Genomic DNA, 57671 nt, shown 5'->3' on the forward strand with positions numbered 1-57671 from the left:
CTGTAGTTCGCGCAGAAGATCAATCACCTGGCCCTGAACGGATCGGTCCAGCGCAGAGGTCGGCTCGTCGAGAATGACGACATCAGGCTTGAGGATGATCGCTCGCGCGATGGCAATACGCTGACGCTGGCCTCCGGAGAACTCGTGCGGATAGCGATTGCGGGCGGCAGGATCGAGCCCCACCTCTTTCAGCGCTTCGATGGCGCGCTTGTCACGTTCGGCACGGCTGAGTTCCGGCGCGTGAACGAACAGACCCTCGGTGATGATTTCCCCAACCGTCTGGCGCGGGGAAAGCGAGCCGTAAGGATCCTGGAACACCAATTGAAGCTGACGGCGCATGGGGCGCATGGCTTTTCTGCCAAGGCTTGAAATCTCCGTCTTGCCGAAAAACAGCCGTCCGGTCGATGGTGTAAGCCGCAACAGAGCACGACCCAGCGTCGATTTGCCCGATCCGGACTCACCGACGATACCGATGGTCTGGCCCTGCCGTAGATTGACGCTGACGCCTTCGACCGCTCTGAAAGCGCTGGCCTTGGTAAAGAGGCCACCGGGTATCTCGTAGTCCACCGTAACATTCTGACCGGACAGAACGACAGGAGCATCAGGGCCAACAGGGGACTTGTGACCACTGGGTTCGGCATCCAGAAGCATTTTCGTATAGTCCGCCTGCGGGCGCTCGAAAATATCGTCGGTCGATCCCGTCTCCACGATCTCACCGCGCCGCATGACCGCAACCCGATCCGCAAAATGGCGCACGACGCCCAGATCGTGGGTGATCAGGACGACGGCCATGCCGAACCGCTGCTGGAGCGATTTCAGCAAATCCAGAATTTGCGCCTGAATGGTGACGTCGAGCGCCGTGGTCGGCTCGTCCGCGATCAATAGATCGGGTTCGTTGGCCAGCGCCATGGCGATCATGACACGCTGGCGCTGCCCGCCGGACAGTTCATGCGGATAGCTATCGATGCGTCTGTCGGGGTCGGGAATGCCAACCAGCTTCAGCAGTTCCAGCACCCGCGCACGTGCTTCGGCCTTGCTTGCGCCGCGATGGTGAATGATGGGCTCGGCGATCTGCTTGCCGATCTTGTAGAGCGGATCGAGCGACGTCATCGGCTCCTGGAAAATCATGGTGATTTTCGCGCCTCTGATGTCGTTGAGCTCAGCCACCGGTAAACCCACCAGTTCCCGTCCGCGATATTTGGCGGAACCCTGAACGCGGCCATTGGCGGCCAACAGACCCATGATGCCCATCATGGTCTGGCTTTTGCCGGAGCCGGATTCACCGACCACAGCCAGCGTCTCACCTGCTTTCACATCGAGATCGATACCCTTTACGGCGTTCACATCGCCATCCGGCGTGGTGAAGTCGACTTTAAGACCGCGCACGGTCAGGATGGTTTCAGATGTCGTATTCATATCAGCGATCCTTGGGATCGAGCGCATCACGCAACCCATCGCCCACAAAGTTCAAGGAAAACAGCGTCAGCACGAAGAAGGTCGCCGGGAAGATCAAAAGCCATGGCGCCGACTGGATGTTCTGCGCACCTTCCGAAATCAGCGCACCCCAGCTGGTCAAGGGCGCCTGCACACCCAGACCGAGGAAGGACAGGAAGCTTTCCAGAAGAATGACCTTCGGCACCACGACAGTGACGAACACGACCACAGGCCCGATGGTGTTGGGGATGATATGACGACGGATGATCTGCCAGTCGGTCAAACCCAGTGCCTGCGCAGCACCCACGAATTCACGACGTTTCAGAGCCAGCGTCTGCCCACGTACGATACGCGCCATATCCAACCATTCTACCGCCCCTATGACGAGGAAGATGAGAATGAAACTTCGCCCAAAGAACACCACGAGCACGACGACGAGAAAGACGAAGGGCAGCGAATAGAGGATTTCCACGAAACGCATCATAGCATTGTCGACACGCCCACCGATGTAACCGGCGGTCGCGCCGTAAACGACGCCGATGCCGAGCGACACGAGGCTGGCGAGAACGCCAACCGCAATCGATATCTGCCCGCCGAGCATGACGCGCACGAGAAGATCGCGACCATTGCTGTCGGTGCCGAAGAAGAAATATTCGCGGTTCACATCGCCTTCGAGTTTCAGCGTGCGGCCATCGTCTTCGGTTGCCACGACCTTGGTGTTTTCAAACTCGTTGGCGCGATCAAAATAGCGCGTGGTGCGCGGATCGATCTGGCTGGAAGAGGTAACGGTTGCCGTGAACGACTGGCCTTCGACGGCGAATTCCTTGAGCTGGACGCGAGCGCGCTCGGCAACGCCTTCCATCACACCTTGAAGACTTCCGGCATCGGGCCGTGCGTCAAGGCTCGGCGGTACGGAAACATAGGAAGAAAACACCTGATCATAGGTATGGGTCAGGAAATGCGGGCCCAAGAACGAAAACAGCGTGATCAGCACCAGCATGACCGAACCGGCCATGGCGGCTGTGTTGCGCCGGAAGCGCATGGTGGCAAGCTGGAACAGGCTTCGGCTTTTCACCGAAGGAGAAACGGCTGATGTGCCGGGGATATCAGTCATGTCTGACCCTCGGATCAAGAAGGCCGTACAGAATATCGACCACAAGATTGAAAACGATGACGAACAGCGCGATGAGAACGACGGTTCCCATGACAAGCGTATAGTCACGATTAATAGCGCCCAGCACGAAGTAGCGACCGACACCGGGAATGGTGAAGATCGTTTCGATGACGGCAGAACCGGTCAGCAGGGCAGCCGCGCAAGGCGCAAGATAGGACACGACCGGCAGCATGGCTGCGCGCATGGCATGAACGATGACGACGGTGCGACCAGGAAGACCGTAGGCTTTCGCGGTACGGATATGGTCCATCCGCAAGGCTTCGATCATCGATCCGCGTGTCAGCCGTGCGATGACGGCAAGCTGCGGCAAGGCAAGCGCAATCATCGGCAGCAGAAGATAGCGCAACGAACCATCCCCCCAGCTTCCCGCCGGCAGGAGACCGAGCAAAACCGCGAAGACCAGCGTCAGCACCGGCGCAACAACAAAGTTAGGCACTGTGACGCCAACCGTCGACACCGACATCAGCGAGAAGTCGAACAGGCTGTTCTGCCGAAGCGCTGCAAACGTCCCGGCCAGCACGCCGCCGATCAGAGCCAGCATGAGCGCATAGAAACCAAGCTCCAGCGAATAGGGCAAACCTTTGCCGATCAGCTGGGCAACGGTGTTGTCCTTATAGATGTAGCTGGGACCGAAATCTCCGGTCACGGCATTCTTTAGATAGATGAGATACTGGCGCCACAATGGTTCATCCAGATGATAGGTTCTCATCAGGTTTTCCATTGTCTGCGGCGGCAATGGCCGCTCCAGATTGAATGGACCACCCGGTGCGAACCGCATCAGGAAAAACGAAATCGTGACGACGATAAACAATGTCGGCACGGCGCTCGCCAGACGGCGCAGGATAAAAGAGATCATTATATTTTAGGCTCCGGGCATGGCACGGTGGCTAAAGCACTTCGCAACATTCATTTGCGACGAGACTTTAACGCGTTCTACGGATCATGTCGCGCAAAAGCTCCAGGCTCTTGCGCGACATGCTCTAGAACGACCGTGGCAGCACTGCTTATTCGGAAACGCTCAGGAAGCGGCTGAGGTGTTCATTGGCTGCATTGTCTTCCCAGCCCTTCACACGCTTTGACACCAGCCAGAGATCGGCCTGTGTCAGGAACGGCGCAACCGGCTGCTCCTTCATGAGAATAGTTTCAGCTTCATGAAGGATTTTCGAGCGGGCAGCCTCGTCCTTCTCCTCGTACGACTTCTTCATCAGAGCATCGAATTCAGGATTGTTGAATTTCGAGTAGTTGAAGGTCTTGTTTGTCGAAACAGAAAGATTGAGGAAGTTTTCCGCATCCGCATAGTCGGCAACCCAGCCAGCACGAGCAACATTGAACTTGCCGCCTTCCTGCAGGTAGCCGTAGTGCGAAGCAACGTCGAGATTGACGAGCGATACCTTGGCACCGAACGTGGTTTTCCACATATCGGCAACGGCCGTGGCCACACGTTCATGGTTGGGGTTGGTATTATAGCGGATTTCAACGGAAAGCTGCTTACCGCCTTCACCGTAGCCCGCTTCCTTCATCAGCTTGACGGCTTCGTCTTCGCGGTCCAACTGGGACATGCTCGCAAAGTCCGCTTTGGCAGGCTCGCCATAGTTGGCCATGCCTGGGGGAACCATGGAGTATGACGGAAGCTGCGAACCGCTATAGATTTCCTTGGCAAGGAAATCGCGGTCTACGGCCATGGAAAGCGCGCGACGGACACGCACGTCATCATATGGAGCTTCGCGTGTGTCGAACGTGTAATAATATGTTGCAAGCGTTGGCGAAACACGAACTTCGTCACCGTAAGCCTTGCGCAGGCGCTCCAGCTGATCCGCCGAGAAGTTATAAGCGAGGTCCATTTCCTTCGCTTCGAAGCGGCGGACAGACGCCGCCTGATCGTCGACCGGATAGAAGATAACCTTGTCGATCTTGGTATTGGCCGCATCCCAGAAATTGGTGTTCTTGACCACGGTCAGGCTATCGTTGGGAACGTGAGCCTCAAGCTTGTATGCGCCGTTAGACACCATGACGCCGGGCTTTACGAAGTCTGCACCGTTCTTTTCCACGCTGGCCTTGGAAACAGGCAGCGCGGTCTGGTGAGCCAGCAGCTCGAGGAAGAATGGCGTCGCACGCTCGAGCGTGATTTCCAGTGTCTTTTCATCCACGGCCTTTACGCCAAGTTCTTCGATCCTGGCTTCGCCCTTGTTGATTTTTTCTGCATTCTTGATGGGGTAAAGAATGTTGGCATATTTTGCCGCAGTCTTGGGGTCTTCGACACGCTGGTAAGAGAACACGAAGTCCTCGGCGGTTACTGGCGTACCGTCCGACCACTTCGCATCAGCGCGAAGCTTGAACGTGTAGACGGTACCGTCATCCGAAACGGTCCAGCTCTCGGCTGTACCGGGAACGATCTTGCCCGCTGCATCGTAAATCGTCAGGCCTTCGTAGAGATCCTTGACGATAAATGCTTCGATATTGATCGAGGTCTGGGCCTGGTCGAGGGTCTGCGGCTCGCCCGCATTGCCACGATGAAGAACGGTTTCTGCAAGAGCTGAACTGGCGCCAATCAGAAGCGAGCCCAGCAAAAGTGCTGCCCGCGTTGTTGTTTTTATAGAATTCATTTTTTTATTTCCCCATAAATTGTGAGAGACCGCAAACAAGGACAAATCGTGCAAAGGCGCAACCCCAATATTTATCGGACGGACAATTTAGCTGCTTTACAGGTCGTCCTTGTGGAAAACGAACGTCACAAAAGCACCTTCGCACTTTCGCTTTTTAATGAAATGAAATAAAACGAAAATCGATGCGGCGACTCCGGGTAAGGAATTCATGTTTTTCACGACACGCCAATTGGAAATCATCGAACTCGCGAAGTCCGAAGGCAAGGTCATTGTCGATGATTTGGCGACCCGCTTTTCCGTTACGGCACAGACGATCCGAAAAGACCTGAACGACCTGTGCGAAGCCCGCGCGCTGACGCGCATTCATGGCGGCGCGATCTTTCCCAGCAGCACCGAAAACGTAAGATACGAGGCCAGGCGCTCCATTGCGGCTTCGGAAAAGCAGGCGATAGGCCGGGCGGCGGCAAATCTTATCCCTGACAGGTCCTCGCTTTTCATCAACATCGGCACCACAACAGAAGCGGTCGGAGACGCGCTGATTGACCACGGCGAATTGATGGTTATTACCAATAACATCAATGTTGCCAATCGCTTGCGGATTTTCCCGGGCATCGAAGTCGTCATTGCTGGCGGTGTCGTCCGCGGCACGGATGGCGGAATCGTCGGCGAGGCCGCAGTTGATTTCATTCGACAGTTCAAAGTGGATTACGCCGTCATCGGTGTATCGGCCATCGACCGGGATGGCGCGCTGCTCGATTACGATTTTCGCGAGGTGAAAGTCGCGCAAGCCATCATGGCCAATGCCCGGCACGTGATTCTGGTTTCGGACTCCAGCAAGTTCGACCGCACGGCACCGGTCAGGATCGGTCATCTCTCACAGATTCATACCTTCATCACCGATCACTGCCCGCTGCCATCCGTGAAAACCATATGCCGGGAAAACGGCGTTCGGCTGGTGGAAACGGAAAACGGTAAGCCGAAGGACTAAACCGATTAACATTCGTTTGACATTCGTTTTGTTTTCATTTTAATTCCCTGTAATTTCGAATTCAAAGAATAAGCGGCAGAATGTCGCGTCAGGGAGACGGCAGTGAGTGAGCAGGCGGTCCGCGATATTTTCGTGATCGGTGGCGGCATCAACGGGTGCGGAATCGCGCGTGATGCTGCCGGTCGCGGCTATTCCGTGACCCTGGCCGAGATGAACGATTTCGCCTCCGGCACCTCGTCTGGCGCAACCAAGCTTATCCACGGCGGTCTTCGCTATCTCGAACATTACGAGTTCCGGCTGGTCCGCGAAGCGCTGATGGAGCGCGAAGTGCTGTGGGCCATGGCCCCGCACATCATATGGCCGATGCGCTTCGTTCTGCCGTTCCACAAGGGTGGTATTCGCCCGGCATGGCTGATCAGGCTTGGGCTTTTCCTTTACGACCATTTGGGCGGCCGTAAGCTGTTGCCTGCTACCAAATCTCTCGACATGCGCCGCGATCCCGCTGGAAAACCACTGAAGCCGCTCTTCACCAAGGCTTTCGAGTATTCGGACGGTTGGGTGGACGATGCGCGTCTGGTGGTGCTGAACGCGCGGGACGCCGCCGACCGTGGCGCGGACATCATGAGCCGCGCGAAGGTTGTTTCTGTTCGTCGCGAAGGCGGGCTTTGGAATGTAGACGTCAAGGACAACGCGACAGGCACCGTCAAGACCGTTCAGGCGCGGATGCTGGTCAACGCCTCCGGTCCATGGGTGGACAAGGTTCTGTCCAATGCAGCGGGCAAAAATCAGGTGCACAATGTGCGCCTGGTTCAGGGCAGCCACATCATCGTGAAAAAGAAGTTCACCGATCCCCGCGCCTATTTCTTCCAGAACCCCGACAACCGCATCATTTTCGCTATCCCTTACGAGACTGACTTCACCCTGATCGGCACGACGGATCGGGATTATCAGGGCGACCCCGCCGATGTTAAGATCAGCGGCGAGGAGACGGATTATCTGTGCAATGCCGCCAGCGAATATTTCGCCGAGCCAGTGACGAAGGACGATATCGTCTGGACCTATTCGGCAGTCCGCCCGCTGTTTGACGACGGCGCATCCAGCGCGCAGGAAGCCACGCGCGATTACGTTCTGAAGCTGGAGAACGCGTCCGGCGAAGCGCCCTTGCTCAACGTTTTCGGCGGCAAGCTCACAACCTATCGCCGTCTGGCGGAACATGCGCTTGAGAAGGTGGCGGAAGCCATCGGCGACAAGGGCAAGCCGTGGACCGGCAAAAGCTCGCTTCCGGGCGGTGATTTCGCCGCCACCGGCTACGAGGCGGAAGTCAAGAAGCTCAACACAAAGTATGGCTTTCTATCCGAGCGTCAGGCGCGCAGACTTGTGCGCCTCTACGGAACGAAAGCAAATGCCATTCTTGGGAGTGCGGCGAGCATGGAGGCGCTCGGCCAGCATTTCGGAGGCGATCTTTACGAGCGCGAAGTCGAATGGCTGATGCGACAGGAATGGGCCAGAACCAGCGACGACGTGTTGTGGCGCAGAACCAAGCAGGGGCTGCATTTCTCATCTGAGGAAGCGGCTGCACTGAACGACTACATGATGGCGGCCATCGCCGCCTGACGAGAACCCGCAAGGTCACTCGTACCGTATTGAAGCAGACACCTTGCAGGTTGGGAGGCCTCGGGACAGCATGCTGGAATTACGCAATATCGCTAAGATGGTGGGTGGTGATTACCACATCTACCCAACCAATCTGACCCTCAAGCGGGGCACTTTGAACGTGCTGCTGGGGCCGACGCTGTCTGGAAAGACGTCGCTGATGCGGCTGATGGCCGGTCTGGACAAGCCGACCGAGGGCCAACTGCTGTTCGATGGGGCCGACGTGACCGGCAAGCGCGTGCAGGACCGCAGCGTTGCCATGGTCTACCAGCAGTTCATCAACTACCCGGCACTGACCGTCTACGAAAACATCGCCTCCCCGATGCGGATCGCCAAGAAGGATGCGGCGACCATCGACCGCGAAGTACGGCGCGCCGCCGACATGTTGCGGCTGACGCCCTATCTCGACCGCACACCGCTCAACCTTTCCGGTGGTCAGCAGCAGCGCACGGCGCTCGCCCGCGCCATCGTCAAGAATGCGAGCCTCGTGTTGCTGGACGAGCCTCTCGCCAACCTGGACTACAAGCTGCGCGAGGAACTGCGCGAAGAGCTGCCGAAGATTTTCGCGCTATCCGGTGCGATCTTCGTTTATGCGACGACCGAGCCATCCGAAGCCCTGCTTCTGGGCGGCAACACGGCTACCATGCATCAGGGGCACATCGCCCAATATGGCAGCACCATCGATCTCTACAGAAATCCGGTAGACCTTGTCTCGGCCCGAACATTCGCCGATCCGCCACTCAACAGCATCGAACTGACACGCTCCGGCGCGTCGTTTTTACACAATGGTGAACACGTCTTTCCGGTGCCCGCCCATCTCTCAGGCATTGCCGATGGCCCCGTGACCGTGGCGTTCCATCCGCACCACCTCTACCCGACACCCACCGATAGTGGAGCAGTGAAGCTGGCCGCGAAAACGCTGATCTCCGAAATTGCCGGTTCCGAAAGCTTTGTCCATGTCGATTTTTCCGGCAATCGCTGGGTGATGCTGACGCGCGGCATTCTCGATATCGAGCCGGACAAACAGATCGATATCTATCTGGATACCCGCCATCTGATGGCATTCGATGCGAATGGCCGCTCGCTTGCAACCCCGCAACAAGCAGCCGCGTGAGGAGAAGAGACCATGGCACGCATCAGTCTCGACCACATCCGCCACGCTTACAACGCCAAGGCCAAGGCGGCCAATGATTACGCCCTGAAGGAGGTGAATTACGAGTGGAGCGATGGCGGTGCCTACGCGCTGCTCGGCCCATCCGGCTGCGGCAAGACGACCCTGCTCAACATCATTTCCGGCCTCATCAATCCGTCCCATGGCCGTATTCTGTTCGATGGCAAGGACGTGACGAACCTGCCGACGGAACAGCGCAACATCGCGCAGGTGTTCCAGTTTCCCGTCATCTATGACACCATGACCGTCTACGACAATCTGGCCTTTCCGCTGCGCAATCGGGGCGTCTCAGAAACGGATGTTGATCGTCGCGTCACCGAAATTCTCGAGATGATCGACCTCTCCTCCTGGGCCAAGCGCCGGGCTCATCGCCTGACGGCGGACCAGAAGCAGAAGATTTCGCTGGGGCGTGGGTTGGTGCGCAGCGACGTCAACGCCATTCTCTTCGATGAGCCGCTGACGGTGATCGACCCGCATATGAAGTGGGTGCTGCGTTCGCAATTGAAGCGGCTGCACCGCCAGTCGGGCTTCACCATGGTTTATGTCACCCACGACCAGACCGAAGCCATGACCTTCGCCGACAAGGTCGTCGTCATGTATGACGGCCAGATCGTGCAGATCGGCACACCTGCCGAACTGTTCGAGCGGCCAAGCCACACCTTCGTCGGTTATTTCATCGGCTCTCCAGGCATGAACTTCATGCCCGTGTCACTGGACGGCGCGCAGGCGAAAATAGGCGATCAGCATGTCCTGCTCGACGCAGCGCCAAGTGTCGAAACCGGTGCGAAAACGGAACTCGGCATTCGCCCGGAATTCATCTCGCTTGGGCGCGAAGGCATGCCTGTCACCATCAACAAGGTGGAGGATATCGGTCGCCAGAGAATTGTCCGTACCAGCTTTGCCGGTCATCCACTGACCGTCGTGGTGCCTGAAGATGGCGACATCCCGTCAGAACCCCGAGTTACTTTTGATCCCAAGGCCATCGGCATCTACGCCGATAGCTGGCGCGTTGGCACGGGAGCCTGAGCCATGGAAAAAACGGTCAATAACAAGGCTTGGTTTCTGGTTATCCCGGTTCTGATCCTCGTCGCGTTTTCCGCCGTCATTCCGCTGATGACGGTCGTCAACTACTCGGTTCAGGACACGTTCGGAAACAACCAGTTCTTCTGGGCGGGAACCGACTGGTTCGTGCAGATGCTGCATTCGCCCCGCTTCTGGGATGCGCTGATGCGCAACCTGATTTTCTCTTTCGTCATTCTGGCGATCCAGATTCCGCTCGGCATTCTCATCGCGCTCAACATGCCGAAGACAGGCCTCGGCGTGCCGGTTTGCCTCGTGCTCATGGCGCTGCCGCTTCTCATTCCGTGGAACGTCGTCGGCACCATCTGGCAGGTGTTCGGTCGCGTCGATATCGGCTTCCTCGGCCATTACCTCTCGAAAATCGGCATCGATTATAACTACACGCAGGACCCGGTGGATGCCTGGGCAACCGTCATCATCATGGATGTGTGGCACTGGACGAGCCTTGTCGTGCTCTTGTGCTATGCGGGTCTGGTTTCTATTCCCGACGCCTATTATCAGGCAGCCCGTATCGATGGCGCATCGCGCTGGTCTGTGTTCCGCTACATCCAGTTGCCGAAGATGAAGCGGGTGCTGCTGATCGCCGTTCTGCTTCGCTTCATGGACAGCTTCATGATCTACACCGAACCCTTTGTCGTCACAGGCGGTGGCCCCGGCAATTCCACCACCTTCCTGTCCATTGATCTCGTGAAGATGGCGGTGGGCCAGTTCGATCTGGGTCCGGCAGCGGCGATGTCGATCATCTACTTCCTGATCATCCTTGCGCTTTCGTGGATTTTCTACACCGTCATGACCAATAGCGATGAACAGGTTTGAGAAAGGAGAAGTTCATGAGCAATTCAAAATCCATCACCCGCTTCTCCTTCCTCATTCCGACGATCTACATCGTCTTCCTGCTGCTGCCGATCTATTGGCTTGTGAATATGAGCTTCAAGGAAAATGGCGAGATTCTCGGTGCCTTTTCGCTGTGGCCGCAAAACCCGACGCTGCGCAATTACACCATCATCTTCACCGATCCGGCATGGTACAACGGCTACATCAACTCCATCATCTATGTGGTGATGAACACGGTGATTTCGGTCGCCGCCGCGCTGCCTGCCGCTTACGCTTTCTCGCGCTACCGCTTCCTTGGCGACAAGCACCTGTTCTTCTGGCTGCTGACCAACCGCATGGCACCGCCTGCCGTTTTCGCCCTACCCTTCTTCCAGCTCTACTCGGCCTTCGGTCTGATCGACACGCATATCGCGGTGGCGATTGCACACTGCCTGTTCAACGTTCCCCTTGCGGTCTGGATTCTCGAAGGCTTTATGTCCGGCGTTCCCAAGGAAATCGATGAGACCGCCTATATCGACGGTTATTCCTTCCCTCGGTTCTTCGTGAAGATTTTCATGCCCCTGATCGCCAGCGGCATCGGTGTCGCGGCCTTCTTCTGCTTCATGTTCTCGTGGGTGGAGCTGCTGCTGGCCAGAACCCTGACGACAACAGCCGCCAAGCCGATTGCCGCGACCATGACCCGCACCGTTTCTGCATCGGGCATGGACTGGGGCGTGCTGGCTGCTGCTGGCGTGCTGACCATCATTCCCGGCGCGCTGGTCATCTATTTCGTCCGAAACTACATCGCCAAGGGCTTTGCCCTCGGCCGCGTCTAACGAAGGAGAAGCATCATGAATTTTTCCTGGATGGCATGGACGCTGCCGACGGCGCTGTTTTTTCTGACCATATTGCTGCTGCTGATTGGCATGGCGGTTTGGGAATATATCTCGCCCGGCGGCAATCCGCGCGTCGGCATCTTACGCTTCGAGACGACACGCGGCGACCGGCTGTTCGTGTCGCTGCTCGGCTCCGCATTCATCCACCTGGCATGGCTCGGCTTCGTCGGCCCCGGTCTCTGGTGGGCACTGGCTCTTTCGGTTGTCTATGCGATTGGCGTGTTCCGCTTCGTATAGGCCAACCGACTGAAATACCGGGCAGGAGGACCGCCCGGACTATCGCTACGCAATCGCAAACCTTGGGAGGATGATTATGCGAATGCATCTTTTGACAACGACGGCAGCAGCGCTGCTGGCACTGACCGGCGTGGCAAACGCCGGAATGAATGAAGCCAAGACCTTTCTGGACAAGGAAATCGGCGATCTCTCGAGCCTGAGCCGTGCCGATCAGGAAAAGGAAATGCAGTGGTTCATCGATGCTGCAAAGCCTTTTGCTGGCATGGACATCAAGGTCGTTTCGGAAACCCTGACGACGCATGAATACGAGTCCAAGGTACTGGCCAAGGCCTTTACCGAAATCACCGGCATCAAGATCACCCACGACCTCATCGGCGAAGGTGACGTGGTGGAAAAGCTGCAGACGCAGATGCAGTCCGGCGAAAACATCTATGACGCCTTCGTCAACGACAGCGACCTCATCGGCACACATTGGCGCTACCAGCAGGTTCGCAACCTCACAGACTGGATGGCGAAGGAAGGCAAGGACGTCACCAATCCCGGTCTCGACCTGAAGGACTTCATCGGCACCAAGTTCACCACCGCGCCTGACGGCAAGCTCTACCAGCTGCCCGACCAGCAGTTCGCGAACCTTTACTGGTTCCGGTATGACTGGTTCAACGACGACAAGAACAAGGCCGACTTCAAGGCCAAGTACGGTTACGACCTCGGCGTTCCCGTCAACTGGTCTGCCTATGAGGACATTGCCGAATTCTTCACCGGTCGTGAAATCAACGGCAAGAAGGTCTACGGCCATATGGATTATGGCAAGAAAGACCCATCGCTCGGCTGGCGCTTTACCGATGCCTGGCTATCCATGGCTGGCAACGGCGACAAGGGCCTGCCGAACGGTCTGCCGGTCGATGAATGGGGCATCAAGGTCAACGAAAAGTCCCAGCCGGTCGGCTCCTGCGTTGCACGCGGCGGCGACACCAACGGACCTGCATCCGTCTACGCCATCCAGAAATATCTCGACTGGTTGAAGGCCTATGCGCCTCCGGCAGCGGCTGGCATGAACTTCTCCGAATCCGGCCCCGTTCCGGCGCAGGGTGAAGTGGCCCAGCAGATTTTCTGGTACACGGCCTTTACAGCTGATGCGGTCAAGAAGGGACTGCCTGTGGTCAACGAGGACGGCACGCCAAAATGGCGCATGGCCCCCTCCCCGCATGGCGTTTACTGGAAGGATGGCATGAAGCTCGGCTATCAGGACGTGGGTTCCTGGACGCTGATGAAGTCCACCCCTGACGACCGCGCCAAGGCTGCATGGCTCTACGCACAGTTCGTGACATCGAAGACCGTAGACGTGAAGAAGAGCCATGTCGGCCTGACCCTTATCCGCGACTCCTCGATCAACCACGAAAGCTTCACCAAGCGCGCCAAGGATCTCGGCGGCCTGATCGAGTTCTACCGTTCGCCAGCCCGCGTTCAGTGGTCTCCAACCGGCACCAACGTTCCTGACTATCCAAAGCTGGCACAGCTTTGGTGGCAGGCTGTGGGTGATGCGTCCTCTGGTGCAAAAACCGCGCAGGAAGCGATGGACTCGCTTTGCGCCGAACAGGAAAAGGTCTTGCAGCGTCTGGAACGCGCTGGCGTTCAGGGCGAAATTGGACCGAAGCTGGCCGAAGAGCACGATCTTGAATACTGGAACAAGGACGCCGTTGCGAAGGGCAACCTTGCACCCCAGCTGAAGATCGCGAACGAAAAAGAAAAGCCGATGACCGTCAACTATGACGAACTGGTCAAGAGCTGGCAGAAGTAAGTCTGCTGAAAGGAACGAACGCCGGGACAACGATACTGTCCCGGCGTTCTGCTGTTTGGGTCAACCTTGCGGCTGCTTCGTCTTGCGCAGATACGGCAGCACCGTATCGAACGAACCGAACCGCGTAATCGCATCCTCATTCGAAACCGCCGCCGTTATGATGACGTCTTCGCCCTGTTTCCAGTTGGCGGGCGTAGCGACCTGATGTTTGGCGGTCAGCTGGATGGAGTCGATGGTACGCAGGATTTCATCGAAGTTGCGACCCGTCGTCATCGGGTAGGTGAGGATCAGCTTGATCTTCTTGTCAGGGCCGATGACATAGACGGAGCGAACGGTGGCGTTATCGGCGGGTGTGCGGCCCTCGGAGCTTTCGCCAGCATCGTCCGGCAGCATGTCGTAAAGCTTGGCAACCTTTAGGTCCTTGTCGCCGATCAGCGGATAGCCGACTTCAAAGCCGGTTGCGGTCTGGATGTCCTGCTTCCACTTCGAGTGACTTTCCACCGGATCGACCGAAATGCCGATGACCTTGACATTGCGCTTTTTGAACTCGCCGTCCAGACCTGCCATGGCACCCAGTTCGGTCGTGCAAACAGGCGTGAAATTCTTCGGGTGAGAAAACAGAACTGCCCAGCTATCGCCGATCCAATCGTGAAAGCTGATTTTCCCTTGGGTTGTATCAGCGGTAAAATCAGGGGCGGTCTGGTTGATACGCAACGTCATTATAGGCTCCAAGCATGAAAGAGTGACAATCATTGTCTCTTTTGAGGCTTTCAATGTCGCCAAATAATCATTCGGAATACGAGCGATCAAGAGGACAAAAAATTCTTCTTTTGCCATATGGGGATAATGACTTTGCGATGACGGGTTGCAACACCGAAGTCCGGTAAGATCGCACCCCGTGTCAACCAGCATCCTGTGACATCTGTGCCGCAGCCGCAGGTTTAGTGGCTGTCATGCGAAAAACGGTCTTGGCTTTTGAACCGTCTTGCTTATGATGAAAACGACCAACGCTAACGAGGGAGGTATTTGATGGCATATTTTTCCGACTCCCCGGTGGCGTCCGCCAATTTTGGCTGAGGCCCTTCTTCTCTTTTCATCAAGAGATCGAAACGTAACGGCTGGCTAAGCCTGCCCTTTCCTAATTCCCCAAATTCTTTTCGCGCTTCGATCCGGCGCGGATTCCGTCTTTCATTCTATCTTGGGACCGGCTGTCTGCCGGATGCACTTCATGTCTTTTGGTTTGAAATTACGCCGAAGTCAGGCGTTTCGCAGTGTTTTTGGTTTCTGTTGGCAGCATTGGCGCAAACAGCCCGGTCGCGTCGCCTTCATGCTCGTCGCCGTGTTGTTCTCAACGCTGGCCGATGTGCTGACGCCCATGTTCGCAGGGCGGCTGGTGGATGCCGTCGTTTCCGGCACGGCAAGCGACCCCGCCGTCTGGAACAATGCGCTTACCGCATTCTGTTGGCTCATGGGCCTTGCCGTGCTGGCCGTCATTTTGCGACACGCCACCTTCATGACCATCATCAGCTTCACACTGCGGTCGATGACGGATATTGCGGCGGATTCGTTTCACCGCATCCAGCGCTTCTCCTCGGACTGGCATGCCAACAGCTTTGCCGGATCGACGGTCCGCAAGGTCACACGCGGCATGTGGGCGCTGGATCTGTTGAACGACACGGTGTTCGTCGCGCTGTTTCCATCGGTCATCATGCTGATCGGCTCGACCCTGTTGATGACATGGTATTGGCCAATGATGGGCCTGCTCGTCGGGCTCGGCTCCCTGTTATTTGTCGTGATTACGGTGTGCATGGCGCTCGGCTATGTTGCGCCCATGGCAAGCCTTGCCAATGCCTGGGATACCAAGCTGGGCGGCTCGCTGGCCGATGCGGTGACCTGTAATGCCGTGGTGAAAGCCTTTGGTGCCGAGGAGCGGGAAGACCGTCGCCTGACGCGCGTGATGGGCAAATGGCAGGACCGGACACGGCGCACATGGACGCGTGGCACGATCAACGGCACATTGCAGGCAGGCTTGCTCAGCATCATGCGCGCAGGCGTGGTCGGGCTAGCGCTGTTGCTGTGGGCCAGCGGCAAAGCCAATGCGGGTGATATCACCTTCGTTCTCACGGCCTTCTTCATCCTGCAGGGTTATCTGCGCGAGATCGGAATGCATATCCGCAACTTGCAGCGGTCGGTGAACGACATGGAGGAACTCGTTTCCATCCACTCGCAACCGCTCGGTATCGACGATGTCACCCATGCAAAGACGCTTGTCATCGACGAAGGCAAAATCGAGTTCGACCGGGTGAGCTTCCATTACGGCAAACACCTGGAGCCGCTCTACAAGGACTTCTCGGTCACCATCAAGCCGGGCGAGCGCGTGGGACTTGTCGGTCATTCCGGTTCGGGCAAGACGACTTTCATCAAGCTGATCCAGCGTCTGCATGATGTCAGTCACGGCATGATCCGCATCGACGGGCAGGATATTTCGCAGGTGTCGCAGGCCTCGTTGCGCCAGCAGATTGCCATCGTGCAGCAGGAGCCGATCCTGTTTCACCGGTCGCTGGCCGAAAACATCGCCTATGCGAGGCCGAACGCCACGCAGAGCGAAATCGAGAACGCGGCGAAGCTTGCCAGCGCGCACGGCTTCATCACGGCTTTGCCGAAAGGCTATGGCACGCTTGTAGGCGAACGCGGCGTGAAACTGTCGGGTGGTGAGCGTCAACGTATCGCAATCGCACGGGCGTTTCTGGCGGATGCCCCCGTCCTCATCCTTGATGAGGCGACGTCCAGTCTGGATTCGGAATCGGAGATGCTGATCCAGAACGCGATGGAGCGGCTGATGCTGGGACGCACGACGCTTGTCGTGGCACACCGTCTCTCAACCGTCCGCTCGCTCGACCGTCTCCTGGTGTTCAGTCACGGCACCATCGCCGAAGAGGGAACGCATGTCAGCCTGATCCAGAAGAAAGGTGGCATCTATCGCGGCCTGTTCGAGCGACAGGCGCTGGAACTGACAAAAGGCCTCGTCATGGATGTTGCCGAATAATGGCGTTGGGCCACGGCATCGTGCGATGCCGTGGACCTTTTTCGTTATCGCCAACCGAGTTCGGGTGCGACGTGTTTCAAGATGCAATCGAGAACATGCACGTTGTAGTCGACGCCTAGCTGGTTGGGGATCGTCAACAGCAGCGTATCGGCTTCGGCAATCGCCTCGTCCTGCGCCAGTTCCTTGATCAGCGCATCCGGCTCCGCCGCGTAGGACCGTCCGAAGATGGCCCGCGTGGTCGGGTCGATATAGCCGATGCTGTCGCTTTCCTTGGCACCGCCGAAATAAGCGCGGTCTCGGTCATCAACCAGTGCAAAGATGCTACGGCTGACCGAAACGCGCGGCTCCCGGCTATGACCGGCCTCCTTCCAGGCTTGGCGGAAGGCACGGATTTGCGCGGCCTGTTGCACGTGGAAAGGTTCACCGGTCTCATCGTTCTTCAACGTAGAACTCTGTAGGTTCATGCCCAGTTTACCTGCCCAGATGGCCGTGGCATTGGAACTGGCACCCCACCAGATGCGGTCGCGCAGGCCTTCCGAATGCGGCTCCAGACGAAGGAGGCCGGGCGGGTTGGGAAACATCGGGCGCGGGCTGGGTTCTGCAAAGCCTTCGCCTTTCAGCACCTCCAGAAAAACTTCGGCGTTGCTGCGGCCCATTTCCGCATCATCGGAACCGTCTTTCGGCTGATAACCGAAATACCGCCAGCCATCGACCACCTGTTCGGGCGAGCCTCGGCTGATGCCCAGTTGCAGGCGACCGTTGGAGATGAGGTCGGCAGCACCGGCATCCTCCGCCATATAGAGCGGGTTTTCGTAGCGCATATCGATAACGCCGGTGCCGATCTCGATCTTTTTCGTTCTGGCACCGACAGCGGCCAGCAGCGGAAAGGGTGAGGCCAGCTGGCGGGCAAAGTGGTGGACGCGGAAGTAAGCGCCATCAACGCCGATTTCTTCAGCGGCAACAGACAGCTCGATGGATTGCTGGAGCACGTCCTTGGCGCTGCGCGTCTGCGAATGCGCACCGGGGCTCCAGTGACCGAAGGACAGAAAACCAATCTTCTTCATAATATCTCACCTGAATTGCATATGTTTTGTTGCCAAACATATAGTGCGCAATTCAGGGAATGTACGTCCAAGATTGTGAACAGTCTGTTCAGGCCTTGGCGCGAACGACGCCGCCGTTTGAGTGAAGGCCGCTGCCCCCTTCCTGAACCTGCGCATTGACGATGGCGCTGGCGAGTTGTCGAAAACTGACCATGCCCAGAACCTCCCCCTTGGTATTGGCAACGGCTGCGTCATCCTGACCGCTGATCGACAGCAGGCGCATGGCTTCTTCGACACTGGTTCCCGCCAACACCTGCGGACCGCTGAGCGGCATGCCCGGCCTGACCGGAGACATAACGGCTTCGACATTGATGACGCGACCGCGATTCACTTCCTTGACGAAGTTGGCGATGTAATCATCCGCCGGGCGCAGCACGATATCCTGACTGGTGCCCTGCTGAATGACTTCACCATCGCGCAGAATGGCAATCTGGTCTCCCAAACGCAGTGCCTCATCCAGATCATGGGTGATGAAGACGATGGTTTTCTTAATTTCCTTCTGGATATCCAGAAGCACGGTCTGCATATCCGTGCGGATCAATGGGTCGAGTGCGGAGTAGGCCTCGTCCATCAACAACACCTGCGCGTCGTTGGAGAGTGCGCGCGCCAGCCCGACGCGCTGCTGCATGCCGCCTGAGAGCTGGTTGGGGAAGCGCGTCTCGAAGCCTTTCAGCCCGACACGCTCCAGCCAGCGCATCGCGATGTCCACGCTCTGCGCCCGCGCCATGCCCTGCACCTCAAGGCCGTAAACGGTGTTATCCAGCACATTGCGATGCGGCAGAAGCGCGAATTTCTGGAACACCATGGCGGTCTGATGGCGGCGAAAGGCGCGCAGTTCCGTGGCATTCATCTTCACCACATCCACGCCATCGACCAGCACTTCGCCTGCGGTCGGGTCGATCAGCCGGTTGATGTGGCGGATGAGCGTTGATTTGCCGGAGCCGGAAAGGCCCATGATAACCTGAATGCAGCCGGAGGGGATGTCGATGTTGATATCCCGCAGGCCCAGAACATGGCCATACCGTTCATTCAGCTCCGTCTTCGCCAGCCCGTTCCTCACCGCATCCACGTGGGCTTGCGGATTGCTACCGAAAATCTTGTAGAGATTGCTGATTTTAATACCGCCAAAAGCGTCAGTCATGGGCCATCTCCTGATGTTTCTGGAGCCTTTTGCCATACGCCTGACTGATGCGGTCGAAGATAATGGCAATACCGACGATGGCTAGGCCATTGAAGATGCCGAGCGTGAAATACTGGTTAGCGATAGCTTTCAGAACCGGCTGACCAAGCCCCTGAACGCCGATCATCGAGGCGATGACGACCATGGCCAATGCCATCATGATGGTCTGGTTGATACCGGCCATGATGGTGGGAAGCGCCAGTGGCAATTGCACCTTGAACAGCTTTTGCCAGCCAGATGAACCGAAAGCATCCGCCGCTTCGAGCACATCCCGGTCCACTAGGCGAATGCCAAGATTGGTGAGCCGGATCATAGGCGGAATGGCGTAGATGACGACTGCGATCAGCCCCGGCACCCTGCCGATGCCCAGAAGCATCACGACGGGGATGAGGTAAACGAAGCTCGGCATGGTCTGCATGACATCGAGGATGGGATTGACCACCCGCTGGAAGCGGTTTGAGTGTGACATGATGATGCCGATGGGAAGACCGATGATGATCGAGAGCACCGTGCAGACGAAAATCATCGAGATCGTCCGCATCGTATCCGTCCACATGTCGAAATAGCCGATGGCGAGCAGGGTCAGCAGACAGCTTAAAACGATCTTGAGATTGCGGCTGGCAAACCAGGCAATGGCCATGATGATCAGAATGATGATCGGCCAGGGCGTTTGCGTCATGAAGCGCTCTGCGGCAATCAGAAACTGTTGCAGTGGCGAAAAGAAGCCCTCTATCGTGCCGCCCCAGGCACGCGTGAATTCACGAAAGCCATCATCGATCATCTTTTTCAGATTTCGAAGCGTCTCGTCGTTCATGTGCGGAAACGAGTAAAACCAGTCCATGCATGTCCCCTATGATCGCGGCGACATGCGAATGGTGTTGCCAATCGCATGTCTATTTGCGTGGCTGCCGGACGGCGGGTCTGACAGCAGGGAAGGTCGTCAGAGCGAAGCCTTGATCTTTTCCGCAGCGTCGGCAGACACCCACTTGGTCCAGATGTCGGGATTTTCCTTCAGGAAGTGCTTGGCGCTGTCTTCGCCCGTTGCCTGATTGTCCGTCATCCAGGCCATGAGCTTGTTGACGGTCGCGTTGCTCCAGGACCGCTTGTTGAGATAGTCCATCACTTCTGGGCCAGCCTTTTCCGAGAAAGGCTTGGCAACCAGCGTGACGACCTTGTCGACTGGCCATGCATTCGGCTTCGGATCCGGGCAGTCGGCAACCGTGTTGCAGCGTTTCCACTCGGCAGGATCAGCGGCAACGCCGGGCTCGAGCTTCACCATTTCATACTTGCCCAGCAGCGCGGTAGGTGACCAGTAATAGCCGACCCATGGCTGCTTGCGCTCATAAGCCTTGGCAATGGAGCCATCGAGACCGGCGGAAGAACCGCTATCGACGAGGACGAAGCCAGCCTTTTCAGCGCCGAATGCCTTGTAAAGCTGAGCCGTGACGACCGTGCCGCCCCAGCCCTGCGGGCCATTGACGATGGCGCCCTTGTTAGGATTTTCGGCATCCGGGAAAAGCTTGGGGTTTTTCAAGAGATCGCCGATGGTCTTGATATCAGGATGGGCCTCGGCCACGTATTTTGGTATCCACCAGCCCTGAATACCGCCATCCGGCAGAGCCGTTGCGGCCACGACGAGTTTGCCTTCATCCACGCCACGCTTGACGACATCTGGCAGCGTATCGGCCCATGCTTCCGGCGCAATATCCGGCTGGCCCTTTTCCACCATGGACGTGATGGTCGGGACCGTGTCGCCAATGGTGATATCGGCGCTGCAACCATAGCCCTCGTTGAGAATGATCTTATCAATGGCAGAGAGCACTTCCGCGCTCTGCCAGTTCATGCTGGCGATGGTGGGGCTACCGCATTCTGCGGCATACGACGCGGATGCGCCACCCAGCAGACCGAACACCAGACAGGTCGATGCAAGCAGTTTCTTCATATCTGTTCCCTTTATTGGCGGCGCTTATAAAGAACAGACCTGCCGCTGGGTCCGTCCCTATTCTTGTCTTTTGCAAGGTTGAGAGGATGATGGCGTGAAGCCCCGTCGCAGCCTAAGCAAAATGCGACGGCTTTTCGCCAAACCACGACAGGTCACGGTAATTTAATCTTCTGACGACTTTGGTGCCGAAGCCTCGGCATGCCGCACTTCGCGACAGGAAAACGCGCTTCGGGCTACAGATTCATTGCTGATGAATGTCAAAAAAAGCTGGATAGTTGGTTTTGTCGCGGCAATAGTACACGTCTGTCCATCAATGGACGGAACGGCATCGAAATATGCGGTTTTCAAATCAATTTGTTTAGGGGGAAATACCTTGGCTCGAATAACGCTCCGTCAGTTGCTCGATCACGCGGCAGAACACGGCTATGGCGTACCTGCCTTCAACATCAATAATATGGAACAGGCGCTGGCCATTATGGATGCGGCGGATGCCACCAATTCGCCTGTCATCATGCAGGCATCGCGCGGCGCGCGCGCCTATGCCAACGACATCATGCTCAAGCACATGATGGATGCGGTCGTCGAAATCTATCCGCATATCCCCGTCTGCGTGCATCTGGACCATGGCAACGAGGCCGCCAGCTGCATGACCGCCATTCAGGCCGGTTTCACATCCGTCATGATGGATGGTTCGCTGAAAGCCGACGGCAAGACGCCAGGTGACTGGGATTACAATGTCGGCGTCACCCGCCAGGTAACAGACATGGCCCACTACGGCGGCATCTCCGTGGAAGGTGAACTCGGTGTTCTCGGCTCGCTGGAAAGCGGAATGGGCGAGGCCGAAGACGGCCACGGAGCCGAGGGCGTGCTGTCGCACGACCAGTTGCTGACCGACCCGGACGAAGCGGTGAAATTCGTTCGCGAAACCAAGGTGGACGCGCTGGCCGTTGCTATGGGCACCAGCCATGGCGCCTACAAATTTACCCGCCGCCCTGATGGCACCGTGCTGGCCATGAATGTCATCGAGGAAATCCACAACAAGCTGCCGAATACGCACCTCGTCATGCATGGATCATCCACGGTGCCGCAGGATTTGCAGGACATCATCAATGCCTATGGCGGTGCGATCAAGCCGACCTGGGGCGTGCCTATCGAGGAAATCCAGCGCGGTATCAAGAATGGCGTGCGCAAGATCAACATCGACACCGACTGCCGCATGGCCATCACCGGGCAAATCCGCAAGGTTCTGGCGGAAGACCCTGCCGAGTTCGATCTTCGCAAATACCTGAAGCCTGCGCGTGAAGCCATGACCAAGCTCTGTAAGGAACGCTTCGAACTGTTCTGGACGGCTGGTCAGGCATCGAAGATCACGCCCATTCCGCTGCGGGAAATGGCAAAGCGTTATGCGTCCGGTTCGCTGGACCCGGTCATCTCCTGATCTTGACCCATAAAAAGGGCTGGGCCGCTCGGGAGAGAGGCCCAGCCCTTTTTTTCTCACACTTTTAGCAACTTGAATGTCTGGAAACTATCTGCTCAACCGTTATCGCGTTTGAATATCCAGTCATGATCCGGATGGTTCTGGAAGCGCCATTTGCGCATCGGGCCAGCCATCACATTGAGATAATACATCTCATACCCGTAAGGCGCACCGCAGGGGTGGTGCCCCTTTGGGACCAGCACGACATCACCATCGGAAACCGCCATGGTTTCATCCAGCGAACCATCCTCGGTAAACACCCGCTGAAAGCCAAAACCTTGGGCGGGGTTGAGGCGGTGGTAGTAGGTCTCTTCCAGATAGGTCATATCGGGGAAATTGTCCTCGTCATGCCGGTGCGGTGGGTAGGACGACCAGTGGCCGGAGGGAGTGAAGACTTCCGTAACCAGCAGGCTATCGGCCACATCGCGGTCTTCCATCGCGATGGGGAAGATGTAGCGCGTGTTGGCGCCCTTGCCGCGTTCGCTGAGAGAAATGCCAGTGGGGCCGATGACCTGCGCCTCCCTGCCCGGCTTGGCGGGTGCTGTGCAGACGCCGATGGTGCAATCGCTCGTGACCTTGACCGACCACGAGGAACCGGCGGGAATATAGACGCAATGCGGCGGCTTGCGTTCGAAGACATTCATGCGGTCGCCGAGTTCTCCGAAGTTCTTGTCTTCGGATAAGACCTCGGCTTTGCCTTCGACCAGCACCAAAATGACTTCGGTGTCGCCGGTTTGCTCGGCAGCGGTATCACCCGGTTTCAGCCGGTAGAGACCGAAACCGACATAGCCCCAGTCAGCACTTTCCGGCGTGATGTCGTGGACCTTGCCGGTTGTTCCGGTGGGCTTGCGCAGCAGATTGGCCATCGTCGTCTCCTTTGATCAGGCTTTGTCCAGCCCGGCTTGCCTGGCGAAATCCCGCAGGGATTTCAGGCCGAGGCTTTGATATTCGAACGGATTGCGGACATCCGGGTCCTGCTCGGCCTCGATGACTAGCCAACCGCTATAGCCATGTTCGGCCGCGATTTTCAGGACGAATGGGAAATCGACGCCACCGTCCGTATCGCCGGGAACGGTGAACACGCCGCGACGGACACCTTCCAAAAATGACAGATTTTCGTTGCGCACCTGAGCGGCAATATCGGGTCGAACGTTCTTCGCATGGATATGGCCGACGCGGGCCATATGTTTGCGAGCGAGACGTGCGGGATCACCACCGCCAAACAGCGTGTGGCCCGTGTCCAGCAGCAGCTTGGTGTGCGGCCCAGTGTTTTCCATCAGACGGTCGATCTCGTCTTCGCTTTCGATGATGGTGCCCATGTGGTGGTGGTAGACGAGCGCGATGCCCTGCTCGGCAGCGAATGCCGCCAGTACTTCCACGCCTGCACCAAAGTTTTTCCAGTCGGCATCGGCAAGCTTGGGGCGGTCATTGACCGGCTTTCCATCATCGCCGTGGATCGCGTTGGAGGTTTCGCAGACGATGATGACCTTGGAGCCCATGGCTTTCAGAAGATCGAGCGCAGGCTGCATGGCGGCCTTCTCGTCTTCTATGGCGTTGGTCAGCAGGTTGAGCGAATGCCAGCCGGACACGAAGCGCAGATTGCGGGGCTCCAGCACCGCTTTAAGCGCATCCGGTTCCTGCGGGAACTTGTGACCCTTTTCGATGCCATCGAAACCGATTTTTGAGGTCTCATCCAGGCATTGCTCGAGGCTGATATGGGCGCCCAGCGTGCGGTCGTCGTCATTGCTCCAGGCGATGGGGTTGGTGCCGTAAAGGATCATCTTACTGTCTTTCCTTCAACGCGGCTTCGTAAGCGGCGCGTGCATTGTTGACTTCGTTCCGCTCAGAAACCTCCGGCACGGCCACATCCCACCAGTAACCACCGGCATCCGGAGTTGGGTACGGGTCGGTGTCGATGACGATGACGGTCGTCACCGTTGCCTCACGCGCCGCGTGCAAAGCGGTTTCCAGCTCCGCAATCGAGGACACCTTGTGGGCATCGGCACCCATGCTGGCGGCGTGGGCGGTAAAGTCGATGGCGATTGGGTTGGTGTGATTTGTGTGGGCGTAGAGATTGTTGAACTCCGCGCCGCCGGTGCCCATTTGCAGGCGATTGATGCAGCCGTAACCACGGTTATCAGTGATCACGAGGGTGATCTTGACGCCCATGGCGACGGCGGTCGCCAGCTCCGAATTCATCATCATATAGGAGCCATCGCCGACCATAACGATGACATCGCGATGCGGTTCCGCCATCTTGATGCCGAGACCACCGGCGATCTCGTAACCCATGCAGGAGAACCCGTATTCCATGTGATAGGAGAGCGGCAGCTTGGCCTTCCACAGCTGGTGCAACTCGCCCGGCATGGTGCCCGCCGCGCACATGACGACGGTATTGTCGCCCGAAGCGCGCTGCACAGCGCCGATGACCTGCATATCGGTCGGCAGGCTGTTGGCTTCGGTTGGCGATGCGGTGACGGCATCGGCTTTTGCAAACCATTGCTGTTTCAAGGCCGTGTCGGGCGCTGAAAAGCGGTGGCTGCCCAAAGCGGCGGACAGCTTTTCCAGGCCCACTTTCGCGTCTGCCGTCAGGCTGATTGCATTGTGCTTGGCGCTGTCATAGGGCTGGACGTTCAGCGCCAGCAGCTTGCGATCAGGGTTCTTGAAAAGCGCCCAGGAGCCGGTGGTGAAATCCTGAAAGCGAGTGCCGATGCCGAAAACGAGATCGGCCTTTTCGGCAATGGCATTGGCGCTATCTGCACCGGTGACGCCGACGGGGCCGAAGTTCAGGTCGTGATCCCAAGCAAGAGCCGACTTGCCCGCCTGCGTTTCGATGACGGGAATGGCGTGCGTCTCGGCAAAGCGTTTCAGCGTGTCTGTTGCACCGGAGAAATGAACGCCGCCACCGGCGACGATGACCGGATTTTTCGCGGCCTTCAGAGCCGCAACGGCGTCTTCGAACTCGGCGACATCGGGTTCGGGACGGCGCTGACGCCACACTTTTTTCTGAAAGAAACTGGCCGGATAATCATAGGCTTCCGCCTGCACGTCCTGACAGAAGGCGAGCGTGACCGGGCCGCAATCGGCAGGGTCTGTCATGGTGCGCATGGCGCGCGGCAAGGCGGTGAGAAGCTGTTCGGGCCGTGTGATGCGGTCGAAATAGCGGCTGACGGGTTTGAAGCAATCATTGGCTGACACGGTGCCATCACCGAAATCCTCGATCTGCTGCAACACCGGGTCGGGGCCACGATTGGCGAAGACATCGCCGGGAATGAGCAGGACGGGCAAACGGTTGACATGGGCAAGTGCGGCTGCCGTCACCATATTCGTCGCGCCGGGGCCGATGGAGGACGTGACCGCCATGGCGCGGCGGCGGCCGAGTTGCTTGGCATAGGCGATTGCCGCATGCGCCATAGATTGCTCGTTCTGGCCGCGATAGGTCTTCAGCTCATCGCGAATGCCGTAGAGCGCTTCACCAATACCAGCGACATTGCCGTGGCCGAAAATGGCCCAGACACCGGCGATATAGGTCTCGCCATCCTCGTTCATCTGTGCAGCCAGATAGCGCACCATTGCCTGCGCTGCCGTCAATCGTAGTGTCGTCACGCTGCCTCTCCCTTGTTCTTTTTGGCGCGCGCCTCATCCCAGATGCGGCAGAGCGCGCTGTAGCGATCCGCCATCTGGGTGACGGCGTCTGCGTCGCTCATCTTTTCCGAAAGCCATGCCCGCGCCGCATCGGCAAAGATCGTGCGGCCAACGGCAAAACCTTTGACCAGATCAAAGCCTGCGGCCAGACGGAAGCTCTCCTCCAGCTCCGCCTGCGGGGCATCCAGACCCAACACGACGATTCCGCGCACATAGGCATCGTTGCGCTGCACCGCATCGGTCGCGTTTTTCCACGCTGCCTCACTTTTCATCGGCTCCAGCTTCCACCAGTCGGGGTAGACGCCGATTTCGTAGAAACGATCGATAATCCGTGCCGTCGTCGTGTTATCCACGGCGCCGACCTTGGAGGGGATGACCTCCAGCAGCAGTTCCAGACGGTTGCGGCGCGCAGCCTGGAACAGGCGAAGCACGGTGTCTTCCTGTTCCTTGCGCAATTCCTCGGCATCATCCGGGTGATAGAAGCAGAGAACCTTGACGACATTGTTGGCGGGCCATTCGTTCAGCCCGCCGAAATCGAGGCCGAGTTCGGGCTCCAATGTCAGGGGACGAGAGCCCGGCCATTCTACGGGGCGGCCAATCCACAGGTTCGTGCCGCTCGCCTCGTAAAGCGCATCGCGGCCCAAGCGGCTGTCGCAGAGAATGCCGTATCCGGCGTCGCCGCCGGACACCTGAAGGGCCGCCTTCAGGCAAAGCTTCTTGAACTCGCCAATCCTACCGTGATCGACACCGGCCTCATCCGCCATCGCTTCCAGTTGCATCCGATGATCGAAGGCGAAGACGCGCATGGTGTTCCAGTCACCCTTGCGGTTGGTGGCCCAATGCACCTGCTCCAGCGCCTCATCCTTGCGCAACGCCTTGTTCCTGATACCGGTGCGGAAGAAATATTGCAGCTCTTCCCAGCTGGGATAAGCGGGCGTGCAGCCGTGGCGGGAGACAGCGAATGCGCCGCAGGCGTTGGCGTATTTCAGCGTCGTTGGCCAGTCTTCGCCGCGAAGCCAGCCACGGAACAGCCCGGCCATGAAGCCATCGCCAGCACCCAGCACGTTGAAGACCTCGATGGGGAAACCCTCGCCGGATTCGCCGTCATCGAGGCTGGCTGGAATCTCGCCCGGAAAGACGGACGCGCCCATGGGGCCGCGCTTGCAGACCAGCGTTGCCTTCGAAACTTTTCGTACGGCTTTCAGCGCTTCCAACGTGTCGGTGGAGCCGCCCGCAATGTGGAACTCCTCTTCCGTTCCGACGATGAGGTCGAACAGGTGTAGTGTCGATTGCAGCTTGGCGGTGACCGCCTGGGATTCCACGAAGCGGCTTTCGCCATCGCCATGGCCCGCAACGCCCCAGAGGTTGGGGCGGTAATCGATATCGAGCGCGGTCTTTGCACCACCTTCCCGCGCCAGCCGCAGCGCCTTCAACACGGCGGCTTCCGTGCGCGGATGCGACAGATGCGTGCCGGTGGCGCAGACGCATCCGGCATCTGCTATGAAGGCTGGATCGATATCGTCTTCGCACAAAGCCATATCGGCGCAGTTTTCGCGGTAGAAAATCAGTGGAAATTGCGACTGGTCGCGAATGCCGAGCAACACCAGTGCCGTCAGGCGCTCCGGGTCGGTCTTGACGCCTCTGATATCGACGCCTTCGCGCACCAGCTGTTCGCGGATAAAGCGCCCCATGTGCTCGTCACCCACACGGGTGATGACGGCGGTCTTCAGACCGAGCCGCGCGCCACCGGCAGCGATGTTGGTGGGCGAGCCGCCGATATATTTGTTGAAGGAGGCCATATCCTCCAGCCGACCGCCAACCTGCGCGCCGTAAAGATCGACCGACGAACGGCCAATGGTAATGAGATCGAGCTTCGTCACGACCGTCCTCCCTCGCTGTAACGCGAACCCTGCATCTGGAATGACACTCCACCATCATTCCATGTCAGATTATTTTTGGACTATAAATTCCAAATTTTGTATTTTCAACATAAATATTCAATTTTGACGATGCGTACCCACCCCCACGGCCAGCGCGATGGCAACACAAAGCGTTGCCGAAAGCGAGCGGAAAGCACCGAAATCAACCTCCGAAACCGCAAGAATGGTCGCCCCAAGCTTCCGCATCGGGCTCACTGCCGTATCGGTAACGGCGACCACCGGAATGCGCCTTGAAAGGCTGGACGACACAAGATCCATCGTCTCGCCAGAATAGGGCGAGAAGGTGATGGCCAGCACGACATCACCGGTGCGGATCGCGCTTTCATTGTGTAATTGCCCGACAGAGGCATGCAGCATGGCGGGAACACCCATCTTTTCAAACGCATAGGCCAGATAACTTGCAACCGCGAATGAACGTCTAAGACCGATGATGTGGATGGTAGCAGCCTCGGAGAGAACCTTGATCGCTGTTTCGAACTCCTGCGGATCGACCGTGTTCAACACGCTTTCCAGCGAGGCACGGCCTGCATCCACGAATTCCGCGAGCAGCAGCGCACCGCCGTCTTCGCCTTTATTGCGCAGGTTGCTCAGCCTCGTGGTGTAATCCGGCCAGCCGCCGGTGTAATGTTCCCGAAACAGCCGCTGCATGTCCGAAAAACCGGTGAAGCCCATGATCTGGCTGAAACGCATGATGGCGGATGGCTGGACGCCCGCACTTTCCGCAAGCTCTGCGACGGTGGACACCGCGATGCGATCCGCATGGGCGGCGACGTAATCGGCGCATTGGCGCAGGCGTTTCGGCAGACTGTCCGTTACCTCCAGCAAGCGTTCCTGAAAAGCTTCAACCGTCGCCGGGGCCGCATTTGCATTCATGACATCTCCCTCATTTTCCATCCCACCTCCAATATGGAATATCCATTCCAAAATTTTTCACAAGGTTTCCATGGCGATTCATCGGGTGACAGTAAGAGCCCGACATGGCATAGGGACGCCAATCCTCCAGCTTATCGGTTACCTCCAATGATCCGCATCGAAAACATCAGCAAATCCGCCAGCCACCGCATCCTCTTCATCGAGGCGTCTGCTGCGCTCAACAAGGGCGAAAAGGTCGGGCTCGTCGGCCCCAATGGCGCGGGCAAGACGACGCTGTTTCGGATGATCACCGGTCAGGAGCAGCCGGATGAAGGTCAGGTGGCCTCCGAAAAGCACGTCTCCATCGGTTACTTTAATCAGGATGTCGGCGAAATGGCGGGCCGCAGTGCCGTGGCGGAAGCCATGGAAGGTGCGGGACCTGTCAGTGCCGTTGCGACCGAGCTTCGCGAACTGGAAGCCCGTATGGTCGACCCGGAGCAGCTCGACCAGATGGACGAGATCATCGAGCGTTATGGCGAAGTGCAGGCGCGCTATGAAGAGCTGGATGGTTATTCGCTCGAGGGACGTGCGCGCGAAGTGCTGGCAGGCCTGAGCTTCAGCCAGGAGATGATGGACGGCGATGTCGGCAAGCTCTCGGGCGGCTGGAAGATGCGTGTGGCCTTGGCCCGCATTCTCCTCATGCGTCCCGATGTGATGCTGCTCGACGAACCGAGCAACCATTTGGATATCGAAAGCCTGATCTGGCTTGAAAACTTTTTGAAGACCTATGACGGGGCGCTTTTGATGACCTCGCATGACCGCGAGTTCATGAACCGTATCGTCAACAAGATCATAGAAATCGATGCGGGATCGCTGACGAGTTATACGGGTGACTACGGCTTTTACGAGCAGCAGCGCGCCCAGAGCGAAAAGCAGCAGCAGGCACAGTTCGAGCGCCAGCAGGCGATGCTGGCCAAGGAAATCAAATTCATCGAACGCTTCAAGGCCCGCGCCTCGCATGCATCGCAGGTCCAGAGCCGTGTGAAGAAGCTGGAAAAGATCGATCGCGTCGAGCCGCCCAAACGCAGGCAGACCGTGGCCTTCGACTTCCAGACGCCACCGCGCTCCGGCGAAGATGTCGTGTCGTTGAAGCAGGTGCATAAGGCCTATGGCCAGCGCACCATCTATGAAGGTCTGGATTTCATGATCCGCCGCAAGGAGCGCTGGTGCATCATGGGCGTCAACGGGGCCGGTAAATCCACGCTTCTCAAGCTGATTGCGGGTACCGCCGAGCCGGATGTCGGCAGCGTCAATGTCGGCGCCAGTGTCAAGCTCGGCTATTTTGCCCAGCACTCCATGGACCTGTTGGATGGCGAGGCCACCATTTTGCAATGGCTGGAACAGCGTTTCCCAAAGGCCGGACAGGCTCCGTTGCGCGCGCTTTGCGGCTGCTTCGGCTTTTCGGGTGACGATGTCGACAAGAAATGCCGGGTGCTTTCAGGTGGTGAAAAAGCGCGTCTCGTCATGGCCGCCATGCTGTTCGACCCACCCAACTTCCTCGTTCTGGACGAACCGACCAACCACCTTGACCTCGACACCAAGGAAATGCTGATCAAGGCGCTGGGCGAATATGAAGGCACCATGCTCTTCGTTTCGCATGACCGTCATTTCCTTGCAGCACTTTCCAACCGGGTGCTGGAACTGACGCCTGAGGGTATCCACCAATATGGTGGCGGCTATACGGAATATGTCGAAAGAACGGGCGCGGAGGCTCCCGGGCTGCTATCATAGGTTTGGAATAGGACACACTGAGGTTTTGGGAGGAACCGAGGATGGGTAAAGCACAGATCGTGGGCTGGGCCCACGGACAGTTCGGCAAATCGCCGCTTGAGAACACCGAGCAACTCATGGCCTCCGTGCTCGCTCCGGCCATGGAGCATGCGTGTATCGAAGCCACAGATATTGACGGCATTTTTGTCGGCGTCATGAATAACGGCTTTTCCAAGCAGGACTTTCAAGCAGCCCTCGTTGCCATGGGCGATGAACGGTTGGCCCACACGCCTGCCGTGCGCTTCGAAAATGCCTGCGCCACCGGCACGGCGGCGCTCTACAGCGCCATGGATTTCATCGAAGCCGGTCGCGGACGCATCGCCCTTGTGGTCGGCGCAGAAAAGATGACCGCGCTTCCGACAGCCGAGGTGGGAGATATTCTGCTATCCGCGTGCTACCGCGCCGAGGAAGGCGATATCGACGGCGGCTTTGCCGGCCAGTTTGGGCGGATCGCGCAAGCCTATTTCCAACGTTACGGCGACCGATCGGAAGAACTGGCGATGATTGCCGCCAAAAACCACGCGAATGGTGCTGCCAATCCATATGCTCATATGCGCAAGGACTTCGGTTTTGATTTCTGCAACACCGTTTCCGACAAGAACCCCTATGTCGCGGCACCTCTACGCCGCACGGATTGTTCGCTGATTTCGGACGGGGCGGCTGCAATTGTTATCGCAGATGAAGAAACGGCAGCGACACTTCATCGCGCCATAGGCTTTCGGGCAAGGACGCAGGTTAACGACATCATGGCGCTCAGCCGTCGCGATCCCCTGGCATTCGAGGGTGCAAGACGGGCCTGGGCCAAGTCGTTGGAAACGGCAGGCGTGGAACTCTTCGATCTGTCGCTTGTGGAAACTCACGACTGCTTCACCATTGCAGAACTGCTTGAGTATGAGGCGATGGGTCTGACAGCGCCAGGTGAAGGTTACCGCGTCGTGAGAGATGGAACAACGCAGAAAGACGGGCGTCTGCCCGTCAACCCTTCCGGCGGACTGAAGTCCAAGGGGCACCCGATCGGTGCTACCGGCGTCTCGATGCATATTATGGCAGCTATGCAGCTTGTGGATGAAGCAGGCGACATGCAGCTTCCAGATGCGCGGTTGGCTGGCGTTTTCAACATGGGCGGAACGGCTGTTGCCAACTATGTCTCGATATTGGAACGTATGAAATAAATAAGCCGGGTACGTTCCAAAAATAAAAATGCGGCCCAAAAGCCGCATTTCGAAATTCTATCAACCGGTCTCAGTTCATCGTTTCCCAGTTGCTTCGCACGTCGGAGGCCGATTTGCTCAAGTGCACATGGGCGTCCACATGGTCGACCCAGTCAAGTGGAATGAGGTGGTGCTTGCCATCATCGGAATCGGTCCGTGTCAATTTGATCCGGCTCTTCCCTTCCATATGATCGACAGTGCCTACATGGCTGCCATCAGCGGAACGGACTTCCATATGCTCGCGAATTTTATCTTCAGAAATCATTTCTGCTTCCTCCGTTTGTTTCTTCAAACTGCAAGGAGGAAATGGAGTTGAGCGGGTTTCGTTCCCGCTTTTTCTGTCGGTATCGCGGACAGTGTGCTGCTGACACCCTTAGAAAAGGGCGTCGGCAAACAGATCGTCATCATCCGCAACGGCTGCCTGGCTCGCGGATGCTGCGCTTGATGTCGACGCATTCGCCGGCAGATAACGCAGATGAATGTCACGCTCCTGCGACATCGTATAGAGCTTGTAGACACGTTGGCTGAACGGCTCGATTTTCTCGGCAAAGCCCGAGACATCAGCGTTGAAGCCCTGAGAAAGTTGGGCAGCAATCTGACAGCATTCGTTGAAGGTATTGCCCAGTTCGCTCTCGAAATCCAGTGTCACCACAGCCGAGCTGATGCGGGTGAAGACCGCCTGCCCTTCCTGCGCCAATGCGTCGATACCCGTCTCCATCCGGGTTTTCGCCACCCGAACACAGTCCAGCGCGTCTTTCAGGGGAGCTGCGAGATCGGCAGAAAGACCGCGGCCTTCCTGCGCCAGTTGCTGTGTCATGGTTTCGACGCGCTGCAATTCTTCCACAATAGCGTCGGCAGGCGTTTCGAGCTTGCCTGCGAAGACACGCATTTCGCCGCTGACGACATTGACAGAACGACCCGCATCACCGAGCTTCGAGCAGCGCAGGTTTGAGTTCAGCGCCATGTAATGAATGTCGATCTTGATCGAGCGGAGCACCTCGATGCCGCGCGACAGTTCCTTCGAGCTATCCGTGACGGATTGTACGACATCATCGGCGTCGGCGCTGCTCTCCTGAACGCGCGCCACCAGATCGCAGGCCTCGACGATGCCCTTCTCCATGAGCGCAAGCACGTTGCTGTCGCTATTGACGGTCTTGTCGACCAATTCGTCGCGGAGCGAAAGAATGCGCGCAGCATCGTCGGCAAAGCTGGAAATGCTGGTGAAGATCTTGCCGCAGTCACGGTGGAAATCAGCAGCCGTTTCATCCATCTGCGCGCTGGCCATCTGCAACACGGCTTCTCTCAGGACCACCCGTTCGTTGTTGTCGAGCGCCTTGCCTTCCGGAGACGCAAAGAAATCATCCAGAATCTGGAGCATGCTTTGAATATGCTCGATACGCTGGCGGGTGATATCGCCGATCTGCAGCGAAGAAAGAACCGAGCCGATCTTGCCCTGAATGGTCTGGGCAATCTTCTTGGCCTGAGCCGCGATATCCGCCATTTCCTGATGCTGCTGCGAAATGCGCGCCGAGTTTTCGGTGAGGCCCTTGATGATATGCGGAATGGTGGAATCGAAATCGGCCTTCGTGCCGGACGAGAACGAAAGCGCCTTGATGAGTTGCGTGCGCATGACGGCGAGGTTTTTGGCAAAGCGCCCAACTTCGTCTGCACCGGACTGAATGCGCTCGCGGATCTCGTCTGCAAATCCCGCGAATTCGGCAAGACCCGCGCCGGTGATCTTGACGGTCACTGCAAAGGTCTTGAGGTATCGAATGGTTTCATGGATGTCGTCGATGTGACCGCCTGTGGTTTCGCACATATCCGCCAGTGACTTGAAGCTGGCCTGACGGCGCTCTTCTGTCTTCGGCAATTGTGCGAGGTCATTTATGGTCTTACGCAATCCTTCGACGTTGTCTTTCGCAGTTTTTCCATCCAGCGTTCCGGTCATCTCATCCAGAATGCCTGTCAGACTGCCCAGAATGTCCATGACGGAGACAAGCACCGCACCGCCGTCGAGAAATCTTTTCTCGATCTTGGCATGGGCGGCGGTCAGCTTGGCACTGAATTCGGCCTGCTGATCGAGTTTGTAGGCTTCGTTGGACTTCTGCAAACTAGTCATCGTCGTTTTCCGATCTTGCGTTGTAGAGGAACGCTAGGCGGATTTAGAAAACGACAGGTAAATCTCAGGTACCCATTACTCGCATAAAGCCAATTACAGTTAACAGTTGAGATACGGCGCTGGTTAACGGAAAGCGAGCGTTGCGGGCCGCAGTGTCATCCGGATCAGTTGCGCCATCTGTTGCCATCATTTGACGCATCGTCCTTGCCGAAGAAACGCGACGCGGCTTCGGTGCGGTTGCGCACGTTCATCTTCTTGTAGATGTTGCGGACATGAACCTTGACGGTGTTTTCCGACAGATGAAGCCGGTCCGCGATGATCTTGTTCTGGGTGCCCTTGCACAGCAAATCCAGAATCTGAACCTCTCGTGTCGTGAGCGCCGAAAACTCATTCTTGCGAGCGGCAAGCGCATCGGCCCTGTTGGCGACCACGCCGCGTGTGTCATATACGGTGCTTCGCGAGACCTCGGGACCCGATGTCAGCCTGCCAAGCAGTGCGGACGGGAAATGCTCGCCCCCCTTGATCAGCAGATCGACCGCTGCCATGAAGACATCGAGCCGCAGGTTCAAAGGCAGCACGCCATCGATGATGCGGGTTTCGACCAGTTGCTTGAGATAAGCCTCGATCATGTCGATCGCATCGATGACAAGCCCGATCCGGGCCAGCGGGTGCTTGGCGCGGATTTCCGCCAGCAGATCGCCGAGGCGGGCGCCGGACAGCTTATAAAGAAGAACGAGTTTGACGTCGCTCATGGGGGTCTCGGGTATGGAGGCGGATGGCGTCGTGCTCAACATCGTGCAAGCGGGAAACTTTTTGCCCAATGCCTCCACGAGACATTCGGAAAACAGATCCTCGTTTGCGATAACGAGTATGGTGCCCCCTGAAGATAACGCCCTATTATTGTGTTTTGCGTCTATAACCCGTGATGCGACCATGAACATATACGCCTCCCTACAGCGTTACGCAGATACTCTGTTCTATGTAGAGGCAAGGTGAAACAGTGAAGCGCCTGCTAAAGGCGTATTTCACATCCCCCAGCCAATATTTTAGTTATTTATTAATCATGAGAAATAGTACGAAATCGAGCGGAAGGAAATTGCCCAAACGGATTAGTGCGGCTGAAAACGCATAATAATCAGGGAATTTTTCACTTTCCTAATTTGTTTTGTAAGCAGCTGCTTAGAAAATGTATAAAAACTACATTATACAGTTGTATAATTATTATGACATAATTTCCGATTGCCATATCTCCGACATCGGTCGCAAGAAGATCGACCTTTCGATGCGCTTAGCGACCGGTATTGTCACTATTTTCGCGCAAAAGGTCTTTGATATGCTCGCAAATGGACCTGTAATCCTTTCGATCTCAATCTCGACCGACGCCGCATGGTTACGAGATGCTTAATCCCATTTAGCAACTGGTAAGCGACCGCCATCTCGGACACATTCGGCCCCGTTGCAACAGACCGCAACCGGACCAAGCCACTGCATCATCTGTGTTTGCGTAACGATGCACTGACGAACCGAGAAATGACCTGACAACCAGAAGCATGAAATCTGCAGTCGCTTGCGATTGCGGAGCCGGAGATGCGCATGTTGGTAACAGCGTCTTGTGCATTCCCAAAAGCAACAACCGGACAATCCGGGTCTTGAACCGCAGATGAAACGTCATGCGTCCATCTGCAATGTGTGAACATCGGAGCAAGCGCGTGTAAAATCCCATTTGAGATGAGAGGGATTCCGAAAGCTGCTCCGAACTTTTTCGGAGGGAATTGAAATGGGAAATCATCAGCAGCCAGCCGGCGACGACATCACCAAGATCGGCGCGCTTTCAGAGGGCTTCGCCAACACATCGACCAATGACAGCGACGTCGATGACAGCAATGTGGGCGTAGGCAACGGCGGCAACCGCGACAACACCTATAACGACAACAGCCAGAATCTGGATGTCGATGCCAAAGTTCAGGTCGCGACCGACAATGGTGACAACCGGGGCAACAGCTACGACTGGGAATATGACAGCAAGTCGTCCAGCTATAGCGACAACGACACCAATTCCAACAACAAGACAGTCAACGTCAACGACGCGGACACCAGCGTGAAGAGCGACTATGACTGGAGCTACGACAGCAAGTCGTACAGCGACAATGATACGAAGGTCATCACGCATACGGATACGGACACCAAGACCTTCAACTACTCCAACACCGATACCGACACGGACATCAAAACCACGACCGACAGCTTCAACAGCGCCTTCTCCAAGACCGACACCGATTTCTCGACTATCGAACATGTCAAGGACATCGGCAATCTGGGCGTTGCTGGCGGTGACATCGCGTTCAACCTGGGCGACGACTTCTCCTTCTCGCTCGACGTCGACAACATCCTCAACAACTCGCTGAACGGTGACGGCAACGACAGCGCATTCAGCTTGGTTCAGGCCAGCCATCTGGCGGATCAGGACACTGCCTACAACTTCAGCATGGACAACCAGAACGCCCAGAACCACCTGAGTGCCAATGGCGGCGACGCCGATGGTGCACAGGGTATGGAGATGGACGGCAAGGGTTGGGACCTCAAGGCAGGCGACGATGCAGCGGGCACCAGCTCGACAAATGCCTCTGCGATCTTGGCAAACTCCGGCTTCCATATGGAACTGGTACAGGGTGCAAACCTTCTCACCAACTCCTTCGAAGGCAGCGTCATTGGTGGCGATTCCCACCATGTCGGCGAAGACGCCTCTTCCTGAGACCTCACTTTCTAGATCGAACAGACTGCACCGGCTCGTGCCGGTGCAGTTTCCGGTTTGGACAGCCGGTAGATCCCGTCGGGTGGCAGCACCGCGCATCACATGCGTGGCCAGAGCGGGTCTGAAGAGGAGGGACAGCCATGTATACGGATAGAATCTCTGACATGATCGCCCATTTCATCGGGCTATTCGAAACGGAAATCGATGAGGCGCGGCTGAGGACACGTTACGTGGAAGGCAAGGGACTGCACGACGACGCAGCCTTGCCAGGCCCAGACGATGCGCAAAATACCGACCAGAGCTACGACACATCGCTTCTGGATTACGATCCCGGCGTGCGCTACCGCTCCGGCTACCTCGACTTCGGCCACGCACGCACGCATCAGGCTCTGTCTTTCGAAGACGCACTGCGCAGGCTTCACGATATTGCATCCCGCGACCTGACCGCCCCGCATTACCGGCTGCCAGGCCATGGTGGCGGATATGAGGAGCAGCCTCAACTCGTTCTCTATCAGGGCCCGGGCTCGGTGATCGCCCACGTCTCACAATTCACGCTGTTGCAGGATGACGACTATCTCAACATGACAGATGGTCCAAACACGATGCGCGACACGACATTCGCCACCGAACGGACCATGGAATTCTATGCCGACACCGTTCGCATGACCCCATTTGAAAGCTTTCACCGCACAGACACCTATGAAGGTTTGCAGGCGGTTGCCAAAACCCTCCACGATTACATTGAAGAAGCCAGAGAAAACGACGTTACGTCACTGGGCACGGGCACAACGCAGGACTTCGTCCTCGCCGATCATTCCATCAGCGGCACCTACGTCAATGGCGTATCCGTCAGCGCACTGCCTGACGTGGATGATTATATGCCCGACCGGGGCATCGCCAAACCGCCCGAGGACCCACAAGAAAGCGACGTTCCGCTGGAAAGTCATGGCGGTGCGGGCAACAGTCTGGAAGTCGAAGCGGGTGCCAATGTCGTGGCCAACATCGTGTCGGTCGTCAACACCGGCGTCATGTCGCCGGTCATGGCAGTCATGGGCGATTATCACCAGATCGATGCAATCACCCAGTCTTACATTTATAGCGACAGAGACGAGATCGGATCCAGCTTCGCCCGGGAAGATCACGCTGCCACCGTCGCCAACAACATCGCTTCCTTCCAACGATCCGTCTTCGGCGAAGGCACCAAGGGCGGTGACACCGACAGCTCCACCGAGGCCACGATTTTTCCGACGGCCTGGCGCGTCAGCTACGTTGAAGGCGATGTGTCCTTCGTTCACTGGGTCGAGCAATACCATTTCGTCACTGACAACGACACGATGACGGTGACGACATCCGGTGCCGATGTCAGCGTCCTGACGGGCGGGAACGGAGCTGTCAATCTTGCGAGCTTCCTTGGCATCGGCATGCAGTACGATCTGGTCATCGTTGGTGGCCATGTCCTCGACATGAACATGATTTCACAGACAGCCGTCCTGTACGATAACGACTGGGTCCGCGCACTGAACGGCGCATCGTCGGGTGCCACGGTTCAATCAGGCGGCAACTTGATATGGAATGAGGCGTCGATCCACAATGTCGGCGCCAACGACCGTTTCGACACCATGCCCGATTACATGATGGAAGCCGCAAAGGCCATCAACGAGCGCGATCCGCATATGCCCGACGGGCTTTCGACCGACCCGAATTTCGCGGGCTATGCCGGTCTCAACGTGCTCTATATCACCGGCAATCTCTATGATGTCACCTACATCAAACAGGTCAGCGTACTGGGCGATTCCGATGATGTCACGCAGGCGGTAGCCAAGGTGCTCGCCAACAACGAAAATGCGACTGTTCATATCGACACCGGCAGCAATGCAGTCGTCAACGTGGCGCAAATCACGGACTATGACAGTTTCGGCGGCTCGACCTATGTGGCCGGGCATCTCTATTCGGACGCCGTGCTGATTCAAGGCGGGCTTGTGGAAAACGATACGTCGCAACCGCATCCAGCACCTCTAGCCAATGAAATCATTGCTTTTCTCCACGACGACCACCCGGTTGACGATCACGCCGACGCGGTCTTCAACTCCGGTCACGATCTGTCGTGGTCACAAGCCCATCCCGTCGACGTCATGCAAACGGCGGTCGCTTGACCGGCCTTCCAGGGGACAGTTGAAATGGATCATATTTCAAGAGAAAAGATCGAGCAGGGCCGCGTGCTGGATATGGCTGGCGCAAAAGGCGACGACGGAGAGAACGATCTCACAGAGGCATGCATCTCCGCCATCAACGAGGCGGTCGACAATCTGCGGCAGCTTTCCAGCACAGCCGCCAAAGCGGAGACACACCGGCAGCCGCCGGCGTCAGCCGAAATCACCATCGAAGCGCGGGCAGTCCCTGAGGTCGAAATCCCACCTGTCCAACCTGCATCGCGTGATGCGCCAGAGGTGAAGACCGATCTCAAATCCACCCCTGAAATGCCCTTCGTCAAGACCATCGACAACAATGACGGTCCGATCCGGGAAAACGAGCGGCGTGTGAGCGCAGGAGGCGGCGGCAACGGCAGGCAACCCGACCTGAATGGCGGAGGCGGTGGTGGGGGCGGCGGCAACAACAGCGCCTTTCACAAACGAAGCGAGCCCGTCAACTTTTCCGTCAGTCTGGCCAAGGGCATTGCTGCCGTGCGGCGCAACATGGTCATCGTGATGCTGTTTACCATCGCGATCAACATTCTGCTCCTGGCAATTCCGCTCTACCTCTTCCAGATTTCCGATCGCGTCCTGACCAGCCGCTCGATGGATACGCTTGTCATGCTGACCATCGCCGTCATCGGCGCGGTGTTGCTGCAGGCCTTCATGGATTCCATCCGCCGCTTTATCCTCATGCGCACGGCTGTTGAACTCGAGGTCCAGCTCGGTGCACCGATCCTCAGCGCCGCCGCTCGCGCGTCCCTTCACGGCAGCGGGAAGGATTACCAGATCCTTCAGGATCTCCAGCAGTTGCGCTCGTTTCTGACATCTGGAACTCTGATCGCTTTTCTCGACGCGCCGCTGATGCCGCTGTTCGTGCTGGTGGTCTATCTCGTCCATCCACATCTGGGCATCATCATCATGGCCTGCTGCGCGGTGCTTTTCATCATCGCATGGCTGAACCAGAAATTTACGGCCAAGCAGTTTGCCGACGCCAACGGCTATGTCAGCCGCGCCAATTTCCATCTCGACAGCATGTCGCGCAACTCGCAGATCATCAACGCACTGGCAATGATACCCGAGGCAGTGAAGATGTGGGGCCGCGAAACGGCTGGATCGCTGAAATCTCATGTCGCTGCGCAGGATCGTAACATCATGTTTTCTGGCGTCTCGAAGGCCTGCCGCATGATTACCCAGATTGCGCTGCTAGGCTGGGGAGCTCATCTGTCGCTGTCGGGCGAATTGACCGGCGGCATGGTGATTGCGGCCTCGATCGTTTCCGGTCGCGCACTCGCCCCCATCGAAGGCGCAATCGAAGGCTGGCACCAGTTCAACAAATCCGCATCGTCCTATGGCCGCATCAAGCAGTTGCTGGTCAACTCACCACTCAACTTCCCACGCCTGCGCCTGCCAAACCCCGAAGGTCGCCTGGATGTGGAGCGCATTCTGTTCGTGCCACCGCCCCAGAAAAAAGTAATCCTGAACGGCATCTCATTTTCGCTGAAAAAAGGTGAATCGCTGGCGATCATCGGCAACTCCGGTTCCGGCAAGACCACGCTTGGCAAGATGCTGGTGGGGTCCATCCTTCCCACATCAGGCAATGTGCGGCTTGACCTCATGGATCTGCGCAATTGGGATCAACGCCAGTTCGGTGAAAGCATCGGTTATCTGCCGCAGGACGTGCAGCTTTTTCCCGGCACCATCAAGGCCAACATTTCTCGCATGCGTGATGATGTCGAGGACCAGCAAATCTACCAGGCTGCAGTGCTGGCCGACGTTCACGAGCTGATTGCCGGTTTTCCACAAGGCTACGAAACCGTTGTCGCCGCCGATGGCGCACCCCTTTCTGGTGGGCAGAAGCAGCGCATTGCGCTTGCCCGTGCATTCTTCGGAGATCCCAAATTCGTGGTGCTGGACGAGCCAAACTCCAATCTCGATACCCAGGGCGAACAGGCGCTGGCAAAGGCCCTGATCCACGCGAAAACGCAAGGCATCACGACAGTCACGATTACCCAGCGCCCTTCCCTGCTGCAATGCGTCGACAAGATCATGGTGCTGAAAGATGGCTCAGTCGCCATGTTCGGTGAACGCATCGAGGTCCTTGCGGCACTGTCCGGCAAACGCGGTCCACAGAGCGGGCAATCTCCCCAGATAGAAGGATAAGGTCATGCTTTTCAGCAAAAAACAAAAGGCAGCGGACCACGGTCAGGCGGAGTGGTACAGCGAGGTTCCTCGTTCCATCCGCATGTATAGCATAACCGGTCTCGCCGTCCTCTTCGCCTCGTTCGGCGGCTTTGGTTACTGGGCGGGTACGGCGCCGCTGGCGTCCGCAATCATTGCACAGGGCAGTTTTGTGGCCACCGGCAACAACAAGATCATCCAGCATCTGGAAGGTGGTATCATCAAGGAAATGATGGTGAGTGAAGGCGATGTGGTCAAGGAAGGTGACGTGCTGGTCGTGCTCGACAAGACCGCTGCGCTCTCCAACGAACGCATGATCAACCTGAAGCGATTGCGACTGGAAACGATCGTCGCTCGTCTTAGGGCAGAAGCCCAGGGAGAGAAGACATTCAAAGTTCCTGATATCGTGATGGCCGAAGCAAGCGATGCCGACGTCAACGCCATCATCCAGAGCCAGAACGTCGTTTTTCACAGCAAACAGATCAAGCTGGAAGAGCAGCTCAATCTGGTCGAAAAGAACATCAAGTCGCTCGAATTCCGCTTCATCGGCTACCAGGGACAGAAAGCCTCGTTCGAGCGTCAGCAATCCCTTCTCGAGCAGGAGCGGGACTCCAAGGCCAAGTTGGCAAAGGACGGCGTGATACGCAAGACCGATATGCTGGCTCTGGAACGCGCCATTGCCGATGCCATGGGCGACATATCGCGGCTGGATGGAGAAATGAACCAGAGCGATGCCGAAATCGCAAAATTTCGGCAGGAAGCGGTGATTGCCGTCAACTCCAACAAGCAGGCCGCCCTTGACGCACTGGAAACCGCCGAAGCCGACCTTGATGGGGTTCGCCAGCAATTGCGGGAGGCCGCACAGGTTCTGGATCGCACTGTCATTCGCTCGCCGGTGAATGGCACGGTCATCCGCTCCTACTATCACACGGCAGGCGGCGTCATCACAACGGGCAAGCCGATCATGGAAATCCTCCCCGCCCATGTCCCTCTCATTCTGGAAGCGCAGGTATTGAGAACTTCTATCGATCAGCTTCACGAAGGTCAGACGGCGGCAATCCGCCTCTCGGCCCTCAATCGTCGCACGACGCCGGTGCTTGATGGCAAGGTCTTTTACGTTTCCGCCGATAGCATCGAGGAAAATGCAGGCATGCAGGTGAAGGACGTCTATATCGTGCGCGTCCAGATATCGGACGAAGAAATCGCAAAAGTGCACGGTTTCCACCCGGTTCCAGGCATGCCAGCCGATGTACTCATTCAGACATCCGAGCGAACCTTCATCGAATATCTGACCAAGCCGATCACAGACAGCATGTCGCGCGCGTTCAAGGAACGGTGACGTCAGCATCCACCGCCACGAAACCATGCATCGGCCTGAATTCCTTACCGGTTTTCAGGCCGATGCTGTATGATGACGCCATGGTTTGGCGGGAGGGTCGAAATGGCTGCGATGTCTGACGTCTTGTTGCTGGTTGGTCGCCTCAACTATGTGTGGACCAACACGGAAAGCCTGCTGATCTACGTTATTGCTCACCTTCTCAAGGTCGAGAAAGAAGCCGCCATCGTCGTGTTTCTGACGCTGAACACCACCCGCGCCCGCATTGATCTGGTCGAACGCCTCGCAAAGCTTCGCTCGACCTCAGCCTCCGACAGGAAAGCCGTTCTCGGCACCATGGCGAGGCTGAAGAAAGAAGCAAAAATGCGTAACAAGTATAATCACTGCATCTATGCCTTCGATGAACATGGCGATATTTCCAGTACGCAACTCATGCGGCTGGTGGAGGACGACAAGCATCTTCGCTACGGAAAGGTCGAGCCGGTCGACGCCGCCGAAATTCAGTTGCTGGAAGCGTCAATTGCCGAAATCGTCGAGATCAGCAAGGACATCTGGGTTTTCATAAAGGCGAGCGATTACGTTTCCGACGCTTTATAGAGCTGCATGTCTGAATGTGAGGTTATATCGCGTACGTCCTACGCCGTCGTAAGTGCCATCCTTCAATGGCATGATACCGTGATAAAAGAGCCGCGACGGACCGCCCCAGACAACGACATCGCCATGACTGAGGGGAAACTTCCGCACCGGGTCCCCCCTGTTGCTTCCACCGAACTGGAATGTAGCGGGAAGGCCGAGCGACACGGAAACGATGGGCTTTGTAAAATCCTTTTCATCCTTGTCCTGGTGGAGAGACATTTTAGCACCTGGCTCGTAACGGTTGATGAGGCAGGCATTGGGTGCGAAGTCTGGATAACCCGCCTTCAAGGCTGCGGAAACGGCAAGCCTCAGAAAACTTTCCGGCATGGCTGGCCAGATATCGCCGCTGGCCGGGTCAGTGTTTTGGTACCGATAACCACGGCGGTCGGTTACCCAACCGAATGAACCGCAATTGGTCATACCGACAGACATCGAAAACCCGCCGGGTGTCACCATGTGCCGAAACGGCGCCAGCGATGCTACACGCTCTATCTCTTCTAGGAGTTGAGCGGCATCCTTGTAGGCGTACCGGGGTAACATCCATGCGCCATCGGCCATCTTCACGGGTGCTGCCTGCTCGACATCGAGCGCCAGAAACAGATCGCCGGTCATGCTGCGACGCGCTCCCCGCGCGGACCGATAGACGAGTGAAGACGCGGACGATAGCCAGCCTTCAATGTTCGCAGCGTAGATGGCGGCGTCAGCAAACCATCGACAAACGGCACCGTATCCGTCCGCTTGTAGTGCGCATCGCCCCACAGGTGCGGTCTTCCGCCTGCAATCAGATAGGCTTTTCCAGCAGCTGCTATCATCGCGCCATCTGGAAGCTCGTCCAGCGGCGTGAGCAACATGTTCAAACGTTTGCGACGCGCCTGAAGGCGTTCCTTGTGCAGGACCGCATCCATGTTGCGCGCCGATGGTACCGAGGTCCCGTTACCGTCAGCCCATGCCGCCCGAAACGCCTCTGCATCGTCCTTCCTGCACTGAAAACAAGGACGATGACCCGCCGCCAAGGCGGTGGCTTCGTCGAAAAAGAAAAGCTCGGTCCAGCTTCGCGTCGCCATCACCTCGCGGCGGACATCCTTATAATCGCAACGACATACGAGCCACGCCTTTGACGTCCAGCGTTTTGCCGTGAGCGTTTTCGTATCTGGATCATGGATAATGCCGCGATTGCCGGTAAACAGACCCCGCAGGGGCAGAGCGAGAATGTCACCGAAGGGATCGACTCGATTCTGTAGCGGCATGTTTTTCTCCCGAACGTCCATGAGTAGCCACACCAAGTCATATGTGAAAAACGACCATTTTAGGGAGATGTGCCGCAACAGGACGCCTGTAAATGTCGCGTTAAGCACAATGGTCCATAGCTTGTTGGAGATTTCGTGGCCATACCGTCACCGCTTGAGAAGGTTCGCCTACATGTCCGCACCCGAGATGCGCCGCAAGTTATTTTCCCACGACAGACCCGATATCGTCTACGCCATCGGTGATGTGCACGGATGCTTCGATCTTCTGCTGGCGCTGCAACGGAAAATTCTCGATGATGCGGCTCAGCACCATGGCTCCAAATGGATCGTGATGCTGGGAGACTATGTGGATCGCGGGCCAAAATCCTCGTCCGTCATTCACGAGCTTTTGAAGCCGATGACGGGCGATATCGAACGCTTCTGCCTGGCAGGCAATCATGAAGCGACAATGCTGGATTTCCTCCGCAATCCGCGCCGGGATCACTTGTGGCTGGAATTCGGCGGGGTCGAAACGCTTCGCTCCTACGGTATTTCAGAGATTCCCCACGATACGCGCAAGTTGAATGCGCTTTTGCAGGAAGCCATACCAGGCGATCACATCGCCTTCATCTCCGCATTGCCATCACTGCTGGCAGTACCAGGCCTCTGCTTCGTGCATGCTGGTGTTTTGAACGGCGTACCCTTGCAGAGACAGGACGACAAGCATCTGCTGTGGATTCGTCCCAAGGAACAGACCAACCCCGGTGCGGACAATCTTTTCCTGACCGTCCACGGGCATACGCCAGTTCGCACAGTGTCGCTGACCGACAACCGGCTGAATGTCGACACCGGCGCTTTCATGACCGGAAGGCTCTCCGCCGTGAGGATCACCCGGCAGGGCGATATCACCGTCATGCACGCTGAATAGCGTCCCCAGCCAAAACAAAAAACCACCGGCAGACATTCTGCCGGTGGTTTTCACGTTCATGTGGCCAACTTAGTGGTTGTCGCGCGGCACGCCCTTGGTCTGGGCAATGCGCTGGTACTTGACGGCATTTTCCAGAACCGCGCCGGTTTCCATCTGGCCAACGAGGCCGCGCTGGATTTCCTGCCACGGGGTCTGGTGGTCCGGGTACTTATAGCCGCCAGATCCGGACAGGGCCTCATAACGCTTGGCCAGTTCTTCAGGCGAAATCAGAATGTCCGCCTTGCCGTTGCCAACGTCGATGCGAACCCGGTCGCCCGTCTGAAGGATGGCGAGACCGCCACCGGCAGCCGCTTCCGGCGATGCGTTGAGGATGGACGGGCTGCCCGATGTACCGGACTGGCGACCGTCACCGATGCAGGGAAGCGAGGTGACGCCCTGCTTGAGCAGGTAGTCCGGCGCACGCATGTTGACGACTTCTGCCGCACCCGGATAACCGATAGGGCCTGCGCCGCGCATGAACAGAACCGTGTTGGCGTCGATACCGAGCGACGGATCGTCGATGCGGTGGTGGTAATCTTCCGGTCCGTCGAACACCACGGCCTTGCCTTCGAAGGCTTCCGGGTCGTTCGGGTTGGACAGATAACGCTCGCGGAATTCCGGCGAAATCACGCTGGTCTTCATGATGGCGGACGAGAATAGGTTGCCACGCAGAACGCGGAAGCCTGCACGCTCCTTGAGCGGCTGATCGAACGGACGGATGACCTTTTCGTCTTCGATGATCGCACCACGGCAGTTTTCGCCGATGGTCTTGCCGTTCACCGTCATCGCGTCTTCCTTAATGAGGCCCTGCGTCATCAACTGGTTGACGACAGCTGGAACACCGCCTGCATGGTAATAATCTTCACCAAGATATTCGCCGGCAGGCTGAAGGTTGACCAGCAATGGCACTTCTTCGCCGTAGGTCTGCCAATCATCGACCGTCAGTTCAACGTCAAGGTGGCGCGCCAGTCCGTTCAGATGGATCGGCGCGTTGGTGGAGCCGCCGATGGCCGAGTTGACGCGGATGGCGTTGATGAAGGCATCCTTCGTCATGATGTCGGACGGCTTCAGGTCTTCCTTGACCATTTCGACGATGCGCAGGCCGGTGAGGTAGGAAATTTCCTGACGGTCACGATACGGTGCCGGAATAGCGGCAGAGCCCGGCAACTGCATGCCGAGTGCTTCGGCCAGCGAGTTCATCGTGGTCGCCGTACCCATCGTGTTGCAATAACCCGTGGATGGGGCCGAAGACGCAACCAGCTTGACGAAGCCAGCATAGTCGATTTCGCCCTTGGCCAGAAGTTCGCGGGCCTTCCAGACGATGGTGCCCGAACCGGTGCGTTCCCCACGGAACCAGCCGTTCAGCATGGGGCCGACGGAAAGTGCGATGGACGGAATGTTGACGGTGGCCGCCGCCATAAGACAGGCAGGCGTGGTCTTGTCACAGCCGATGGTCAGAACGACGCCATCGAGCGGATAGCCGTAGAGCACTTCAACGAGGCCGAGATAGGCGAGGTTACGGTCAAGGCCAGCGGTTGGGCGCTTGCCGGTTTCCTGAATAGGGTGAACCGGGAACTCGATGGCGATGCCACCGGCTTCACGAATACCTTCGCGCAGACGATGCGCGAGTTCGAGATGGTGGCGGTTGCAGGGCGACAGGTCGGAACCCGTCTGCGCAATACCGATGATCGGGCGATCCGACTGCAGTTCCGCCTGGCTGAGGCCGAAGTTCATGTAGCGCTCGAGATAGAGCGCCGTCATATCCGCGTTGTCAGGGTTATCGAACCAAGCGCGCGAACGCAGCTTACCGCCCTTGCCTTGAGTTGCGGGTAGGTTGTTCGAGTCTTTCATGATTTTGGTCTCCAGCCGAAAGTGGCGAATGGGTACGACAACAGGATTGCGACGACCTTGTGATGAGCGGCAGAGAAAAGAGCCCGGCGGGCAGGCGCACGCACCACGTCCAGCTGAGGACATCGCCCCAGGCGACCCGTCCTTTGAAAACAGTCGATGACGATTGTCACGAAATTTCCGCCCTGAATTATTCTTTTGCCCCGCCCTCATCTGCGACAATTGCCTGTGACGGTCAATGCCCCGGATCAGCGCTCGGTATTCATATTACTATTTTGTGAGGAAAGGCCTTGTCAAGTAAAGCCTCACGCCGATCCGTTCAGCCATATGAAAATATTTTGACCTCTAATTCTATTGTAAAATAACAATAAATTCCGCTTTTCTGCGTTTTGGCGGCGAAATCAACATCAGAAATTACTGAAAAGCACCTTTTCAAAGGTAATACTATATGCTCATATCGGTCTCGTCATAGCCGAATTCATCTCTGGGAGGATATAAGATGAAAAAAGCAATTGCGGCAGTTACTGTCGCTTTTTCTGTGTGTCTGGCATCAGGCGTTTCCGCAAAATCTCTGACCGTTGGCTTCTCGCAGATCGGCTCCGAATCCGGTTGGCGTGCGGCTGAAACGACCGTTACCAAGCAGCAAGCCGAGAAGCGCGGCGTAACGCTGAAGTTTGCCGATGCGCAGCAGAAGCAGGAAAACCAGATCAAGGCCATCAGAGGCTTTATCGCACAGGGCGTCGATGCGATCTTCATCGCACCTGTCGTTGCCACCGGCTGGGATGCCGTTCTCAAGGAAGCCAAGGAAGAGAAGATCCCCGTGATCCTTCTCGACCGCCAGATCGAAGCTCCAGACAGCCTGTATCTGACAGCAGTCACGTCCGATCAGGTTCATGAAGGCAAGGTTGCCGGTGAATGGCTGGCCAAGGATGTCGGCTCCAAGGATTGCAAGGTCGTCGAGCTTCAGGGCACCACCGGTTCTTCGCCTGCCATCAACCGCAAGAAGGGCTTCGAAGAAGGCATCGCATCGCATGCCAACATCAAGATCGTTCGTTCGCAGACCGGTGACTTTACCCGCACCAAGGGTAAGGAAGTCATGGAAAGCTTCATCAAGGCTGAAGGCGGCGGCAAGGATATCTGCGCAGTCTACGCCCATAACGACGACATGGCTGTCGGCGCAATCCAAGCCATCAAGGAAGCCGGCCTGAAGCCCGGCACGGATATCAAGGTCGTGTCCATCGATGCGGTTCCTGATATCTTCAAGGCCATGGCCGCCGGTGAAGCCAATGCGACTGTGGAACTGACACCGAACATGGCCGGCCCCGCCTTCGATGCGCTCGACGCGTATCTGAAGGACAAGAAAGAGCCGAAGAAGTGGATCCAGACGGAATCCAAACTCTACACCGCGTCTGATGACCCGATGAAGGTTTACGAGGAGAAGAAGGGACTGGGCTACTAAGCCGGTTTCCAACTTCGGGAACGGCGGGCGACCGCCGTTCCTTCCTTACTGTCCGTGCAGGAAAATACCATGTCCGAAGCCAGCCCCCTTCTGGAAGCGCGCGCCATTGGAAAATCGTTCCTCGGCATCGCTGCTCTCGATAATGTCGACATATCGCTCAACCGCGGTGAAGTGCATGCGCTGCTCGGTGAAAACGGCGCTGGGAAATCGACGCTCATCAAAATATTGACCGGTGTCTACAACCGGGACCGTGGCACGATACGCCTGGAGGGAAGCGAAATTTCCCCTGCGAATGTCGCGGAAGCACAGAACCTCGGCATCGGAACGGTCTATCAGGAGGTCAATCTTCTCGAGAACCTGACGGTTGCCGAAAACCTGTTTCTCGGCAGACAGCCCCGCCGTTTCGGCCTGATCGACCGGCGCGAAATGCGCGTGAGATCACAGAAGCTTCTGGCGCGCTACGGGCTTTCGATCAATGTCGATGCCCTGCTTTCCAGCTACTCGGTCGCCATCCGCCAGATCATCGCGATTGCACGCGCCGTCGACCTCTCCGGCAAAGTTCTGGTGCTGGACGAGCCGACGGCCAGTCTGGACAACCACGAAGTCGAGATGCTGTTTACCGTGCTGCGCCAGTTGCGCGCCGAGGGGCTGGGCATCGTTATCATCACCCACTTTCTCAATCAGGTCTACGACATTGCCGACCGCGTGACGGTTTTGCGCAACGGCAAGCTTGTCGGCACCCGCACCATTTCCGAGTTGCCGCGCGGCGAACTCATTTCCATGATGCTGGGCCGGGAGCTGCAAAGCGTGACCCATGATCGCCAGGCCCCGGAAGCAACCGTGGTGGAGGGCGAAGCACCCATTCGCTTTACCGGTTACGGAAAGCGCGGTAGCGTCGAGCCTTTCGATCTCGACGTGCGCCCCGGTGAAGTCGTCGGCATTGCAGGGCTTCTGGGATCGGGCCGCAGCGAGACGGCGTTCCTTCTGTTCGGCATCGATAAGCCGGATGGCGGACAGGCCAGCATCGACGGCAAGGCCGTTGCCATCACCTCACCGGAAGCCGCCATCGACAACGGTTTCGGCTTCTGCCCGGAAGAACGAAAGACGGACGGCATTATCGGTGATTTTTCCGTGGCGGATAATATCGCCCTTGCCCTGCAGGCCCGACAGGGATGGATGCGCCCGCTCTCGCACAAGCAAAAGGCCGCATTGGCGGATGGCTTCATCAAATCGCTCGACATCCGCCCGGCGGATCGCGAACGGCCTATCAAGTTTCTCTCCGGTGGCAACCAGCAGAAAGCGATCCTTGCACGCTGGCTGGCGACCGATCCAAGGCTGCTCATTCTCGACGAACCCACACGCGGCATCGATATCGGTGCGCATGCGGAAATCCTGAAAATGATCGAGCGTCTCTGTTCGCAAGGCATGTCGCTCATCGTCATATCGTCGGAATTGGAAGAGCTGACGGCTGTGGCGCACCGCGTCATCGTGCTGTCCGATCGCCGCCATGTGGCCGAACTCAAGGGAGAAGACGTGACGGCTGACAATATCATGCAAGCCATTGCCAGTGCCGCCAGAACGGAGGCCGCATGATGAATATTGTCACCAAGCGCCTGAAACGGCTGGCACCCCAGCTTGTCGCCCTCGTCATCATCCTTGGCGCCATCGCCGCCATCTCGCCCGGTTTTCTGAACGTCTCGTTCCAGAACGGACGCCTTTATGGCAGCATCATCGACATTCTGGTGCGTGCCGCACCCGTGGCGCTGTTGACCATAGGCATGACGCTGGTCATTGCCACCAAGGGCATCGACCTTTCCATCGGCGCGGTCATTGCCATCTGCGGCGCGGTTGCGGCAATGTTGATCAGCGGCGGTCACTCGATCCCGGTCGTGATTGCCGTATCGCTGGCGGTCGGTATTGCCTGCGGCATCTGGAACGGCATTCTCGTCGCCATCCTCGACATTCAACCGATCATTGCCACCCTAATTCTGATGGTCGCGGGGCGTGGCATTGCCCAGTTGATTACCGAAGGCGTCATTCTGACCTTCAACAATGACAGCTTTTCTGCCCTCGGCTCCGGCTCCTTCGCGGGTATTCCGATGCCGATCATCATCTGGGTGCTGACCGCCTTACTGATCGGCATTCTGGTGCGCAAATCTGCACTCGGCTTTCTGATCGAAGCGACCGGCGTCAACCGTCGCGCCGCAGCCTTGGCCGGTGTTAGAGCCCGCTTCCTGCTGTTCTTCGTCTACGCCGTCTCAGGCCTTTGCGCCGCCGTCGCGGGCTTGATCGTGACCGCCGACATCAGGGGTGCGGATGCCAACAATGCCGGGCTTTGGCTGGAACTCGATGCCATCCTCGCGGTGGTGATCGGAGGCACATCTCTGAATGGCGGGCGCTTCTCCATCACTGCCTCGCTGATCGGCGCCCTGATCATCCAGACGATCAACACAGGCATTCTCGTGTCCGGCTTTCCGCCGGAGTTCAACCTCATCATCAAGGCGGGCATCATCATCATCGTGCTGACACTGCAATCCCCTGCCATCGGCACCTTTATCGGCTTTGCCAGATCGCGAAAGCCCGATGGCCCTGCCCCGCACGCCAAACCCGTGAACCATGAGGGAGCCGCGCGATGATCCACACCCGCAACCTGCCCTTTCTGACGACACTCGCGGTCTTCATCGTCGCCTATGTGCTGTGCGTGATGCAATATCCCGCGATGTTTTCCACCCGCGTCGTTGGCAATCTTCTGACGGACAATGCCTTTCTCGGCATCGCCTCCGTCGGCATGACCTTCGTCATCCTGTCCGGTGGCATCGACCTGTCCATCGGTTCAGTCATTGCCTTTACCAGCGTGTTTGTGGCCGTGCTGGTCGGCACCTATAATGTCCACCCGCTGGTGGCCTTCGCCGCCGTGCTGGTCATCTCCACCCTGTTCGGCTGCCTGATGGGCGCGATGATCCGATTTCTGACGATCCCGCCCTTCGTGGTGACGCTGGCGGGCATGTTTCTGGCGCGTGGTGCGGCCTATCTCATCTCGACGGATTCGGTGCCGATCTCGCATCCCGTCATCGATGCCATTCAGGGCTTCTATTTCCGCTTTCCCGGCGGTGGGCGGTTGACGGCGCTGGCTATTCTGATGCTAATCGTCTTTGCCGTTGGCATCTTCGTGGCAAGCCGGACGCGCTTTGGCGCCAATATCTATGCGCTCGGCGGCAACCAGCAATCGGCGGAACTGATGGGCGTTCCCATCGGCAAGACGATCATTGGCATCTATGCACTATCGGGCTTTCTCTCCGGGCTAGCGGGCATTGTCTACACGCTCTACACCTCCTCAGGCTATTCGCTGGCAACGGTGGGCGTGGAACTGGATGCCATCGCAGCCGTGGTCATCGGCGGCACCTTGCTGACGGGCGGCACCGGGCTGGTGGCAGGCACCTTCATCGGCCTGCTGATCCAGGGGCTTATCCAGACCTATATCGTTTTCGAGGGCACGCTGTCGTCCTGGTGGACGAAAATCGTCATCGGCATACTATTGTTCATATTCATCGTGTTGCAACGCACAATCATCTGGTATTCAAACAGACGATTGGCCGGGGGACATCCGGCATAACGGAAGCGGAGGCATTGATTGGGGCTGCTGGAAACCACGATTACCGGACGAAAGCGGCGTAGCAGCCACGCGCATGTCGTGGCTGAACTCGGCAGCGCCATCGTCTCCGGTCGCATCCCCGAAGGATCGCTTCTGCCGAACGATGCGGAGCTTTCCCTACGCTTCGGCGTTTCGCGCACCGTTCTGCGGGAAACGATGAAGACGCTGGCAGCCAAACGCCTTGTGGAGCCCAAAGCCAAGGTCGGAACGCGTGTTCTGGAAAAATCCAGCTGGAACTTCTTCGACCCCGACGTTCTGGGCTGGCGCTGCGACGCCGGGCTGGACCCCGAATTCATCAATCATCTGGCCGACATCCGGCTGGCACTGGAGCCCGCAGCGGCAGCGGCTGCCGCCCGCCACGCCTCCAGCGAAGACATCGTCTCGCTCTACACCATCGCCGCGCAATTCGATAACGTGAACCACACTCCTGAAAGCATTGCGAAGGTCGATCTGGACTTTCATCTGGCGGTCGCGCGCATTTCCGGCAATCCGTTCATGCGCTCTGCCAGCGGCCTGATCGAGGCGGCACTGGCCATTTCCTTCCAGCTTTCGTCACCCGCATCATCGCCCGAAACGATTTCGGAAATCGCCTCCAACCATCTGCGCATCGTTCACGCCATTGCCGCACGCGATGAAGATGCTGCCATCAAAGCCATGCGGCAGGTCATTCTGGTGGGCAAGGACCGGATCAAGAACGCGATTTCCGAGTGAGCATCAGAAGCCTCAATGAAAATTGCGGCCTTTGACGGTGATGTGGTCTTCGCCATCGTCCTGAATGTCTGACCGTTTCGGCATGCGGCGTCGGTCTTCCGGTGGAATGCCGTGATGGAACTCATCGCCCCGGCCATGCGGCAGCGGAAACGGTCCCTCCCTTTCGCCGACGCTCTTCAGCACATCCGAGAGATCGGTGACGCGATGGGCCACAAGATGCACGACCTCGCCCTCGCGCTGTAGCTTGCCGTAGATGCCAACCATGCCAGCCGAGAGAATGACCCGGCGGAATTTCTCGAAGGTTTTGACCCAGACCACGGCATTGGCAATGCCCGTCTCGTCCTCCAGCGTCATGAAGATGACGCCCTTGGCCGAGCCGGGCCGCTGGCGGATCAACACCAGCCCTGCCACCTCCAGCCAGCGTCCGTCTTTCGCATTGACGGCCTGCGCACAGGTGGTGATGCGCCGCCGGGAAAGATCGTCGCGCAGGAAGGCCATGGGATGCTGGCGCAGCGTCAGCCCGACATGGCCGTAATCCTGCACTACCTCGCCGCCAGCCGTCATGGGCCGCAGGGCAACCTCCGGCTCGCTCAGTTCCGCAATCACGCTGTTCTGGCGCGTGGCCGCCGCCGCAAACAAAGGCAGCGGCTCATCCCGCAACGCCTTGATGGCCCACAGAGCCTGACGGCGGGAGAGGCCAAGCGATGGCAGAAACGCATCGGCTTCGGCAAGGGCAACCAGCGCATCGACGGGAACACCGGCCCTGCGCCATAAATCATCAATGGAAACGAACGGCCGGTCCTCACGGCACGCGATGATATCGCCCGCGCGCTTGTTGGACAGCCCCTTGACCAGACACATGCCGAGCCGCACGGCATTTCGCTCAGGCCCGACTTTCTCCTCCAGCGCACAATCCCAACGACTGGTGTTGATGCAGACCGGGCGCACGACGACACCGTGATTTTGCGCATCGCGGACCAGCTGAGCCGGGGCATAGAAGCCCATGGGTTGCGAGTTCAAAAGAGCGACGCAGAAAATATCTGGGTGGTGGCATTTTACCCAAGAGGACGCGTAGGCAATCAGCGCGAAGGAGGCCGCGTGGCTTTCCGGGAAACCGTAGCTGCCGAAACCTTTGATCTGCTCGAAGAGCCGTTTCGCGAACTCTTCAGGAAAGCCGTTTTTGATGAGGCCACTGACCAGTTGCTTTTCAAAATTGGCAATCGTTCCAACATTCTTGAAGGTCGCCATTGCCCGCCTCAACTGGTCGGCTTCATTGGCAGAAAAGCCTGCACAATCAATGGCGAGCCGCATGGCATGTTCTTGAAAGAGCGGGACACCCAGCGTCTTCCAAAGGACTTGTTTGAGCATGGGGTGCTCATACTCGATTGTTTTCCCCTGTGCTTTTTCCTGCCGCCTTTTGAGATAGGGGTGCACCATATTGCCCTGAATGGGACCGGGACGCACAATCGCTACCTGAATGACGAGGTCGTAGAGTTCCTGCGGCCTCAGCCTCGGCAGCATGGACATCTGGGCGCGACTTTCGATCTGGAACGTGCCTATCGTGTCAGCCTTGCAGATCATGTCATAGGTAGCACCGTCACCATTTTCGATGCTGGTCAGTCCGAATGTCTTGCCCTTCCGCTCCGTCAACATCTCGAACGCACGGCGCATGCAGGACAGCATGCCAAGCGCCAGACAATCCATCTTCATGAACCTGACGATTTCGATATCGTCCTTGTCCCACTCTATAATGCGCCTGCCCTTCATCGCAGCAGGCAGGATGGGAACGAGTTCATCCAGTCGGTCATGGGTCAGAACGAAACCACCGGGATGCTGGCTGAAATGACGGGGCGTTCCGATCAGTTGGCGGGCAAGATCGAAGGCCAGTTGCACCCGACGATCATTCAGATTGATGTTGAGGTCCTTCGCTTCCTTCTCACCCGCATCCTCCGTCCACCACCAGATTTGCGAGGACATGAGCTTGGTTAGGTCCTCCGGCAGACCCAGCACTTTGCCAACATCGCGAATGGCGCCTTTACCACGATATCGGCTGATGACGGAGCAGAGTGCTGCCTTGTCATGCCCATAGTGATTGTAAATCCATTGGATGATCTCTTCGCGACGCTGATGTTCGAAATCGACATCGATATCCGGCGGCTCATCACGATCTTCCGAGACGAAGCGTTCGAACAGAAGGTCGCTTTCCTTCGGATCTATGGCGGTAATGCCTAATACAAAACAAACGGCAGAATTGGCCGCCGAGCCACGGCCCTGACACAGAATCTCCATTTCTCGTGCCTTACGGACGATGGCATTCACGGTGAGGAAATAGGGGGCATATTTCTTCTTGGCGATGATCGCCAACTCATGTTTGAGGGTCTTTTCCACCTTTTCGGGCAGACCATCCGGGTATTTTTCCGGCACTTCATCCCAGACGTATTTCTCAAGCGCTTCCTGCGCACTCAATCCCGGCTCAATATTTTCTTCAGGATATTGATATTTCAGTTCCTTGAGAGAAAAAGTGCACCGCCGCACAATCTCCAGCGTTCGCCTGAGAGCGCCCGGATAGGCGGAAAATAGCCGGTGCATTTCCTGCGGCGGTTTCAGGTAGCGGTCGGCGTGTCGCTCCCGCCGGAAACCGGCATCGTCGATGGTGCAATTGTGGCGGATGCAGGTGACGACATCCTGCAGCATGCGGCGTTCCGGTTCGTGAAACAGCACGTCGTTGGTAACCACGGTGGCAACACCGATGCGCTGCGCCATGCGTGAGAGATCGTAGAGGCGGACATGATCGTTCGGGCGGCGGCGCAGGCTCATGGCGACATAGGCGCGATCCCCGAAATCCGCTTTCAAGCGCCGCAGCCGGATAGACAGGGCGTCATCCACAAGGTCTGGCAGGAAGATGACCAGCAGCCCCTCGCCATAGGTCACCAGATCGCGCCAACTCAGATCGCACTTGCCCTTTGCCGCATCTTTCTTGCCGTGGGTGAGCAGACGGCACAATCGACCATAGGCGGCGCGATCGGTGGGGTAGACCAGCACGGAGATATCATCTTCCAAGTCGAGCCTGCACCCGACGACGAGCCGGATGCCGGTTTTTTCTGCCGCCTCATGGGCGCGGGGGATGCCGGTGAGGCTGTTGCGATCCACGATGCCCAGCGCCTCGATGCCGAGGGCTTTTGCCTGCGCGAACAAATCCTCGCAGGAACTGACGCCCCGCAGAAACGAGAAATGCGACGTGACCTGAAGTTCGGCGTAATGGGCGCTCATCCGAATAGCCCGTGTAGGAACCAAAGCTGAGAGCCGGTATTGGCGTGTTCGCCATCGCCGGCGCGGAAAATCCAGAAACGCTCGCCGCTCTCATCCTCCACCATGAAATAATCGCGAACGGCGGCCTGTTCGCGGTCGCGTTTCCACCATTCGCCGAACACGCGCTCCGGCCCATCGGCGCGTTTCACCAGACGGCGGATGCCGCGCCATGTGAAACTTTTGGGTGGATGGTCCGGCAGCAGCGCCATGGTCTGGATCGGTTCCGGGCGGGCAAAAAGGCGCACCGGGCGTGGCCAGTGGTCCGGCCAGCCGAGGGCATCATCAGCAGATTGGGCGGCTACCATCTGCACGGAACGTTCCGGCACGTCGCTGGCGACAGCGGCGTAACGATAGACCTTGTGGCCGCGGTTGATGATGACATCCACGGTTTCGCCGATATCAGCCTTCGCATCATCCAGCAGGGTGGAACGCGCCTGCCCCAGCACCAGCGCTTCCGCGTGCGTTGCCGTCAGCGTCATTTTCTCGATGCCGAAGCCGGGATTGATCGTATCGATCCGGTCGCACAAGAGGCGGGTGAGCTGTTTGACATCGCGAACCGGCTTCGACGTTCCCGCACGGATGGCCTGCAAGCCGCTATCGACCCGGTGCAGGACAAGATCGACACGCCGGGCCCCAAGACCGCGTTTTTCCAGCCCGATGCAAAGCTGGCGAACGAGCTTTTCGGTGTATCGTGCGATGGTCTCGGCAGCGGAAATCGGTTCGGCAAAGAAGCGGAAGGCCTCGACCAGTTCCGGGATGCGGATCGGCTCGATGGGTTCTGACAGCAGGCAATGGGCCTGATCCAGCCTGCGCCCGATTTCCGGACCGAACCGCAGGGTAAGCGGCGCTCGCGCCGTGGCCATCAGCTCTGCAATGGTGCGAAACCCCAGCACTTTCAGGTCGGCCACAATCCTCGGCTCAAGGCGCAGTGCCGCCAAGGGTAGAGCGGCGAGTGCGGCGGCGGCCCCATGTTGCGGCACGATGGTCACAGGCTGTTTTCCAAAACGGGCAAGCGCATGCGCGCCCCCCCAGCTATCGGCAATCGCAGCGCGCGCGGTAAAGCCAAGCCCGTGCAGGCGGTTGACCATGCCGGTCAGCATCAGGTTCTCGTTGCCATGCAAATGGTCTGCGCCTGTCGTATCCAGCACCAGACCATCGGGCGGATCGGGCGCGACGATGGGCGCATAGATGCGCAGAAACCAGAAGGCGAGAT

At 57.6% G+C, this 57671-nt stretch carries 45 protein-coding genes (2 of these 45 only partly in view); 23 read left to right on the top strand and 22 right to left on the bottom strand.

Annotation, left to right across the window (positions count from 1 at the left end):
• The 4 genes from ASF29_RS13425 to ASF29_RS13440 form a co-directional block, all read right to left on the bottom strand.
• Nucleotides 1-1416 carry the 5' portion of an ABC transporter ATP-binding protein gene (locus ASF29_RS13425; protein ID WP_062451169.1) on the bottom strand. The gene continues 195 nt to the left of window position 1, outside the view, so only the first 1416 of its 1611 coding nucleotides appear in the window; it begins with the start codon at nucleotides 1414-1416; its stop codon lies beyond the left edge, outside the window.
• 1 nt (nucleotide 1417) lies between these two features.
• On the bottom strand, nucleotides 1418-2548 hold the full coding sequence (locus ASF29_RS13430; RefSeq protein WP_062451170.1) for an ABC transporter permease subunit: 1131 nt from the start codon (nucleotides 2546-2548) through the stop codon (nucleotides 1418-1420).
• On the bottom strand, nucleotides 2541-3464 hold the full coding sequence (gene oppB, locus ASF29_RS13435; protein ID WP_062451171.1) for an oligopeptide ABC transporter permease OppB: 924 nt from the start codon (nucleotides 3462-3464) through the stop codon (nucleotides 2541-2543). The genes ASF29_RS13430 and oppB overlap by 8 nt, the downstream gene beginning before the upstream one ends.
• A gap of 148 nt (nucleotides 3465-3612) precedes the next feature.
• Nucleotides 3613-5211, bottom strand: coding sequence for a peptide ABC transporter substrate-binding protein (locus tag ASF29_RS13440; protein ID WP_062451172.1), 1599 nt, complete (start codon nucleotides 5209-5211; stop codon nucleotides 3613-3615).
• Nucleotides 5212-5419: 208 nt separating this feature from the next.
• On the opposite strand from ASF29_RS13440, the gene ASF29_RS13445 reads away from it, so the two are divergent.
• From ASF29_RS13445 to ASF29_RS13480, 8 genes are all read left to right on the top strand, one after another.
• A complete protein-coding gene (locus tag ASF29_RS13445) occupies nucleotides 5420-6199 on the top strand; it encodes a DeoR/GlpR family DNA-binding transcription regulator (protein ID WP_062451173.1) in 780 nt (259 codons plus the stop codon).
• A gap of 102 nt (nucleotides 6200-6301) precedes the next feature.
• Nucleotides 6302-7813 (top strand): glycerol-3-phosphate dehydrogenase, encoded by a 1512-nt coding sequence (gene glpD / locus ASF29_RS13450; RefSeq protein WP_062451174.1) that lies wholly within the window; start codon nucleotides 6302-6304, stop codon nucleotides 7811-7813.
• A 70-nt stretch (nucleotides 7814-7883) separates the two neighbouring features.
• The gene (locus ASF29_RS13455) at nucleotides 7884-8966 is read left to right on the top strand and encodes an ABC transporter ATP-binding protein (protein WP_062451175.1); all 1083 of its coding nucleotides are present in this window, start codon (nucleotides 7884-7886) and stop codon (nucleotides 8964-8966) included.
• Between the two features lie 12 nt (nucleotides 8967-8978).
• Nucleotides 8979-10049, top strand: a complete 1071-nt coding sequence (locus ASF29_RS13460; protein ID WP_062451176.1) for an ABC transporter ATP-binding protein — start codon at nucleotides 8979-8981, stop codon at nucleotides 10047-10049.
• A 3-nt stretch (nucleotides 10050-10052) separates the two neighbouring features.
• Entirely contained in the window at nucleotides 10053-10919 is an 867-nt protein-coding gene (locus tag ASF29_RS13465; protein WP_062451177.1) for a sugar ABC transporter permease, read from the top strand.
• Nucleotides 10920-10933: 14 nt separating this feature from the next.
• Entirely contained in the window at nucleotides 10934-11752 is an 819-nt protein-coding gene (locus ASF29_RS13470; protein ID WP_062451178.1) for a carbohydrate ABC transporter permease, read from the top strand.
• Between the two features lie 15 nt (nucleotides 11753-11767).
• Nucleotides 11768-12049: a DUF2160 domain-containing protein gene (locus ASF29_RS13475; RefSeq protein WP_062451179.1), complete on the top strand. Its 282-nt coding sequence runs from the start codon at nucleotides 11768-11770 to the stop codon at nucleotides 12047-12049.
• A 76-nt stretch (nucleotides 12050-12125) separates the two neighbouring features.
• Nucleotides 12126-13847, top strand: coding sequence for an ABC transporter substrate-binding protein (locus tag ASF29_RS13480; protein ID WP_062451180.1), 1722 nt, complete (start codon nucleotides 12126-12128; stop codon nucleotides 13845-13847).
• Between the two features lie 60 nt (nucleotides 13848-13907).
• Here ASF29_RS13480 and ASF29_RS13485 read toward each other — a convergent pair whose 3' ends face one another.
• On the bottom strand, nucleotides 13908-14567 hold the full coding sequence (locus ASF29_RS13485) for a peroxiredoxin (protein ID WP_062451305.1): 660 nt from the start codon (nucleotides 14565-14567) through the stop codon (nucleotides 13908-13910).
• A gap of 508 nt (nucleotides 14568-15075) precedes the next feature.
• On the opposite strand from ASF29_RS13485, the gene ASF29_RS13490 reads away from it, so the two are divergent.
• Nucleotides 15076-16893, top strand: coding sequence for an ABC transporter ATP-binding protein (locus tag ASF29_RS13490; RefSeq protein ID WP_062451181.1), 1818 nt, complete (start codon nucleotides 15076-15078; stop codon nucleotides 16891-16893).
• 44 nt (nucleotides 16894-16937) lie between these two features.
• On the opposite strand, the gene ASF29_RS13495 is transcribed toward ASF29_RS13490, so the two are convergent.
• The 4 genes from ASF29_RS13495 to ASF29_RS13510 form a co-directional block, all read right to left on the bottom strand.
• Complete coding sequence (locus ASF29_RS13495) at nucleotides 16938-17957, bottom strand: LLM class flavin-dependent oxidoreductase (RefSeq protein ID WP_062451182.1); 1020 nt, start codon at nucleotides 17955-17957, stop codon at nucleotides 16938-16940.
• 88 nt (nucleotides 17958-18045) lie between these two features.
• Nucleotides 18046-19137: a glycine betaine/L-proline ABC transporter ATP-binding protein gene (locus tag ASF29_RS13500; protein ID WP_062451183.1), complete on the bottom strand. Its 1092-nt coding sequence runs from the start codon at nucleotides 19135-19137 to the stop codon at nucleotides 18046-18048.
• Nucleotides 19130-20017 (bottom strand): proline/glycine betaine ABC transporter permease, encoded by an 888-nt coding sequence (locus ASF29_RS13505; RefSeq protein ID WP_062451184.1) that lies wholly within the window; start codon nucleotides 20015-20017, stop codon nucleotides 19130-19132. Before ASF29_RS13505 ends, ASF29_RS13500 begins: the two co-directional genes overlap by 8 nt.
• A 99-nt stretch (nucleotides 20018-20116) precedes the next feature.
• Nucleotides 20117-21118, bottom strand: coding sequence for an ABC transporter substrate-binding protein (locus ASF29_RS13510; RefSeq protein WP_062451185.1), 1002 nt, complete (start codon nucleotides 21116-21118; stop codon nucleotides 20117-20119).
• A gap of 373 nt (nucleotides 21119-21491) precedes the next feature.
• Between ASF29_RS13510 and fba the strand changes: the two genes are divergently transcribed.
• Entirely contained in the window at nucleotides 21492-22556 is a 1065-nt protein-coding gene (gene fba / locus ASF29_RS13515) for a class II fructose-bisphosphate aldolase (protein ID WP_062451186.1), read from the top strand.
• Between the two features lie 95 nt (nucleotides 22557-22651).
• On the opposite strand, the gene iolB is transcribed toward fba, so the two are convergent.
• The 5 genes from iolB to ASF29_RS13540 form a co-directional block, all read right to left on the bottom strand.
• On the bottom strand, nucleotides 22652-23461 hold the full coding sequence (gene iolB, locus ASF29_RS13520; RefSeq protein ID WP_062451187.1) for a 5-deoxy-glucuronate isomerase: 810 nt from the start codon (nucleotides 23459-23461) through the stop codon (nucleotides 22652-22654).
• Between the two features lie 15 nt (nucleotides 23462-23476).
• Nucleotides 23477-24376, bottom strand: coding sequence for a myo-inosose-2 dehydratase (iolE, locus tag ASF29_RS13525; protein WP_062451188.1), 900 nt, complete (start codon nucleotides 24374-24376; stop codon nucleotides 23477-23479).
• A 1-nt stretch (nucleotide 24377) separates the two neighbouring features.
• Entirely contained in the window at nucleotides 24378-26201 is a 1824-nt protein-coding gene (gene iolD / locus ASF29_RS13530; protein ID WP_062451189.1) for a 3D-(3,5/4)-trihydroxycyclohexane-1,2-dione acylhydrolase (decyclizing), read from the bottom strand.
• Nucleotides 26198-28120, bottom strand: coding sequence for a 5-dehydro-2-deoxygluconokinase (gene iolC / locus ASF29_RS13535; protein WP_062451190.1), 1923 nt, complete (start codon nucleotides 28118-28120; stop codon nucleotides 26198-26200). Before iolC ends, iolD begins: the two co-directional genes overlap by 4 nt.
• A gap of 117 nt (nucleotides 28121-28237) precedes the next feature.
• Nucleotides 28238-29053, bottom strand: coding sequence for a MurR/RpiR family transcriptional regulator (locus ASF29_RS13540; protein WP_062451306.1), 816 nt, complete (start codon nucleotides 29051-29053; stop codon nucleotides 28238-28240).
• Nucleotides 29054-29200: 147 nt separating this feature from the next.
• Here ASF29_RS13540 and ASF29_RS13545 point away from each other — a divergent pair, with 147 nt between their 5' ends.
• Together ASF29_RS13545 and ASF29_RS13550 are read left to right on the top strand one after the other, a co-directional pair.
• A complete protein-coding gene (locus ASF29_RS13545; protein ID WP_062451191.1) occupies nucleotides 29201-30823 on the top strand; it encodes an ABC-F family ATP-binding cassette domain-containing protein in 1623 nt (540 codons plus the stop codon).
• Nucleotides 30824-30864: 41 nt separating this feature from the next.
• Nucleotides 30865-32034: an acetyl-CoA acetyltransferase gene (locus ASF29_RS13550; RefSeq protein ID WP_062451192.1), complete on the top strand. Its 1170-nt coding sequence runs from the start codon at nucleotides 30865-30867 to the stop codon at nucleotides 32032-32034.
• Nucleotides 32035-32104: 70 nt separating this feature from the next.
• Here the strand turns inward: ASF29_RS13550 and ASF29_RS13555 are convergent, their stop codons facing one another.
• The 3 genes from ASF29_RS13555 to ASF29_RS13565 form a co-directional block, all read right to left on the bottom strand.
• Nucleotides 32105-32338, bottom strand: a complete 234-nt coding sequence (locus ASF29_RS13555) for a DUF2171 domain-containing protein (RefSeq protein WP_062451193.1) — start codon at nucleotides 32336-32338, stop codon at nucleotides 32105-32107.
• 108 nt (nucleotides 32339-32446) lie between these two features.
• Nucleotides 32447-34192 carry a chemotaxis protein gene (locus ASF29_RS13560; RefSeq protein WP_156462670.1) on the bottom strand — a complete coding sequence of 582 codons (1746 nt, stop codon included), beginning with the start codon at nucleotides 34190-34192 and terminating at the stop codon, nucleotides 32447-32449.
• Between the two features lie 164 nt (nucleotides 34193-34356).
• Nucleotides 34357-35127, bottom strand: coding sequence for a response regulator transcription factor (locus ASF29_RS13565; RefSeq protein ID WP_244473558.1), 771 nt, complete (start codon nucleotides 35125-35127; stop codon nucleotides 34357-34359).
• 842 nt (nucleotides 35128-35969) lie between these two features.
• On the opposite strand from ASF29_RS13565, the gene ASF29_RS13575 reads away from it, so the two are divergent.
• From ASF29_RS13575 to ASF29_RS13595, 5 genes are all read left to right on the top strand, one after another.
• Nucleotides 35970-36944, top strand: a complete 975-nt coding sequence (locus ASF29_RS13575) for a hypothetical protein (RefSeq protein ID WP_062451196.1) — start codon at nucleotides 35970-35972, stop codon at nucleotides 36942-36944.
• A gap of 140 nt (nucleotides 36945-37084) precedes the next feature.
• Entirely contained in the window at nucleotides 37085-39097 is a 2013-nt protein-coding gene (locus tag ASF29_RS13580; RefSeq protein WP_062451197.1) for a hypothetical protein, read from the top strand.
• 24 nt (nucleotides 39098-39121) lie between these two features.
• Nucleotides 39122-41296, top strand: coding sequence for a type I secretion system permease/ATPase (locus ASF29_RS13585; RefSeq protein WP_062451198.1), 2175 nt, complete (start codon nucleotides 39122-39124; stop codon nucleotides 41294-41296).
• A gap of 4 nt (nucleotides 41297-41300) precedes the next feature.
• Nucleotides 41301-42653, top strand: a complete 1353-nt coding sequence (locus ASF29_RS13590) for an HlyD family type I secretion periplasmic adaptor subunit (protein WP_062451199.1) — start codon at nucleotides 41301-41303, stop codon at nucleotides 42651-42653.
• 102 nt (nucleotides 42654-42755) lie between these two features.
• Nucleotides 42756-43247, top strand: coding sequence for a hypothetical protein (locus ASF29_RS13595; RefSeq protein WP_062451200.1), 492 nt, complete (start codon nucleotides 42756-42758; stop codon nucleotides 43245-43247).
• On the opposite strand, the gene alkB is transcribed toward ASF29_RS13595, so the two are convergent.
• On the bottom strand, nucleotides 43242-43898 hold the full coding sequence (gene alkB, locus ASF29_RS13600) for a DNA oxidative demethylase AlkB (protein ID WP_062451201.1): 657 nt from the start codon (nucleotides 43896-43898) through the stop codon (nucleotides 43242-43244). The genes ASF29_RS13595 and alkB overlap by 6 nt on opposite strands.
• On the bottom strand, nucleotides 43895-44533 hold the full coding sequence (locus ASF29_RS13605) for a hypothetical protein (protein ID WP_062451202.1): 639 nt from the start codon (nucleotides 44531-44533) through the stop codon (nucleotides 43895-43897). The genes alkB and ASF29_RS13605 overlap by 4 nt, the downstream gene beginning before the upstream one ends.
• A gap of 172 nt (nucleotides 44534-44705) precedes the next feature.
• Between ASF29_RS13605 and ASF29_RS13610 the strand changes: the two genes are divergently transcribed.
• Nucleotides 44706-45440 carry a metallophosphoesterase gene (locus ASF29_RS13610; protein ID WP_062451203.1) on the top strand — a complete coding sequence of 245 codons (735 nt, stop codon included), beginning with the start codon at nucleotides 44706-44708 and terminating at the stop codon, nucleotides 45438-45440.
• Nucleotides 45441-45509: 69 nt separating this feature from the next.
• On the opposite strand, the gene ASF29_RS13615 is transcribed toward ASF29_RS13610, so the two are convergent.
• Entirely contained in the window at nucleotides 45510-47330 is a 1821-nt protein-coding gene (locus ASF29_RS13615; RefSeq protein WP_062451204.1) for an IlvD/Edd family dehydratase, read from the bottom strand.
• 496 nt (nucleotides 47331-47826) lie between these two features.
• Here ASF29_RS13615 and ytfQ point away from each other — a divergent pair, with 496 nt between their 5' ends.
• The 5 genes from ytfQ (at nucleotide 47827) to ASF29_RS13640 (ending at nucleotide 53149) form a co-directional block, all read left to right on the top strand.
• Entirely contained in the window at nucleotides 47827-48786 is a 960-nt protein-coding gene (ytfQ, locus tag ASF29_RS13620) for a galactofuranose ABC transporter, galactofuranose-binding protein YtfQ (protein ID WP_062451205.1), read from the top strand.
• Nucleotides 48787-48855: 69 nt separating this feature from the next.
• Nucleotides 48856-50379, top strand: coding sequence for a sugar ABC transporter ATP-binding protein (locus ASF29_RS13625; protein ID WP_062451206.1), 1524 nt, complete (start codon nucleotides 48856-48858; stop codon nucleotides 50377-50379).
• Nucleotides 50376-51422 carry an ABC transporter permease gene (locus ASF29_RS13630; RefSeq protein ID WP_062451207.1) on the top strand — a complete coding sequence of 349 codons (1047 nt, stop codon included), beginning with the start codon at nucleotides 50376-50378 and terminating at the stop codon, nucleotides 51420-51422. Before ASF29_RS13625 ends, ASF29_RS13630 begins: the two co-directional genes overlap by 4 nt.
• Nucleotides 51419-52399, top strand: coding sequence for a galactofuranose ABC transporter, permease protein YjfF (yjfF, locus tag ASF29_RS13635; RefSeq protein WP_082453504.1), 981 nt, complete (start codon nucleotides 51419-51421; stop codon nucleotides 52397-52399). Before ASF29_RS13630 ends, yjfF begins: the two co-directional genes overlap by 4 nt.
• Nucleotides 52400-52417: 18 nt before the next feature.
• Nucleotides 52418-53149, top strand: coding sequence for a FadR/GntR family transcriptional regulator (locus ASF29_RS13640; RefSeq protein WP_062451208.1), 732 nt, complete (start codon nucleotides 52418-52420; stop codon nucleotides 53147-53149).
• A gap of 12 nt (nucleotides 53150-53161) precedes the next feature.
• On the opposite strand, the gene ASF29_RS13645 is transcribed toward ASF29_RS13640, so the two are convergent.
• Nucleotides 53162-56419: an error-prone DNA polymerase gene (locus ASF29_RS13645; protein ID WP_062451209.1), complete on the bottom strand. Its 3258-nt coding sequence runs from the start codon at nucleotides 56417-56419 to the stop codon at nucleotides 53162-53164.
• Nucleotides 56416-57671: the 3' portion of a DNA polymerase Y family protein gene (locus ASF29_RS13650; protein WP_082453505.1), read on the bottom strand. It continues 262 nt past the right edge of the window; 1256 of the gene's 1518 nt are visible here — the last part of the coding sequence; its start codon lies beyond the right edge, outside the window; its stop codon occupies nucleotides 56416-56418. Before ASF29_RS13650 ends, ASF29_RS13645 begins: the two co-directional genes overlap by 4 nt.

Origin of the sequence: Rhizobium sp. Leaf262, from assembly GCF_001422245.1 — a bacterium.
Taxonomy (GTDB): domain Bacteria; phylum Pseudomonadota; class Alphaproteobacteria; order Rhizobiales; family Rhizobiaceae; genus Agrobacterium.

Coding starts and splice junctions, on each gene's coding strand:
- ASF29_RS13545 (WP_062451191.1), top strand. CDS start 29,201: ATGATCCGCATCGAAAACATCAGCAAATCCGCCAGCCACCGCATCCTC.
- ASF29_RS13465 (WP_062451177.1), top strand. CDS start 10,053: ATGGAAAAAACGGTCAATAACAAGGCTTGGTTTCTGGTTATCCCGGTT.
- ASF29_RS13550 (WP_062451192.1), top strand. CDS start 30,865: ATGGGTAAAGCACAGATCGTGGGCTGGGCCCACGGACAGTTCGGCAAA.
- alkB (WP_062451201.1), bottom strand. CDS start 43,898: ATGACCGGCGATCTGTTTCTGGCGCTCGATGTCGAGCAGGCAGCACCC.
- ASF29_RS13455 (WP_062451175.1), top strand. CDS start 7,884: ATGCTGGAATTACGCAATATCGCTAAGATGGTGGGTGGTGATTACCAC.
- ASF29_RS13440 (WP_062451172.1), bottom strand. CDS start 5,211: ATGAATTCTATAAAAACAACAACGCGGGCAGCACTTTTGCTGGGCTCG.
- oppB (WP_062451171.1), bottom strand. CDS start 3,464: ATGATCTCTTTTATCCTGCGCCGTCTGGCGAGCGCCGTGCCGACATTG.
- ASF29_RS13540 (WP_062451306.1), bottom strand. CDS start 29,053: ATGAATGCAAATGCGGCCCCGGCGACGGTTGAAGCTTTTCAGGAACGC.
- ASF29_RS13595 (WP_062451200.1), top strand. CDS start 42,756: ATGGCTGCGATGTCTGACGTCTTGTTGCTGGTTGGTCGCCTCAACTAT.
- ASF29_RS13645 (WP_062451209.1), bottom strand. CDS start 56,419: ATGAGCGCCCATTACGCCGAACTTCAGGTCACGTCGCATTTCTCGTTT.
- ASF29_RS13615 (WP_062451204.1), bottom strand. CDS start 47,330: ATGAAAGACTCGAACAACCTACCCGCAACTCAAGGCAAGGGCGGTAAG.
- ASF29_RS13590 (WP_062451199.1), top strand. CDS start 41,301: ATGCTTTTCAGCAAAAAACAAAAGGCAGCGGACCACGGTCAGGCGGAG.
- yjfF (WP_082453504.1), top strand. CDS start 51,419: ATGATCCACACCCGCAACCTGCCCTTTCTGACGACACTCGCGGTCTTC.
- ASF29_RS13580 (WP_062451197.1), top strand. CDS start 37,085: ATGTATACGGATAGAATCTCTGACATGATCGCCCATTTCATCGGGCTA.
- ASF29_RS13490 (WP_062451181.1), top strand. CDS start 15,076: ATGTCTTTTGGTTTGAAATTACGCCGAAGTCAGGCGTTTCGCAGTGTT.
- ASF29_RS13505 (WP_062451184.1), bottom strand. CDS start 20,017: ATGGACTGGTTTTACTCGTTTCCGCACATGAACGACGAGACGCTTCGA.
- ASF29_RS13555 (WP_062451193.1), bottom strand. CDS start 32,338: ATGATTTCTGAAGATAAAATTCGCGAGCATATGGAAGTCCGTTCCGCT.
- ASF29_RS13500 (WP_062451183.1), bottom strand. CDS start 19,137: ATGACTGACGCTTTTGGCGGTATTAAAATCAGCAATCTCTACAAGATT.
- ASF29_RS13575 (WP_062451196.1), top strand. CDS start 35,970: ATGGGAAATCATCAGCAGCCAGCCGGCGACGACATCACCAAGATCGGC.
- ASF29_RS13605 (WP_062451202.1), bottom strand. CDS start 44,533: ATGCCGCTACAGAATCGAGTCGATCCCTTCGGTGACATTCTCGCTCTG.
- ASF29_RS13485 (WP_062451305.1), bottom strand. CDS start 14,567: ATGACGTTGCGTATCAACCAGACCGCCCCTGATTTTACCGCTGATACA.
- ASF29_RS13475 (WP_062451179.1), top strand. CDS start 11,768: ATGAATTTTTCCTGGATGGCATGGACGCTGCCGACGGCGCTGTTTTTT.
- ASF29_RS13510 (WP_062451185.1), bottom strand. CDS start 21,118: ATGAAGAAACTGCTTGCATCGACCTGTCTGGTGTTCGGTCTGCTGGGT.
- ASF29_RS13430 (WP_062451170.1), bottom strand. CDS start 2,548: ATGACTGATATCCCCGGCACATCAGCCGTTTCTCCTTCGGTGAAAAGC.
- ASF29_RS13625 (WP_062451206.1), top strand. CDS start 48,856: ATGTCCGAAGCCAGCCCCCTTCTGGAAGCGCGCGCCATTGGAAAATCG.
- ASF29_RS13460 (WP_062451176.1), top strand. CDS start 8,979: ATGGCACGCATCAGTCTCGACCACATCCGCCACGCTTACAACGCCAAG.
- ASF29_RS13560 (WP_156462670.1), bottom strand. CDS start 34,192: ATGACTAGTTTGCAGAAGTCCAACGAAGCCTACAAACTCGATCAGCAG.
- ASF29_RS13610 (WP_062451203.1), top strand. CDS start 44,706: ATGTCCGCACCCGAGATGCGCCGCAAGTTATTTTCCCACGACAGACCC.
- iolE (WP_062451188.1), bottom strand. CDS start 24,376: ATGATCCTTTACGGCACCAACCCCATCGCCTGGAGCAATGACGACGAC.
- iolB (WP_062451187.1), bottom strand. CDS start 23,461: ATGGCCAATCTGCTGCGCAAGCCCACCGGAACAACCGGCAAGGTCCAC.
- ASF29_RS13630 (WP_062451207.1), top strand. CDS start 50,376: ATGATGAATATTGTCACCAAGCGCCTGAAACGGCTGGCACCCCAGCTT.
- ytfQ (WP_062451205.1), top strand. CDS start 47,827: ATGAAAAAAGCAATTGCGGCAGTTACTGTCGCTTTTTCTGTGTGTCTG.
- ASF29_RS13495 (WP_062451182.1), bottom strand. CDS start 17,957: ATGAAGAAGATTGGTTTTCTGTCCTTCGGTCACTGGAGCCCCGGTGCG.
- ASF29_RS13470 (WP_062451178.1), top strand. CDS start 10,934: ATGAGCAATTCAAAATCCATCACCCGCTTCTCCTTCCTCATTCCGACG.
- ASF29_RS13585 (WP_062451198.1), top strand. CDS start 39,122: ATGGATCATATTTCAAGAGAAAAGATCGAGCAGGGCCGCGTGCTGGAT.
- ASF29_RS13445 (WP_062451173.1), top strand. CDS start 5,420: ATGTTTTTCACGACACGCCAATTGGAAATCATCGAACTCGCGAAGTCC.
- ASF29_RS13480 (WP_062451180.1), top strand. CDS start 12,126: ATGCGAATGCATCTTTTGACAACGACGGCAGCAGCGCTGCTGGCACTG.
- ASF29_RS13565 (WP_244473558.1), bottom strand. CDS start 35,127: ATGGTCGCATCACGGGTTATAGACGCAAAACACAATAATAGGGCGTTA.